The sequence below is a fragment of the Solirhodobacter olei genome, assembly GCF_004010155.1.
Classification (GTDB): Bacteria; Pseudomonadota; Alphaproteobacteria; order Rhodobacterales; family Rhodobacteraceae; genus Solirhodobacter; species Solirhodobacter olei.
On record NZ_RRYH01000018.1, the window covers coordinates 55,097 to 110,969 of the forward strand.

52 protein-coding genes (2 of these 52 cut by a window edge) are annotated in these 55,873 nt (G+C 68.4%); 34 read left to right on the plus strand and 18 right to left on the minus strand.

What is annotated here, in order from left to right; genetic code table 11:
* The 3 genes from murI to EIP85_RS13900 all read right to left on the minus strand — a co-directional run.
* Positions 1 to 125 carry the 5' end (the start) of a glutamate racemase gene (gene murI / locus EIP85_RS13890; RefSeq protein WP_127902793.1) on the minus strand. Its footprint begins 688 nt before the window's first position, so 125 of the gene's 813 nt are visible here — the first part of the coding sequence; its start codon is at positions 123 to 125; its stop codon lies off the left edge, out of view.
* A 36-nt stretch (positions 126 to 161) separates the two neighbouring features.
* A complete protein-coding gene (locus tag EIP85_RS13895; protein ID WP_127902794.1) occupies positions 162 to 1,037 on the minus strand; it encodes a lysophospholipid acyltransferase family protein in 876 nt (291 codons plus the stop codon).
* Between the two features lie 94 nt (positions 1,038 to 1,131).
* Positions 1,132 to 4,554, minus strand: a complete 3,423-nt coding sequence (locus tag EIP85_RS13900) for an indolepyruvate ferredoxin oxidoreductase family protein (protein ID WP_127902795.1) — start codon at positions 4,552 to 4,554, stop codon at positions 1,132 to 1,134.
* 158 nt (positions 4,555 to 4,712) lie between these two features.
* On the opposite strand from EIP85_RS13900, the gene EIP85_RS13905 reads away from it, so the two are divergent.
* The 3 genes from EIP85_RS13905 to purL all read left to right on the plus strand — a co-directional run bounded on the left by EIP85_RS13905 (position 4,713) and on the right by purL (position 8,748).
* Positions 4,713 to 5,609, plus strand: a complete 897-nt coding sequence (locus EIP85_RS13905; protein ID WP_127902796.1) for a LysR family transcriptional regulator — start codon at positions 4,713 to 4,715, stop codon at positions 5,607 to 5,609.
* Positions 5,610 to 6,087: 478 nt separating this feature from the next.
* Positions 6,088 to 6,474 carry a hypothetical protein gene (locus EIP85_RS13910; RefSeq protein ID WP_127902797.1) on the plus strand — a complete coding sequence of 129 codons (387 nt, stop codon included), beginning with the start codon at positions 6,088 to 6,090 and terminating at the stop codon, positions 6,472 to 6,474.
* A gap of 114 nt (positions 6,475 to 6,588) precedes the next feature.
* On the plus strand, positions 6,589 to 8,748 hold the full coding sequence (gene purL / locus EIP85_RS13915) for a phosphoribosylformylglycinamidine synthase subunit PurL (RefSeq protein WP_127902798.1): 2,160 nt from the start codon (positions 6,589 to 6,591) through the stop codon (positions 8,746 to 8,748).
* Positions 8,749 to 9,071: 323 nt separating this feature from the next.
* Here the strand turns inward: purL and EIP85_RS23410 are convergent, their stop codons facing one another.
* The 5 genes from EIP85_RS23410 to sciP form a co-directional block, all read right to left on the minus strand.
* Positions 9,072 to 9,194, minus strand: a complete 123-nt coding sequence (locus EIP85_RS23410; RefSeq protein ID WP_277749305.1) for a hypothetical protein — start codon at positions 9,192 to 9,194, stop codon at positions 9,072 to 9,074.
* 110 nt (positions 9,195 to 9,304) lie between these two features.
* The gene (gene recG, locus EIP85_RS13920; protein ID WP_127902799.1) at positions 9,305 to 11,395 is read right to left on the minus strand and encodes an ATP-dependent DNA helicase RecG; all 2,091 of its coding nucleotides are present in this window, start codon (positions 11,393 to 11,395) and stop codon (positions 9,305 to 9,307) included.
* A complete protein-coding gene (gene ligA, locus EIP85_RS13925; protein ID WP_127902800.1) occupies positions 11,395 to 13,674 on the minus strand; it encodes an NAD-dependent DNA ligase LigA in 2,280 nt (759 codons plus the stop codon). The genes recG and ligA overlap by 1 nt, the downstream gene beginning before the upstream one ends.
* Before the next feature lie 346 nt (positions 13,675 to 14,020).
* Entirely contained in the window at positions 14,021 to 14,725 is a 705-nt protein-coding gene (gene ctrA / locus EIP85_RS13930) for a response regulator transcription factor CtrA (RefSeq protein ID WP_127902801.1), read from the minus strand.
* 95 nt (positions 14,726 to 14,820) lie between these two features.
* Complete coding sequence (gene sciP / locus EIP85_RS13935; RefSeq protein ID WP_127902802.1) at positions 14,821 to 15,099, minus strand: CtrA inhibitor SciP; 279 nt, start codon at positions 15,097 to 15,099, stop codon at positions 14,821 to 14,823.
* Between the two features lie 130 nt (positions 15,100 to 15,229).
* Between sciP and mnmA the strand changes: the two genes are divergently transcribed.
* Positions 15,230 to 16,375, plus strand: coding sequence for a tRNA 2-thiouridine(34) synthase MnmA (mnmA, locus tag EIP85_RS13940; protein ID WP_127902803.1), 1,146 nt, complete (start codon positions 15,230 to 15,232; stop codon positions 16,373 to 16,375).
* Positions 16,376 to 16,698: 323 nt separating this feature from the next.
* Here the strand turns inward: mnmA and katG are convergent, their stop codons facing one another.
* Positions 16,699 to 18,888 carry a catalase/peroxidase HPI gene (gene katG, locus EIP85_RS13945; RefSeq protein ID WP_127902804.1) on the minus strand — a complete coding sequence of 730 codons (2,190 nt, stop codon included), beginning with the start codon at positions 18,886 to 18,888 and terminating at the stop codon, positions 16,699 to 16,701.
* 164 nt (positions 18,889 to 19,052) lie between these two features.
* On the opposite strand from katG, the gene EIP85_RS13950 reads away from it, so the two are divergent.
* Positions 19,053 to 19,979, plus strand: a complete 927-nt coding sequence (locus EIP85_RS13950; protein ID WP_127902805.1) for a hydrogen peroxide-inducible genes activator — start codon at positions 19,053 to 19,055, stop codon at positions 19,977 to 19,979.
* 39 nt (positions 19,980 to 20,018) lie between these two features.
* On the opposite strand, the gene EIP85_RS13955 is transcribed toward EIP85_RS13950, so the two are convergent.
* Positions 20,019 to 20,510, minus strand: coding sequence for a methyltransferase family protein (locus EIP85_RS13955; protein WP_127902806.1), 492 nt, complete (start codon positions 20,508 to 20,510; stop codon positions 20,019 to 20,021).
* A 143-nt stretch (positions 20,511 to 20,653) separates the two neighbouring features.
* Positions 20,654 to 21,115: an Lrp/AsnC family transcriptional regulator gene (locus EIP85_RS13960; RefSeq protein WP_127902807.1), complete on the minus strand. Its 462-nt coding sequence runs from the start codon at positions 21,113 to 21,115 to the stop codon at positions 20,654 to 20,656.
* Between the two features lie 145 nt (positions 21,116 to 21,260).
* Here EIP85_RS13960 and cysG point away from each other — a divergent pair, with 145 nt between their 5' ends.
* From cysG to EIP85_RS14000, 8 genes are all read left to right on the plus strand, one after another.
* Complete coding sequence (gene cysG, locus EIP85_RS13965; protein ID WP_127902808.1) at positions 21,261 to 22,649, plus strand: siroheme synthase CysG; 1,389 nt, start codon at positions 21,261 to 21,263, stop codon at positions 22,647 to 22,649.
* Complete coding sequence (locus EIP85_RS13970; RefSeq protein ID WP_127902809.1) at positions 22,646 to 22,966, plus strand: DUF2849 domain-containing protein; 321 nt, start codon at positions 22,646 to 22,648, stop codon at positions 22,964 to 22,966. Before cysG ends, EIP85_RS13970 begins: the two co-directional genes overlap by 4 nt.
* Positions 22,959 to 24,629 carry a nitrite/sulfite reductase gene (locus EIP85_RS13975; protein WP_127902810.1) on the plus strand — a complete coding sequence of 557 codons (1,671 nt, stop codon included), beginning with the start codon at positions 22,959 to 22,961 and terminating at the stop codon, positions 24,627 to 24,629. Before EIP85_RS13970 ends, EIP85_RS13975 begins: the two co-directional genes overlap by 8 nt.
* The gene (locus tag EIP85_RS13980; protein ID WP_127902811.1) at positions 24,619 to 25,386 is read left to right on the plus strand and encodes a phosphoadenylyl-sulfate reductase; all 768 of its coding nucleotides are present in this window, start codon (positions 24,619 to 24,621) and stop codon (positions 25,384 to 25,386) included. The genes EIP85_RS13975 and EIP85_RS13980 overlap by 11 nt, the downstream gene beginning before the upstream one ends.
* Positions 25,383 to 25,787 (plus strand): DUF934 domain-containing protein, encoded by a 405-nt coding sequence (locus EIP85_RS13985; protein ID WP_127902812.1) that lies wholly within the window; start codon positions 25,383 to 25,385, stop codon positions 25,785 to 25,787. Before EIP85_RS13980 ends, EIP85_RS13985 begins: the two co-directional genes overlap by 4 nt.
* 93 nt (positions 25,788 to 25,880) lie before the next feature.
* Positions 25,881 to 26,690, plus strand: a complete 810-nt coding sequence (locus EIP85_RS13990; RefSeq protein ID WP_127902898.1) for a ferredoxin--NADP reductase — start codon at positions 25,881 to 25,883, stop codon at positions 26,688 to 26,690.
* A gap of 164 nt (positions 26,691 to 26,854) precedes the next feature.
* Complete coding sequence (locus EIP85_RS13995; protein WP_127902813.1) at positions 26,855 to 27,241, plus strand: RcnB family protein; 387 nt, start codon at positions 26,855 to 26,857, stop codon at positions 27,239 to 27,241.
* Positions 27,242 to 27,310: 69 nt separating this feature from the next.
* Entirely contained in the window at positions 27,311 to 28,027 is a 717-nt protein-coding gene (locus tag EIP85_RS14000; protein ID WP_127902814.1) for a gamma-glutamylcyclotransferase, read from the plus strand.
* A gap of 393 nt (positions 28,028 to 28,420) precedes the next feature.
* Here the strand turns inward: EIP85_RS14000 and EIP85_RS14005 are convergent, their stop codons facing one another.
* Entirely contained in the window at positions 28,421 to 28,768 is a 348-nt protein-coding gene (locus EIP85_RS14005; RefSeq protein ID WP_206615540.1) for a cupin domain-containing protein, read from the minus strand.
* Positions 28,765 to 30,042 (minus strand): glycosyltransferase, encoded by a 1,278-nt coding sequence (locus EIP85_RS14010; RefSeq protein ID WP_127902815.1) that lies wholly within the window; start codon positions 30,040 to 30,042, stop codon positions 28,765 to 28,767. Before EIP85_RS14010 ends, EIP85_RS14005 begins: the two co-directional genes overlap by 4 nt.
* A 143-nt stretch (positions 30,043 to 30,185) precedes the next feature.
* Between EIP85_RS14010 and EIP85_RS14015 the strand changes: the two genes are divergently transcribed.
* The 4 genes from EIP85_RS14015 to EIP85_RS14030 all read left to right on the plus strand — a co-directional run bounded on the left by EIP85_RS14015 (position 30,186) and on the right by EIP85_RS14030 (position 34,770).
* Positions 30,186 to 30,980 (plus strand): DUF72 domain-containing protein, encoded by a 795-nt coding sequence (locus EIP85_RS14015; protein ID WP_127902816.1) that lies wholly within the window; start codon positions 30,186 to 30,188, stop codon positions 30,978 to 30,980.
* 239 nt (positions 30,981 to 31,219) lie between these two features.
* On the plus strand, positions 31,220 to 33,178 hold the full coding sequence (gene thrS, locus EIP85_RS14020) for a threonine--tRNA ligase (protein ID WP_127902817.1): 1,959 nt from the start codon (positions 31,220 to 31,222) through the stop codon (positions 33,176 to 33,178).
* Positions 33,179 to 33,507: 329 nt separating this feature from the next.
* Positions 33,508 to 33,714, plus strand: coding sequence for a cold-shock protein (locus EIP85_RS14025; protein ID WP_127902818.1), 207 nt, complete (start codon positions 33,508 to 33,510; stop codon positions 33,712 to 33,714).
* 165 nt (positions 33,715 to 33,879) lie between these two features.
* Positions 33,880 to 34,770, plus strand: a complete 891-nt coding sequence (locus EIP85_RS14030; RefSeq protein WP_127902819.1) for an NAD-dependent epimerase/dehydratase family protein — start codon at positions 33,880 to 33,882, stop codon at positions 34,768 to 34,770.
* Positions 34,771 to 34,863: 93 nt separating this feature from the next.
* Here EIP85_RS14030 and EIP85_RS14035 read toward each other — a convergent pair whose 3' ends face one another.
* Positions 34,864 to 35,523: a glutathione S-transferase family protein gene (locus EIP85_RS14035; protein WP_127902820.1), complete on the minus strand. Its 660-nt coding sequence runs from the start codon at positions 35,521 to 35,523 to the stop codon at positions 34,864 to 34,866.
* Between the two features lie 166 nt (positions 35,524 to 35,689).
* On the opposite strand from EIP85_RS14035, the gene EIP85_RS14040 reads away from it, so the two are divergent.
* Positions 35,690 to 37,066 carry an MATE family efflux transporter gene (locus EIP85_RS14040; protein WP_127902821.1) on the plus strand — a complete coding sequence of 459 codons (1,377 nt, stop codon included), beginning with the start codon at positions 35,690 to 35,692 and terminating at the stop codon, positions 37,064 to 37,066.
* Between the two features lie 58 nt (positions 37,067 to 37,124).
* Positions 37,125 to 37,370 carry a hypothetical protein gene (locus tag EIP85_RS14045; protein ID WP_127902822.1) on the plus strand — a complete coding sequence of 82 codons (246 nt, stop codon included), beginning with the start codon at positions 37,125 to 37,127 and terminating at the stop codon, positions 37,368 to 37,370.
* Between the two features lie 21 nt (positions 37,371 to 37,391).
* Here the strand turns inward: EIP85_RS14045 and EIP85_RS14050 are convergent, their stop codons facing one another.
* Both EIP85_RS14050 and argE read right to left on the minus strand, forming a co-directional pair.
* Positions 37,392 to 38,057 (minus strand): GntR family transcriptional regulator, encoded by a 666-nt coding sequence (locus EIP85_RS14050; protein WP_127902823.1) that lies wholly within the window; start codon positions 38,055 to 38,057, stop codon positions 37,392 to 37,394.
* Positions 38,057 to 39,214: an acetylornithine deacetylase gene (gene argE / locus EIP85_RS14055; protein ID WP_241560021.1), complete on the minus strand. Its 1,158-nt coding sequence runs from the start codon at positions 39,212 to 39,214 to the stop codon at positions 38,057 to 38,059. The genes EIP85_RS14050 and argE overlap by 1 nt, the downstream gene beginning before the upstream one ends.
* 309 nt (positions 39,215 to 39,523) lie before the next feature.
* On the opposite strand from argE, the gene EIP85_RS14060 reads away from it, so the two are divergent.
* The 8 genes from EIP85_RS14060 (at position 39,524) to EIP85_RS14095 (ending at position 45,978) form a co-directional block, all read left to right on the plus strand.
* Positions 39,524 to 40,369 carry a transporter substrate-binding domain-containing protein gene (locus EIP85_RS14060; RefSeq protein ID WP_127902825.1) on the plus strand — a complete coding sequence of 282 codons (846 nt, stop codon included), beginning with the start codon at positions 39,524 to 39,526 and terminating at the stop codon, positions 40,367 to 40,369.
* A 42-nt stretch (positions 40,370 to 40,411) separates the two neighbouring features.
* Entirely contained in the window at positions 40,412 to 41,077 is a 666-nt protein-coding gene (gene ehuC, locus EIP85_RS14065; RefSeq protein WP_127902826.1) for an ectoine/hydroxyectoine ABC transporter permease subunit EhuC, read from the plus strand.
* Position 41,078: 1 nt separating this feature from the next.
* Positions 41,079 to 41,750, plus strand: a complete 672-nt coding sequence (gene ehuD, locus EIP85_RS14070) for an ectoine/hydroxyectoine ABC transporter permease subunit EhuD (protein WP_127902827.1) — start codon at positions 41,079 to 41,081, stop codon at positions 41,748 to 41,750.
* Positions 41,750 to 42,565, plus strand: coding sequence for an ectoine/hydroxyectoine ABC transporter ATP-binding protein EhuA (ehuA, locus tag EIP85_RS14075; RefSeq protein ID WP_127902829.1), 816 nt, complete (start codon positions 41,750 to 41,752; stop codon positions 42,563 to 42,565). Before ehuD ends, ehuA begins: the two co-directional genes overlap by 1 nt.
* An 82-nt stretch (positions 42,566 to 42,647) precedes the next feature.
* The gene (gene eutB / locus EIP85_RS14080) at positions 42,648 to 43,655 is read left to right on the plus strand and encodes a hydroxyectoine utilization dehydratase EutB (RefSeq protein ID WP_127902830.1); all 1,008 of its coding nucleotides are present in this window, start codon (positions 42,648 to 42,650) and stop codon (positions 43,653 to 43,655) included.
* A complete protein-coding gene (locus EIP85_RS14085) occupies positions 43,645 to 44,631 on the plus strand; it encodes a cyclodeaminase (protein WP_127902832.1) in 987 nt (328 codons plus the stop codon). Before eutB ends, EIP85_RS14085 begins: the two co-directional genes overlap by 11 nt.
* 109 nt (positions 44,632 to 44,740) lie before the next feature.
* Complete coding sequence (locus EIP85_RS14090; RefSeq protein WP_127902834.1) at positions 44,741 to 45,220, plus strand: Lrp/AsnC family transcriptional regulator; 480 nt, start codon at positions 44,741 to 44,743, stop codon at positions 45,218 to 45,220.
* Between the two features lie 209 nt (positions 45,221 to 45,429).
* Positions 45,430 to 45,978, plus strand: coding sequence for a fasciclin domain-containing protein (locus EIP85_RS14095; protein WP_127902835.1), 549 nt, complete (start codon positions 45,430 to 45,432; stop codon positions 45,976 to 45,978).
* Between the two features lie 64 nt (positions 45,979 to 46,042).
* Here EIP85_RS14095 and EIP85_RS14100 read toward each other — a convergent pair whose 3' ends face one another.
* Positions 46,043 to 47,104: an ABC transporter ATP-binding protein gene (locus EIP85_RS14100; RefSeq protein ID WP_127902837.1), complete on the minus strand. Its 1,062-nt coding sequence runs from the start codon at positions 47,102 to 47,104 to the stop codon at positions 46,043 to 46,045.
* Positions 47,104 to 47,916 (minus strand): IclR family transcriptional regulator, encoded by an 813-nt coding sequence (locus tag EIP85_RS14105; protein WP_127902838.1) that lies wholly within the window; start codon positions 47,914 to 47,916, stop codon positions 47,104 to 47,106. The genes EIP85_RS14100 and EIP85_RS14105 overlap by 1 nt, the downstream gene beginning before the upstream one ends.
* Positions 47,917 to 48,044: 128 nt before the next feature.
* Between EIP85_RS14105 and EIP85_RS14110 the strand changes: the two genes are divergently transcribed.
* The 7 genes from EIP85_RS14110 to EIP85_RS14140 all read left to right on the plus strand — a co-directional run.
* Complete coding sequence (locus EIP85_RS14110) at positions 48,045 to 49,286, plus strand: ABC transporter substrate-binding protein (RefSeq protein WP_127902840.1); 1,242 nt, start codon at positions 48,045 to 48,047, stop codon at positions 49,284 to 49,286.
* A gap of 82 nt (positions 49,287 to 49,368) precedes the next feature.
* On the plus strand, positions 49,369 to 50,292 hold the full coding sequence (locus EIP85_RS14115) for a carbohydrate ABC transporter permease (protein ID WP_241560023.1): 924 nt from the start codon (positions 49,369 to 49,371) through the stop codon (positions 50,290 to 50,292).
* A 3-nt stretch (positions 50,293 to 50,295) separates the two neighbouring features.
* Complete coding sequence (locus EIP85_RS14120) at positions 50,296 to 51,141, plus strand: carbohydrate ABC transporter permease (protein ID WP_127902841.1); 846 nt, start codon at positions 50,296 to 50,298, stop codon at positions 51,139 to 51,141.
* Positions 51,138 to 53,207: an alpha-galactosidase gene (locus tag EIP85_RS14125; protein WP_127902843.1), complete on the plus strand. Its 2,070-nt coding sequence runs from the start codon at positions 51,138 to 51,140 to the stop codon at positions 53,205 to 53,207. The genes EIP85_RS14120 and EIP85_RS14125 overlap by 4 nt, the downstream gene beginning before the upstream one ends.
* 85 nt (positions 53,208 to 53,292) lie before the next feature.
* Complete coding sequence (locus EIP85_RS14130) at positions 53,293 to 54,210, plus strand: 2-dehydro-3-deoxygalactonokinase (protein WP_127902902.1); 918 nt, start codon at positions 53,293 to 53,295, stop codon at positions 54,208 to 54,210.
* Entirely contained in the window at positions 54,207 to 54,818 is a 612-nt protein-coding gene (locus EIP85_RS14135; RefSeq protein WP_127902845.1) for a 2-dehydro-3-deoxy-6-phosphogalactonate aldolase, read from the plus strand. The genes EIP85_RS14130 and EIP85_RS14135 overlap by 4 nt, the downstream gene beginning before the upstream one ends.
* A 28-nt stretch (positions 54,819 to 54,846) precedes the next feature.
* On the plus strand, positions 54,847 to 55,873 hold the 5' portion of the coding sequence (locus EIP85_RS14140; RefSeq protein ID WP_127902847.1) for a beta-galactosidase. It continues 896 nt past the right edge of the window; 1,027 of the gene's 1,923 nt are visible here — the first part of the coding sequence; it begins with the start codon at positions 54,847 to 54,849; its stop codon lies off the right edge, out of view.

Genomic DNA, 55,873 nt, shown 5'->3' on the forward strand with positions numbered 1-55,873 from the left:
CGCACCCCGTAGGGCGCATGGGCGCTGTCGGCATAATAGACGAAGGGCACATCCGGCAGCCGCCGCGTCACCGCGTCCAGCACCGTGAGCCCGCCGAGCCCCGAATCGAAGATCCCAACCGCCATCGCCCGTCTCCTGCCCCGCCGGCAGGTGCGCCGGCGTCAGCCCTTGTACTTCTCGTCGAACTCGTAGCCGAGATCGAAGGATTTGAGGGGCCTCGGGGACAGTTCGTAGGTCGAACGGCGCAGGAAATCCATCATCTTCTTCGGGTCGCACTTGAGCGGCGCCAGCCGTGCGGCGGGGATCGGCTCACCCACCACCAGCCGCACTGGTCCGCCCACCCGGCGGCCGAATTCCTTGATGAGCAGCGCCAGCCGCAGCGTCGGGTGCAGGTGGCTCGCAAGCTGGAAAAGGCGGCTGTTGTGACCGTCGAAGAACACCGGCACCACCGTGGCGCCCGATCGCGCGATCATCTTCGCGGTGAAGTTCCGCCAGCCCGGGTCCATCGGCTGCCCGAAGGGTTTCAGCGCGGTCGAGACGGTGCCGCCCGGGAACACTCCCACGGCGCCGCCGCGGCCGAGATAGTCGAGCGCCGTCGCCCGCGTTTCCAGGTTCAGCCGCGTGGCCTCCCGCGTCTCGTCGAAGGAGATCGGCAGCACCACCTCGTCAAGCTCGCGCGCGCGACGGAAGACGTTGTTGGCCAGGATGCGGAAATCGCCGCGCATGCGGTCCAGCAGCAGCCCCAGCATCAGCCCGTCGAGGATGCCGTAGGGATGGTTCGCGATCACCACCAGCGGCCCGTTCGCCGGGATATGCGACAGCGACCCGCCGGCAAGCTCCAGCGTCAGCCCGTAGCGCGCCGCGATGACCTCCCAGAAGCTCTGGCCGCGGGCGACCTCATGCTCGTAGCCGCCGGCGCGGCGGATCAGGCGGAGGCGGCCGGTGGAATTCTCGATCGCCCGGATCATCACCCGTCCGCTGCGCGAACGCGCGGAATGGGCGTAGCTGATCTCGCTGGTGACCCGGTTGGATTTCATCACGCGACTCGATGACCGTTTGCGGCGCGCTGATAGCGCGCCGGGGGTATTTTCTCCAGCACGAATGAAGGTTTCGTGACGTCGCCCCCTGCGGCTATTGCGCCGCCTCCCGCACCGGCTCGCCGCCCGCCCGGAACCGCGCCATCAGCGCCGCGCGCCGCTTTGCGATCTTCTCGGCATTGGCGGCCTTCACCGGCCCGAAGCCCCGCAGCTGCAGCGGCAGCTCGGCGATCTCGACCGCGATATCCAGCGTCTCCGGCTTCAGGCCCCCGAGAACCTCGGCCATCTCCGCCTCATAGGCCTTGATCGCCGCGCGCTCCGCGCGCCGCTCCTGCGAGCGGCCGAACGGGTCGAGCACCGTACCGCGCAGCCGCTTCATCGACGCGAGAACCCGGAAGAGCCGCAGCACCCAGGGCCCGAATTCGCGCTTCGCCGGCCGCCCGCCCGCGCCCTTGTGGCCGAAGATCGGCGGGGCCAGGTGGAAGGTCATGCGGAAATCGCCGCCGAACTCTTCCTGCGCTTTCTTCGCGGTCTGCAGATGCAGCCGGGCGACCTCGTATTCGTCCTTGTAGGAAAGGAGCTTGTGATAGGCCTTCGCCACCGCCTCCTTCAGCTTCGGCTCCTCGAACCGGTCGACGAACTTCCGGTAGCGCGCGGCATAGCGGCGCGACTGGTAGGCCTTAAGGTGATCGGCGCGGAACGCGATCTTCTCGGCCAGCGTCTTCGGCAGGGCGACCACCTTGGGCGCGGCTTTCGCGGCGGCCTCCTCCGGATGCACCACCGCCCAGCGGCCCAGTTCGAAGGCCCGCTTGTTGGCCTCCGCCGCCGCGCCGTTGAGCTCGATCGCCTTCAGGATCGCCTCCTCGGATAGCGGGATCAGCCCGTTCTGCCAGGCCGCGCCGAAGATCATCATGTTGGAATAGATCGAGTCGCCCAGAAGCGCCCGCGCCAGTTCCGACGCGTCGAAAAGGCTCAGCCGCTCCTTCAGCCGCGCTTCAAGACCAAGCTCCAACCGCCCGAAAGGCAACTGGAATTCCGTGTTGCGGGTGAATTCCCCGGTGATGATCTGGTGGCTGTTGACCACCGCGCCTGTGCGCCCGGTCGTCATCAGCCCCAGCGTCTTTGCCCCGGCAGTGGTGACCAGATCGCCGCCGATCACCGCGTCGGCCTCGCCCACCGCGACGCGCACGGCGGATATATCCTCCGGCCGCTCGGCGATCCGGCAGTGGATATGCACCGCGCCGCCCTTCTGGGCGAGGCCGGCCATCTCCATCATCCCCGCGCCCTTGCCGTCGAGATGCGCCGCCATGGCCAGGATCGCGCCCACGGTCACCACGCCGGTCCCGCCGACGCCGGTGATCACCACGTTATGCGTGCCCCGGATCGCGGGCAGCACGGGCGCCGGCAGGTCCGGCACCTCCACCACCCGGGTCGCCGCCTTCTTCACCTTCGCGCCCTGCAGCGTCACGAAGGACGGGCAGAAGCCGTTCAGGCAGGAGAAATCCTTGTTGCAGGACGACTGGTCGATCGCCCGCTTCCGCCCCAGCTCCGTCTCCACCGGCACGATGGAGACGCAGTTCGACTGCACCCCGCAGTCGCCGCAGCCCTCGCAGACATCGGTGTTGATGAACACCCGCTTGTCGGGGTCCGGGAACTGCCCGCGCTTGCGCCGCCGCCGCTTCTCGGCCGCGCAGGTCTGGATGTAGATGATGGCAGAGACGCCCTCGATCTCGCGGAAGCTCTCCTGCACCGCCATGAACGCCTCGCGCTCGTGGAATTCCACCCCCTTGGGGAATTGCGAAAGCTCCGGCTTCTCCTTCTCGTCATAGACAATGGCGATCCTCTTCACCCCCATCGCCTGGATCTCGCGGGCGATGCGGTCGGCCGAAAGCCCGCCCTCGTTCTTCTGTCCGCCGGTCATCGCCACGGCGTCGTTGAACAGGATCTTGAAGGTGATGTTGGTTCCGGCCGCCAGCGCCGCCCGGATCGCCTGCGCGCCGGAATGGTTGTAGGTGCCGTCGCCGAGGTTCTGGAAGACATGCGCGCGCGTCGAGAACGGCGCCTCGCCCACCCAGTTCGCGCCCTCGCCGCCCATCTGCGTGAACCCCATGGTGGAGCGGTCCATCCACTGCACCATGTAATGGCAGCCGATCCCGGCATAGGCGCGGCTGCCTTCCGGCACCTTGGTCGAGGTGTTGTGCGGGCAGCCCGAGCAATAGTACGGCAGCCGCGCCGCGATGTCCTGCGCGTTATCGGCTTTCCGTGCCTCTTCAAGGCGTTGCAGCCCGGCCCTCAGGCGGTCCGTGCCGCGCCCCTCCTCCACCAGGATCTCGCCCAGCTTCTCGGCGATCAGGATCGGGTCGAGCGCGTAACGCGTCGGGAACAGCTCCATCCGCCGGCCGTGTTCCCAGGTGTCGCCCTTGTGCCAGCCGTAGACGCGGCGGCCTTGGCGATCCTCGAAGATCGCCTCCTTCACCTGCACCTCGATCAGCTTGCGCTTCTCCTCGACCACCACGATCAGGTCGAGCCCCTCGGCCCATTCGTGGAACGAGGTCATGTCCAGGGGCCAGGTCTGCGCCACCTTGTAGGTGGTGATCCCCAGCCGTTCGGCCTCGTCGGCGTCGATCCCCAGAAGGCTCAGCGCATGGACGAGGTCCAGCCAGTTCTTGCCGGCGGCGACGAAACCGATCTTGGCGCCCGGCTTGCCCCAGACGCGCTTGTCCATCCGGTTCGCCCGGGCGAATTCCTCCGCCGCGAACCGCTTGAAGTCGATCATCCGCGCTTCCTGAAGTACCGGCGTGTCGACCAGGCGGATGTTGAGGCCGCCGGGCGGCATCTTGAACTCGGGCGTCACGAACTGCAGGCGGTTCGGGTCGCCATCGACCACCGCGGTCGCCTCGATCGTGTCCTTCATCGTCTTAAGCCCGACCCAGACGCCTGCGAAACGGCTCAGCGCCCAGCCGTAAAGGCCAAGGTCGAGGATCTCCTGCACCCCGGCGGGCGAGACGATCGGCATGTAGGCGTCCAGCATTGCCCAGTCGGACTGGTGCAGCGTGGTGGAGCTTTCGCCGGTATGGTCGTCCCCCATCGCCATCAGCACACCGCCCCTGGGCGAGGAGCCGGCCATGTTGGCATGCCGCATCACGTCGCCCGAGCGGTCGACCCCCGGCCCCTTCCCGTACCAGAGCGCGAAGACCCCGTCGAACTTGCCCTCGCCCCTGAGTTCCGCCTGCTGGCTGCCCCAGACGGCGGTGGCGGCGAGATCCTCGTTCAGGCCCGGCTGGAACAGCACGTCGGCCGCCGAAAGCTCCTTTTTCGCCCGCGCCATCTGCAGGTCCACCGCGCCAAGCGGCGAGCCGCGATAGCCCGTCACATAGCCCGCCGTGTTCAGCCCCGCCGCCCTGTCGCGCGCCTTCTGCATCAGCATCAGCCGCACCAGCGCCTGTGTCCCGTTCAACAGAACAGGTGATTTTTCCAGGTCGAACCGGTCGGAAAGCTGGACATTCTGAAGGCTCATGGCGCATCTCCCCAAGGCGCTAGGAACCCCTCAATGGTAGGTCAAAAAAGCTGACCTACAAAGAACTTCTTGTTCAAAAAAGTCATTTACAAGCCAGATTTCCTCACTAGGTAAGCGGCGGCCATGTTAGCGTCCGACAAATAAAACAGAGTTGCGTGATGGATTGGGACAAGCTCAGAATCTTCCATGCGGTGGCCGACGCCGGCAGCCTCACCCATGCAGGTGATGCGCTGCACCTGTCGCAATCGGCCGTCTCGCGCCAGATTCGTGCGCTCGAGGAAAGCCTGAAGACGACCCTCTTCCACCGCCATGCCCGCGGCCTGATTCTCACCGAACAGGGCGAGCTGCTGTTCGAGGCGACCTCGGCCATGGTCAAGCGCCTCGACGCCGCCGAGGCCCGCATCCGCGATACCGAGGACGAGGTCTTCGGCGAGCTGCGCGTCACCACCGCCACCGGCTTCGGCACGCTCTTCCTCGCCCCGCGGCTCTCCAAGCTCTACGCCCGCTACCCCGACCTGAAGATCGACCTGATGCTGGAGGAACGCGTCCTCGACCTGCCGATGCGCGAGGCGGACGTGGCGATCCGCATGAAGGAGCCGAGCCAGGCCGACCTCATCCGCAAGCGGCTGATGAACATCCGGATGCGGCTCTACGCCTCCAGCCAGTACCTCGACGAGCGCGGCACGCCCGTGGAGCTGGAGGATCTGTCGCATCACCGCCTGCTCTGCCAGGCGCCGCACACCCCCCAGGTCGCCGCCGGCGCCGCGCTGACGCAGACGTTGATGGCCTACAACATCGCCTCGACCCTGACGGTGAACAACTATTTTGGGGTGCTGCAGGCGGTGCTGTCGAACCTCGGCATCGGCGTCCTGCCGGATTACCTGACCAAGGATTTCCCGCATCTCGTTCGCGTCCTGCCGGATGTGGAGTCCACCGAGGTCCCGGTGTTCCTCGCCTATCCGGAGGAACTGCGCCATTCCAAGCGCGTCGCAGCCTTCCGCGACTTCGTGATCGAGGAGATCGTCGCCCACCGCCAGCGCCAGGACGCCGGCTGAGACGACGGTCCCCGACGCGCCACGGCCACATATGCGACAAATGCATAGCGGCCATGATGCTGCATCAGCATCATTTCCCTTGAACCAAGCGCCGTGGAACCCTAACTGCACTGCAGAAGGATTTGATTGACACTGTCTCAAAGCCTTCTACCTCCCTGTTGGACTTGGGCCGAGCTTTTGCTCGGCCTTTTTTTTGCTTTTGCGCCGGGCTGCCGGAATTTGCCGCAGCGCAGCGCCGGCCTGCCGCTTTGGCGGGCGGTCTGCGGATCGGGGCACGGCTTCGGATAAATCTCAAAACACCCAGGGGTTGCATTTTTCCAGACCTCCACAACAATGCCGCGATGAGTATCCGGTTTTCGCCGAATTCATCACGCAACCGTGAGGCATCACCGATCCGAACCGGGAAGGATCGCCCGAGGCCGCAGAAGCGCCTTCTGGCCCACCCCCGTCCTGGCGCCTGCGAACCAGAGGATGCTTCATGACCAAGGCAGTGAAGAACATCACGCACATGGGTCCCCCCATCGCGCTTCCGCCGCGGGCGCCTTCGGTTTCCGACCACCCCGCCAGCTCCGGCGGCATCGGCAGCGCGACAGACCAGGCCGACTTCCTGGCCTGGGCGCGGGCGAAGCACATCGGCGTCACGCTGGTCTCCGCCGACGGCCAGACGCTGGGAACGGTAGAGGACGTGCGCCTGGCCGAGGCCGGGCTTCTCCACCTCGCCATCCGCCCGCATCCGGGGCTGGGCCTCCGCCCCGCACAGGTCTGGCTGAAGCTGCGCCCCGCCGGCCGTCCGGGCCGGACGATCGAGATCGCGCTCACCGCGGCGCAGTTCTCCAGCACCGCGGCGCCCCGGCTCGAGGCGTGATCCCGGTCGGCCCTTCCCCTGGCAAGGGCCGCCACATGTCGGTTTCGGGCACTTTCTCCCTTCCCTCCCAAACACCCGCCGCCTAAAAGGCGCCAAACGAGGTGGGAGCGCCGGATGGAAGAGCCGAAGATCACCGAAGACCTGATCGCCGCGCACGGGCTGAAGCCCGACGAATACGCCCGCATCCTGGAGATCATCGGCCGCGAGCCGAGCTTCACCGAGCTCGGCATCTTCTCGGCCATGTGGAACGAGCATTGTTCCTACAAATCCTCCAAGAAATGGCTCCGCACCCTGCCCACCAAGGGCCCCCAGGTCATCTGCGGCCCGGGCGAGAATGCCGGCGTCGTCGACATCGGCGACGGGCAGGCGGTGATCTTCAAGATGGAGAGCCACAACCACCCCTCCTACATCGAACCGCACCAGGGCGCGGCGACCGGCGTCGGCGGCATCCTGCGCGACGTCTTCACCATGGGCGCGCGTCCGATCGCGGCAATGAACTCGCTCTGCTTCGGTGAACCGTCGCATCCGAAGACCGCACATCTTGTGAAGGGCGTGGTCGAGGGCGTCGGCTCCTACGGCAACGCCTTCGGCGTGCCGACCGTCGGCGGCGAGGTCCGCTTCCACCGCTCCTACAACGGCAACTGCCTGGTCAACGCCTTCGCGGCCGGCCTCGCCGATGCCGACAAGATCTTCTACTCCGCCGCCTCAGGCACCTCGATGCCCGTGGTCTACCTCGGCGCCAAGACCGGCCGCGACGGCGTCGGCGGCGCCACCATGGCCTCGGCCGAATTCGACGAGACCATCGAGGAGAAGCGCCCCACCGTCCAGGTCGGCGACCCCTTCACCGAAAAGCGCCTGCTCGAGGCCTGCCTCGAACTCATGGCCTCCGGCGCCGTGATCTCGATCCAGGACATGGGCGCCGCCGGCCTCACCTGCTCCGCCGTCGAGATGGGCGACAAGGGGGGCCTGGGCATCCGGCTCGACCTCGACCGCGTCCCCTGCCGCGAGCGCGGCATGACCGCCTACGAGATGATGCTCTCGGAAAGCCAGGAGCGGATGCTCATGGTGCTTCGGCCCGAGAAGGAGGCCGAGGCCAAGGCGATCTTCGACAAATGGGATCTCGACTTCGCCATCGTGGGAGAGACCATCCCCGAGGACCGCTTCCTCATCATCCACGGCAACGAGACCAAGGCCGACCTGCCGCTGTCCAAGCTCTCCTCCACCGCGCCGGAATACGACCGGCCCTGGATCCCCACCCCGGCGCCTGCCGAGATGGAGCCGGTGCCCCAGATCGACCCGGTCGACGGGCTGAAGGCGCTGATCGGCGCCCCGAACTACGCCCGCAAGTCCTGGGTCTGGGAGCAGTACGACAGCCAGGTGATGGCCGATACCGTCCGCGCCCCCGGCCTCGGTGCGGGTGTGGTGCGGGTGCATGGCTCGGGCAAGGCGCTGGCCTTCACCTCCGACGTGACGCCCCGCTACGTGAAGGCGAACCCGCTTCAGGGCGGCCGCCAGGCGGTGGCGGAGGCTTTCCGCAACCTCGTCGCCTGCGGCGCGCGGCCCCTCGCCGCCACCGACAACCTGAATTTCGGCAACCCCGAGAAGCCCGAGATCATGGGCCAGTTCGTCGGCGCCATCCAGGGCATCGGCGAGGCCTGCACCGCGCTCGACATGCCGATCGTCTCCGGCAACGTCTCGCTCTACAACGAGACCGACGGCACCGGCATCCTGCCCACGCCCACGATCGGCGCCGTGGGGCTTCTGAACACGCTCGATGACCTGATCGCCGGCGCCCCCGTGGCGGGCGAGATCGCGCTCCTGATCGGCGAGACGGCGGGCCACCTCGGCCAGTCGGCGCTTCTGGCCGAGGTCTTCAACCGCGAGGACGGCGACGCCCCGCCGGTCGACCTCGCCGCCGAGCGCCGCAACGGCGACTTCCTGCTGGCCAATCGCGCGCTTTTCACCGCCGCGACCGACCTCTCCGACGGCGGCCTCGTGCTCGCCGCCTTCGAGATGGCGCAGGCGGCGGGGATCGGCCTCACGCTGGAAAGCGCCGAGACCGGCTTCCTCTTCGGCGAGGATCAGGCGCGTTACCTCGTTTCCTGCTCCTTCGACCAGGCAGAGGCGCTGACCGTCGCGGCCGGCAGGGCCGGTGTCCCGATCACCGCCGTCGGCCGCTTCGGCGGCGAGACAGTGAAGATCGGCGGCTCCGAAGCCCCCCTGGCGGAACTGACGGAGATTTACGAGACCGCCTTCGAACGCGCGGTCGGCTAATCCCCCGCCGTAGGGTGCGCATTCATTGCGCACCTCCTCCCCCCAATTTCGGCCCGAAACAGCGGGCGCTTCTGGTGAGTCATCGCCCCGGCAAACCGAAGGGGTTCATTACCCCATAAACGGACAGACCCTCCTCTCCGCCAGCGCCCCCCCTGCGGACGATCGCCGGCCCTCCTCATCGCCTCTCCCCAACCCCATAAAAAACCGCCGCACTTCCGGACGGAAGGCGGCGGCAGTGGCGTGTCTCGGGCGCCAGGGGCGGGATGGCCTCGGGGCATCTTGGGGATGGATGCGAAGGCGCCGGGCAGAGACCGCAGGCAGGATCAGATCAGGGAAGGCAGCGCCAGCCCGACGACAAGGATCGCCACCAGCGCCACGACACCGGCAGCATCGGCCGCAAGCCCGGGGGCGGTACGTTCGAGAACGGATTTCCATTCGGCGATCATCGGGCATCTCCCTGCTGAGTTGCCCCTTTGTTCTCACATGACCGAGATCAAGTAAAGAACTTTTTGAGAACATATGTGAACAAGAAGTTAACGCCGCGCAAACGCGGCCCCTAGCCGACCCCCATCAGCCGGATCGCCCTGTCTTGCTCCATCAGCCAAAGAAGCACCCGCGCCGCCTTCCCGCGCGGGCTGGCCAGCGTCGGATCGTCGGCCAGCAACTTGCGCGCATCGGCCTGCGCCACCGCCATCAGCCCCGCCTGCCGCTCCAGGTCCGCGATGCGGAACCGCGGCAGGCCGGACTGCGCCGTGCCGATCAGATCGCCCGCGCCGCGCATCGCCAGGTCCTCCTCGGCGATGCGAAAACCGTCATCGGTGTCGCGCAGCACCTGCAGCCGGCGCTGCCCGCCCTCCGTGAGCGGCGGCTGGTAGACCAGCAGGCAGGTCGAGGTCAGACTGCCCCGCCCCACGCGCCCCCTGAGCTGGTGCAGCTGCGCCAGCCCGAAGGTCTCCGCCCGCTCGATCACCATGATGGAGGCGTTGGGCACATCGACCCCGACCTCGATCGCCGTGGTGGCGACAAGCACCTTGGTCTCGCCGGCCGCGAAGCGCGCCATCGCGGCATCCTTCTCCGCCGGTGGCAGCTGGCCGTGGACCAGCCCCACCACCCCTTCCCCCAAGGCCGCGCGCAGTTTCGTGAAGCGATCCTCGGCGGCGGCAAGGTCGCTCACCTCGCTCTCGCCCACCAGCGGGCAGACCCAGTAGGCCTGCCGCCCCTCGTCCACGGCGCGGCGCAGATGCGCCACCACCTCGTCCATGCGCCCGGCAGAGATCAGCGCCGTCGTTACCGGTTTTCTGCCCGCCGGCTTCTCGTCGAGGACCGAGACATCCATGTCGCCGAACTGCGCCAAGCTCAGGCTGCGCGGGATCGGCGTCGCCGTCATCACCAGCATGTCGGCGGCCAGGCCCTTCTCGCCCAGCTCCATCCGCTGGGCGACGCCAAAGCGATGCTGCTCGTCGACCACGGCCAGCCTGAGGTCGCGAAACACCACGTCCTTCTGGAACAGCGCATGCGTGCCCACCAGCACCTGGATATCGCCCCGCGCCAGCGCCGCAAGCTTCGCCGCCCGCTCGGCCCCCTTGTCGCGTCCGGTCAGGATTTCCATCACCACGCCCGCCGCCTCCGCCATCGGGCGCAGGCTGGCGAGATGCTGGCGGGCGAGGATCTCGGTCGGCGCCATCATCGCGCCCTGCCCGCCGGCCTCGACCGCGATCATCAGCGCAAGACAGGCGACAAGCGTCTTGCCCGCCCCCACATCGCCCTGCAGCAGCCGGTTCATGCGCAGGCCGGATGCCATGTCGCCCGCGATCTCGCCCAGCGCCCGCTCCTGCGCGCCGGTCGGGCGGTAGGGAAGCGCGGCCAGAACCTTGCGCTGGAGCGCGCCCGTCCCCTCGCTCGCTCGCCCCTTGCCGCGCCGCACCGCCGCGCGCGCCAGCGCCAGCGTCAGCTGATGGGCCATCAGCTCGTCATAGGCCAGCCGCGCCCGCGCGGGCGCCGCCGGCGCCAGATCGCCCGCCGATCCCGGCGCATGGGCCGCGGCCACGGCGGCATCCCAGTCCGGCCAGCCCTCGCGCATCTTCAGCGCGGGATCGATCCACTCGGCCAGCGGCGCCAGCCGCGTCAGCGCCCCCGCCACGGCCTTCGCCATCACCTTCTGGCTGACCCCCGCCGTCAGCGGATAGACCGGCTCATAGGCGGGCAGCTCCCCCGCCTCCTCGGGGCGCAGGACGTGATCGGGATGCACCATCTGCGCAATCCCGTCGAACAGCTCCAGCTTGCCAGAAACCACACGCCGCTGTCCGACCGGCAGAAGCTTCTGCAGGTAATCCGCCTTGGCGTGGAAGAAGACCAGCTGGAATTCCACCTTCTCGTCCCGCACCGCCACGCGATAGGGTCGTCCCTTCGTGCGCGGCGGGAAATGCGCCGCGACCTCGACCTCGACAGTCGCGACGCAGGGCGGCACCACGTCGCGGACGGACGCCTTCCGCGCCCGGTCCACCCCCGCATAGGGCAGCGTCAGGATCAGGTCCCGTGGCCGCTCGATCTCGATCGCGGCCAGCGCCTCGGCCGTCTTCTTGCCGACGCCGGGCAGCGTTTCCAGGCTCGCGAAGAGCGGAAACAGGATCTCCGGCCGCCCCGCCATCACGCCTCGCCGATCAGGGCGAGCCAGGCATCCTCGTCGATGACCTCGACGCCCAGATCCGCGGCCTTCGTCGCCTTCGACCCCGCCCCCGGTCCCGCGATCAGCAGGTCCGTCTTGGCCGAGACGGAGCCCGCAACCTTGGCGCCCAGCGCCTCCGCCCGGGCCTTGGCCTCGGCCCGCGTCATCTTCTCCAGCGTCCCGGTGAAGACGAGCGTCTTGCCCGCCACCGGGCTCTCCACCGCGCCGCGCGCCACCACCGGCTCGATCTCCAGTTCCGCGACCAGCCGGTCGATGGAGGCCCGCTCCGCCTCCTGATGGAACGCCGAGACGAGAGAGACCGCGAGCACCGCCCCGATCCCGTCGATCCCGATCAGCTCGTTCCACGCTTCGACCGAGGCTGCCGGCAGCACCGGGTCCGCCTCCCAGACGGCAGTCCGTGTCTCGGTGACCCGCGCGCGGCGGCCCTCCTCGGCGGCCGCCTGCCGCTCGGCCAGAACCGCCGCCTCCGCCTGCCCATGCCGGGCCTCGGCCGGGCGGGCCGCGTCGATCGCCGCGGTTAGCGCCTCCCAGGTGCCATAGTGGCGGGCAAGGTCCTGCGCCGCGACCTCGCCGACATGGCGGATGCCCAGCGCGAAGATCACCCGGTTCAGCGGAATGCGCCGCTTCTCCTCGATGGCGCGGAAGAGGTTGGCGGCAGAGGTCTCCCCCCAGCCCTCCTTGTTCTTCAGCTTCTGCAACGGGTTTGACCGGTCGCGCGCCGCCAGGGTGAAGATATCCGCGGGTTCCCTGATCGGCAGCACCTCGTCGTTGAAGAAGGCCTCGACCTGCTTCGCCCCCAGCCCCTCGATATCGAAGGCCGCGCGCGAGACGAAATGCTTCAGCCGCTCCACCGCCTGCGCCGGACAGATCAGCCCGCCGGTACAGCGGCGCACCGCGTCACCCTCCTCGCGGATCGCCTCGGACCCGCAATCTGGGCAGGTCTGCGGGAAGACGTAAGGCTTCGCCCCCTCCGGCCGGCGCGACAGGTCCACATCGGCGATCTTGGGGATCACGTCCCCCGCGCGGTAGACCTGCACCCAGTCGCCCTCGCGGATATCCTTGCCGCCGCGGATCTCCTCGCCCCGCGCGTTGCGCCCGGCGATGTAATCCTCGTTGTGCAGCGTCGCGTTGGAGACGACGACGCCCCCGACCGTGACCGGCAGCAGCCGCGCGACGGGGGAAAGCGCGCCCGTCCGCCCCACCTGGATGTCGATCGCCTCCAGCCGCGTCCAGGCCAGCTCGGCCGGAAACTTGTGCGCGATCGCCCAGCGCGGGGTGGTGGACCGGAACCCCAGCCGCCGCTGCAGCGCGAGGTCGTCGACCTTGTAGACCACCCCGTCGATATCATAGCCCAGCGAGGCGCGCGAGGCCTCGATCTCCCGGTAGGTCGCGAGCATCTCGTCCGGCCCGTCGCAGAGCCGCGTCAGCGGATTGGTGACGAAGCCGAAGGACCCGAGCCGCCCGATCGCGCCCATCTGCGTCTCGGCCAGCGGCTCGGTCAGCTCGCCCCAGGCATAGGCGAAGAACTTCAGCGGCCGCGCCCGCGTGATTTCGGCGTCGAGCTGGCGCAGCGAACCGGCGGCGGCATTCCTCGGATTGGCGAAGCTCTTGCCCCCCGCTTCCGCCTGCCGGGCGTTCAGCGCCGCGAAATCCTCGTGGGCCATGTAGACCTCGCCGCGGACCTCCAGCACCTCCGGCGCGCCCGGGATCTCCCGCGGGATATCGGCAATGGTGCGGGCGTTCTCGGTGACGTTCTCGCCCACCTCGCCATCGCCCCGCGTGGCGGCCTGCACCAGCCTTCCGCCCTCGTAGCGCAGCGACAGGGAAAGCCCGTCGATCTTCGGCTCGGCGGTGAACATCAGCTCCGCCTTCGCCGCGAGCCCGAGGTACTTGCGCACCCGGTCATCGAAATCCCGGATATCCTCTTCCGAGAACCCGTTCTCCAGGCTCAGCATCCGAACCGCGTGCCGGACCTTGCCGAACCCCTCCGCCAGCGCGCCGCCCACCTGCTCGGAGGGGCTGTCTTCCCGCTTCAACGCCGGAAACCGCGCCTCGATCCCGGCGTTCCGCTGCTTCAGCGCGTCATATTCGGCATCGGAGATCTCCGGCGCATCGAGCGTGTGATAGGCCACGTTCGCCGCGCCGAGGACGCCCGCGAGCCGCTCCAGCTCCGCCCGCGCCTCGGCCTCGGTAAGGTCTCCGACGGGCTTCGCCTCCGCTCCGACCGCGCTGCCGCCCATCTTCCGCCTCCACCAGGGTTCCTCCCCTTGTGATAGGCGGCGTCACCGGCAGGGTCCAGATGTCAGGATTGCATACACCCACTCCCAAGCGGCCGGGCCGGTCCCGCTTCGAAACCGGGGCGCTGCCTGGCGGTGTCACGAATCGTCAGGCGGCCCAGCTCCGGCGCCATCGGCCACCCCGACGCACGACGCCGCCGCAGGTCAGATCCAACGCGCCCCGGGCGCCACCGGCCCTGCCCCGGCCCACGCGCCCTCCCCCATTTTCTGTCCGGAAATATCCCGCGGGTCCGGGGGCAGCGCCCCCGGCCTGCCCGCCTCGCAAGGGCCCGCCTCCGGCCCCCGCCCGTCAGGCCCCGACGGCCGCGCGCGCGGCTGGCTGCGGGTCGCGCAGCACGTAGCCGCGCCCCCAGACGGTATCGATGTAATTCTCGCCCCCCGTCGCCTCGGCCAGCTTCTTGCGCAACTTGCAGATGAAGACGTCGATGATCTTCAGCTCCGGCTCGTCCATCCCGCCGTAAAGGTGGTTGAGAAACATCTCCTTGGTCAGCGTCGTCCCCTTGCGCAGGCTCAGAAGCTCCAGCATCTGATATTCCTTGCCGGTCAGATGGACAGTCCGCCCGTCGACCTCCACCGACTTGGCGTCGAGGTTCACGGCGACCTTCCCGGTATGGATCACCGATTGCGAATGCCCCTTGGAACGGCGGATGATCGCGTGGATGCGCGCCACCAGCTCCTCGCGGTGGAAGGGCTTGGTGAGGTAATCGTCCGCGCCGAAGCCGAAGCCCTTGATCTTGTTCTCGGTATCGTCAGAGCCGGAGAGGATGAGGATCGGCGTGTTGACCCGCGACATCCTGAGCTGCCGCAGCACCTCGTGCCCGTTCATGTCGGGCAGGTTCAGGTCCAGCAGGATCAGGTCGTAATCGTAGAGCCGGGCAAGATCGATGCCCTCCTCCCCCAGATCGGTGCAGTAGACGTTGAGATTTGCATGGGTCAGCATCAATTCGATGCTGCGCGACGTGGCCGGATCGTCTTCAACCAGCAGGATACGCATGCCTTCCACTCCACAACGGCCTCTTGTCGGTTAACCAGACTGCCTCCCATTGGTTAACCTACCGTTACTGTGGCGACGCGGAGACAAAATACAATCTAAAGTTGACGGAATTTTTGAATCAAAGTCACCTTCAGGGCCGAAACCCCATGTTCGCTGACCGCGCGGCACCAGCTGTCGAACTCCTCGTCGGACAGGCCATAGCGCTTCAGCGCCTCGGGCCGTCCGATCAGGCCGAAGGCGACAGCCTCCACCACCGTGGCCTTGCGGCTGGCCACCCAGCGGCGGGTCTCCGCCGGCGGCAGGTCCGCGCGGCTGAGGATCCGGCCATCCGGCAGGGTCACCTGGCGTGGTCCATCGACACGTTTGAGATACATCCGCCCAAGGCTCCTCGGTCCCGTTCGCGGCAGTGTTGCCGCCGAGCCTTAAAAGGCGGTGAAACGCGGGGCTTGAGACTAGCTCGTATTTTCCCTATCTCTTCGGCTTTCCCAGCAAGGCCCGGATGCCATGGCCCTCGACCGCCCCACGCCCCTCAATTCGCTCGGCTTCGCCAAACCCCCGGCAGAGACGCGCGTCGTCGTCGCCATGTCGGGCGGCGTCGACAGCTCGGTCGTGGCCGCGATGCTGGCCGAGGAGGGCTATGACGTCGTCGGCGTCACGCTGCAGCTCTACGACCACGGCGCGGCGCTGGCCAAGAAGGGCGCCTGCTGCGCCGGCCGCGACATCCACGACGCCCGCCGGGTGGCGGAGACGATGGGCTTCCCGCATTACGTGCTCGATTACGAGAATATCTTCCGCGACGCGGTGATCGACGAGTTCGCCGATGCCTATCTCGCCGGCGCGACCCCGGTTCCCTGCATCCGCTGCAACGAGCGGGTGAAGTTCAAGGACCTGATGGCGACCGCGCGCGAGCTGGAGGCCGACTGCATGGCCACCGGCCATTACATCCAGCGCAAGATGGGCGCCGAGGGGCCGGAACTGCACCGCGCCGCCGATGCCGCCCGCGACCAGAGCTATTTCCTGTTCTCGACCACGGCCGAGCAGCTCTCCTACCTGCGTTTCCCGCTGGGCCACCTCGGCTCGAAGGCCGAGACGCGCGCGCTCGCCGCCCGCTACGGCCTGCCCGTCGCCGACAAGCCCGACAGCCAGGACATCTGCTTCGTCCCCGACGGCAACTACGCCTCGGTGATCGAGAAGCTGCGCCCCGGCGCCGCCGACCCGGGCGAGATCGTCGACATGGAGGGCCGGGTGCTGGGCGAGCATCGCGGCGTGATCCACTACACCATCGGCCAGCGCCGCGGCCTCGGCATCGGCGGGCTGGCCGAGCCGCTCTACGTGGTGAAGCTCGACCCGGAAAGCCGCCGCGTCGTCGTCGGCCCGAAAGAAGCGCTGGAGACCCGCGTGGTCCCGGTGCGCGAGCTGAACTGGCTGGGCGACGCGCCGCTCACCTCGGCGCCGGAATGGCATATGGAGGTTCGCGTGCGGTCCACCCGCCCGCCGCGCCCGGCGATCCTGCGGCCAATCTCGGCGACCGAGGCCAAGGTGGAACTCCTGACCCCGGAAGAGGGCGTCAGCCCCGGCCAGGCCTGCGTGTTCTACGCCCCCGACTCGAGCCGCGTGCTCGGCGGCGGCTGGATCTGGCGCGGCTACTGAGGGGCAGCCCTTCCAACCAACACGCCCCCGGCCCGAAACAGCGGCACGGAGTGCCGCCGGGCCAGCGCCCGTCCGCCCCCGAGGGCGGGCGCCATTGGTGAGTCCGCCGCCCCGGCAAACCGAAGGGGGTGGTTAAGCCATAAACGGACAGACCCGCGCCTCAGCCAGCGCCCACTCGCGGACGGTCCCCGCCCGCCTCACCGCGTAGGGTGCGCATTCATTGCGCACCGCAAATCCTCGCCCCAAAACGAAAAAGGCGGCGCCCCGGCCTCCGCCGGAACGCCGCCCTCATCTCACCCCCGGTCCCCCGGGGTCGCACGCCCTCAGGCGAGGTCGAAGCGGTCGAGCTCCATGACCTTCACCCAGGCCTTCACGAAGTCACCCACGAACTTCGCCCCGGCGGCCTTGGTGCCATAGACCTCCGACAGCGCCCGCAGCTGCGAGTTGGAGCCGAAGACCAGATCCACCCGCGTCCCGGTCCATTTCACCGCCCCGCTCTTGCGGTCGCGGCCCTCGAACAGGTCCTCGCCGTCCTTCGGCGCCCATTCCGTCCCCATGTCGAGCAGGTTGACGAAGAAGTCGGTCGACAGAACGCCCGGCCGGTCGGTGAAGACCCCGTGCTTCGCGCCACCCACCGTCGCGCCCAGCACGCGAAGACCGCCGACCAGCACCGTCATCTCCGGCGCGCTCAGCGTCAGAAGCTGTGCCTTGTCGATCAGCATCTCCTCGGCCGAAACGCTGTACTTGGTCTTGAGGTAGTTGCGGAAGCCGTCGGCCACCGGCTCAAGCACGCCGAAGGCCTCGACGTCGGTCTGCTCGGCGCTGGCATCGGTCCGGCCCGGGCGGAACGGCACCTCGACCGCATGGCCCGCGGCCTTCGCCGCCTCTTCGACCGCCGCGCCGCCGGCCAGCACGATCAGGTCGGCCAGCGAGACTTTCTTGCCGCCCTTGGCCCCGGCGTTGAACTCGGCCTGGATCTTCTCCAGCGCGCCCAGCACCTTTGCCAGCTGCTCGGGCTGGTTCGCCGCCCAGTCCTTCTGCGGCGCAAGCCGGATCCGCGCGCCATTGGCGCCGCCGCGCTTGTCCGACCCGCGGAAGGTCGAGGCCGAGGCCCAGGCGACCGACACCAGCTCGCTCACCGAAAGGCCAGATGCCAGCACCTTCGCCTTCAGCGCCTTGATGTCACCGGCATCGACCAGCGGATGGTCGGCGGCGGGGATCGGATCCTGCCAGATCAGGTCCTCGGCCGGCACCTCGGCGCCCAGGTAGCGCGCCTTCGGCCCCATGTCGCGGTGGGTCAGCTTGAACCAGGCCCGCGCGAAGGCATCGGCGAATTCCTCCGGGTTCTCGTAGAAATGCCGCGAGATCTTCTCGTACTCCGGATCGAACCGCAGCGAGAGGTCGGTGGTCAGCATCGTCGGGCGGTGCTTCTTCGACCCGTCATAGGCATCGGGGATGGTCTTCGCGTCGCCCTTGGCGACCCACTGATTTGCGCCCGCCGGGCTCTTGGTCAGCTCGTAGTCATATTCGAAGAGGTTGTGGAAGAAGTTGTTGGACCACTTCGTCGGCGTCTCGGTCCAGGTCACCTCGAGGCCCGAGCCGATCTGGTCCGGCCCCTTGCCCGACTTGAAGGCGCTCTTCCAGCCGAGGCCCATCGCCTCGATCGGCGCGGCTTCCGGTTCCGGCCCGACCAGCGCGGCATCGCCCGCGCCATGGGTCTTGCCGAAGGTGTGGCCGCCCGCGATCAGCGCCACCGTCTCGTAATCGTCCATCGCCATGCGCGCGAAGGTCTCGCGGATGTCGACGGCCGCCTTCACCGGGTCGGGTTCGCCGTTCGGCCCCTCGGGGTTCACGTAGATCAGGCCCATCTGCACGGCGGCAAGCGGGTTCTCCAGGTCGCGGTCGCCGCTGTAGCGCTTGTCGGCCAGCCATTCGGTCTCGCCGCCCCAGTAGACGTCTTCCTCCGGCTCCCAGGTGTCGACGCGTCCACCGCCGAAGCCGAAGGTCTTGAAGCCCATCGATTCCAGCGCGCAGTTCCCGGCCAGGATCATCAGGTCCGCCCAGGAGATCGCGTCGCCGTATTTCTGCTTGATCGGCCACAGCAGACGCCGCGCCTTGTCGAGGTTCACGTTGTCCGGCCAGGAGTTCAGCGGCGCGAAGCGCTGCTGACCCGCGCCCGCGCCCCCGCGGCCGTCGCCGGTGCGGTAGGTCCCGGCGGAGTGCCAGGCCATGCGGATGAAAAGCGGGCCATAGTTGCCGAAATCCGCCGGCCACCACTCCTGGCTGTCGGTCAGAAGCGCCACGATATCGGCCTTCAGCGCCTTCAGGTCGAGCGCCTTGAACGCCTTGGCATAGTCGAAGCCCTCGCCCATCGGGTCGGCGGCCTTGGAATGCTGGTGCAGGATCTTCAGGTTCAGCTGGTTCGGCCACCAGTTCCGGTTCGAATTGGCACCCTGCGTCACATGCGCATGAACCACCGGGCAGCTGCCGCCCTTCACGTCGTTTCCATCCATATGATTCTCCGATCCTGGCTCGTGGTTGGTTCGATCAGGAAGCGCCTCCTCGGGCCGCGGCAAGGCTGCGGCACGGGCTCCTCCCGGGCTCGTCTCCCCTCTCTTATCAAAGCCCCACGATTAGTTTAAGTTCGATTTCCTGATCGTCCCGATAAGGTGAAGTTATGAACAACCTCACCCTGAAGCAGCTGAGGTATTTCGAGGCCCTCGCCCGCCACCGCCACTTCGGCCGCGCGGCGGAGACCTGCGCCATCTCCCAGCCCGCCTTGTCGATGCAGATCAAGGAGTTGGAGGCCGCGCTCGGCACGCCGCTCTTCGAGCGCTCCGCCCGCCAGCTGCGGCTGACCGGCTTCGGCGAGGAGGTGGCGCTGCGGGTCGGCGAGATTCTGCGCTCGGTCGACGAACTCGGCGATCTCGGCCGCGCCGCGCAGGACCGGCTCTCCGGCCGGCTGCGGCTGGGGGTGATCCCGACGGTGGCGCCCTACCTGCTGCCCACGATCATCGCAGAGCTGACGCGGATCTACCCCGGCCTCGATCTTCACCTGCGCGAGACGCTGACCGGCCGGCTTCTGGGCGAGCTGGCCGAGGGTCGGCTCGACACGGCCATCGTGGCGCTCCCGATATCCGAGCCGACCCTGACCGAAACCCCCCTGTTCTCCGAGGATTTCGTCCTCGTCCGCACCAGCGCTGATGCCGCGCTCCCCGTGCCCGACCGCGAGCGCCTGCGCGAGATGCGGCTTCTGCTGCTGGAGGAGGGGCATTGCTTCCGCGACCAGGCGCTCTCCTTCTGCAACATGCAAAGCGCGATGCCGAGAGAGCTTCTGGACGGAAGCTCGCTCTCAACGCTGGTGCAGATGGTCGGCGCGGGCATCGGCGTGACGCTGATCCCCGAGATGGCCGTGCCGGTGGAAACCCGCTCCGCCGCCGTTTCCGTCGCCCGCTTTCCGAAGCCGCGGCCGACGCGCACGATCGGGATGATCTGGCGAAAGACAAGCCCGCTGGCCCCCCAGCTCAGCCAGCTCGCCGCGCTGGTCCGCCAGTCCGCCAAGATCCTTCACAGCACCGGCGCGACAGCCGGCGTTACGCCCTAGGCTGCGCAATCATCGCGCAACGGACGCCATGCCCCGCGGTCACAGCCAGCGCCGCACCCGCGTGCAATAGGCCGCGTATTCCGTCCCGAAGACCCGGCCCATCGTCGCCTCCTCATGCGGGATCACCACCCGGTCGAGAATCCAGAGCGGCACCACCAGAAACACCAGTGGCCACAGCCCGCCCAGAAGCAGCACGCCGCCGAGGTAAAACACCGTGATCCCCAGGTACATCGGGTTCCGCGTCCAGCCGTAGATCCCGTTCGCCACCAGGCTGCTCGGCTCGCCGAACGGGTTGAGCGTCGTCCCGCGCAGCGCGAAGCGCAGCGCCGCACCGGGCCCGATCGCCAGGCCCGCGAGGCAGATCAGCAGCCCGAGCCCCTCCCGCCCGGGAAACCCGAACGCCAATGGCGCGATGCGCTCCGCGCCCACGCCGATGACGAAGGCCAGAAGGAAAAGAAGCGGCGGCGGCACCCGGAACATCTGCGCCGGTCGTGGCGCAGGATCGGGGGAAGACGAACCGGCCTCGGACATCCCGACCTCCTCCTCCCGCTGCGGCGGGCGTTGCGCAGGGTTCAGCCCAGAATGCCAGAGAATGCGCGGCTGTCACGCATTATCGCGCGCGCCCCGTAGGGTGCGCATTCATTGCGCACCAAACCGCCCCCCCGGCACTGCCCTCACAGGGGCAGCATCGTCGTCGCCTTGATCTCCTCCATCGAAAGAAGCGCGGTCACGTTGTAGATCCGCACCTCCGAGATCAGCGCCTGGTAAAAGCTGTCATAGGCGCGCGCATTGGCCACCCGGACCTTCAGAATATAGTCGATGTCCCCCGCCAGCCGGTGCGCCTCCAGCACCTCGGGCCGGTTCTGAAGCACCTTCAGGAAGGCCTTCTGCCAGTCCGCCTCGTGCTCGCTGGTGCGGATCAGCACGAAGAAGCAGGCCTCCAGCCCAAGCGCCTCGGCGTCCAGAAGCACGGTCTGCCGGGTGATCACCCCCTGCTCCTTCAGCTTGCGGATCCGGTTCCAGACCGGCGTCTTCGAAGACCCCACCTTGCGGGCGATCTCGTCCAGGGACTGGCTCGCGTCCTCCTGCAGCTCGGCAAGGATTTTCCGATCCATCTCGTCAAGCCGGGCCACCATTCCGAATTCTCCCTCGGTTCAAAACGCTGTTTTACTTACCCCCACTTATCCAAACCAATGTCCTAATTTGCAAGGGATACTGGCGACCAACCGGAAGAAAATTCTATATTGCCAGCCATAACCAGCTGCAACCGGACCGCCACCGATGGACCACTTCCCCATCTACCTCTCACTCGCCGACCGCCGCGTTCTGATCGCCGGCGGCGGAGAGGTGGCGCTGGCCAAACTGCGGCTGGCCCTGAAGACCCGGGCCGCGATCGAGGTCTTCGCCCCCGCGCCCATCCCCGCGATCGCGGCGCTGGCAGAGGCGGGCCGCCTGACGCTCCACCGCCGCCCCCTCGCTCATGGAGACGCCCATGGCGCGGCGCTCGTCTATGCCGCGACCGAGGATACGGACGAGGATGCCTGGATCGCCGCCATCGGCCGGGCCGAAGGCGCGCTGGTCAACGTCGTCGACAACCTCGCGGCCTCCGACTTCATCACCCCCGCCATCGTCGACCGCGACCCGGTCACCGTCGCCATCGGCACCGAGGGCGCGGCCCCGGTCCTCGCCCGCGCGATCAAGGCGCAGGTCGAGGCGGCGCTCTCGCCGCTGACCGGCCCCCTCGCCCGCATCGGCAAGTCCTTCCGGACCGAGGCCGAGGCCCTGCCCCAGGGCCGCGCTCGCCGCGCCTTCTGGGCGGAATACTACGACACCGCCGGCCCCGCTGCCTATGCCGAGGGCGGCGAAGCGGCCGCCGAAGCGGCGCTGCACGCCCTCCTCGCCCGCCACCTCGCCGCCGCAGCAGCCCCCGGCCGGGTCGATCTCGTCGGCGCCGGCCCCGGCGACCCCGAGCTTCTGACGCTGAAGGCCCGCCGCGCACTGGACCGCGCCGACGTGGTGATCCACGACCGCCTCGTCGCCCCGGAGATCCTCGAACTTGCCCGCCGCGAGGCCCTGATCCTCGATGTCGGCAAGACCGGCTTCGGCCCCTCCACCCCGCAGGCCGAGATCGACGCGCTGATCGTCGAACACGCGCGCGCCGGCGCCCATGTCGTCCGGCTGAAATCCGGCGATCCCGGCATCTACGGGCGCCTCGACGAAGAGATCGAGGCCCTCGAGGCCGCCGGCATCGCCTGGCAGGTCGTGCCGGGCATCACCGCCGCCTCGGCCGCCGCCGCCGCCATCGGCCAGTCGCTGACCCGTCGCGGCCGCAACGGCACGCTGCGCCTGCTGACCGGGCACGACGTCAAGGGTTTCGCCGAACAGGACTGGCGCGGCCTGGCCGCCCCCGGCGCCGTCGCCGCGATCTACATGGGCAAGAAGGCCGCCCGCTTCCTGCAGGGCCGCCTGATGATGCATGGCGCCGCCCCCGAGACCCCGGTGACCGTGGTCGAGAACGCCTCCCGCCCCGACCAGCGCTGTCTCGGCACCACGCTCTCCCGCCTGCCCGAGGTGACCGCAAGCCTCGAAGGCCCCGCCGTCCTGCTTTACGGCCTCGCGCCCCGCGCGGCAGAGGCCCGTCTCGAAGACCTGAAGGAAGCCCTGTCATGAGCCGCCGCTTCACCCCGAAAGTCGTCACCGCCAACGCCCTGATCGAGGGCGACGTCGTCTACCTGACCGAAGACGACCGCTGGTCCCGCCACCACCACGAGGCCGAACTGATCGAGGACGAGGCCCACGCCCAGATGCGCCTGCTCAGCGCCCAGGCGCAGCATCTCCTCGTCGTCGGCGCCTACCTGGCCGATGCCAAGGCCGGCCCCAACGGCCCCGAGCCCACGCATTTCCGCGAGACGTTCCGCACCCGCGGCCCCTCGAACTACGCCCACGGCAAGCAGGCCAAGACCCCGAAGGACGGCCCCCATGTATAAATACAACGACTTCGACGAGGCCTTCGTCCGCACCCGCGTCGCCCAGTTCTCGCAGCAGGTCGCCCGCCGCATCGACGGCTCGCTGACCGAGGACGAGTTCAAGCCGCTGCGCCTGATGAACGGGCTCTACCTGCAGCTTCACGCCTATATGCTTAGGGTGGCGATCCCCTACGGGACGCTGGACAGCCGCAAGATGCGCCAGCTCGCCCATATCGCCGACACCTGGGACAAGGGCTACGGCCATTTCACCACGCGCCAGAACATCCAGTACAACTGGCCGAAGCTCTCCGACGTGCCCGCCATCCTCGGCGCGCTGGCCGATGTCGAGATGCACGCGATCCAGACCTCCGGCAACACCGTCCGCAACGTGACGGCGGACCATTTCGCCGGCGCCGCCGCCGACGAGATCGCCGACCCGAGGCCCTACGCGGAACTGCTGCGGCAATGGTCCACCGACCACCCGGAATTCCAGTTCCTGCCGCGCAAGTTCAAGATCGCCATCACCGGCGCGCCCAATGACCGCGCCGTGACCAAGGCGCATGACATCGGACTGCGCATGGTCACCAACGCCGCCGGAGAGCCGGGCTTCGAGGTCATCGTCGGCGGCGGGCTCGGCCGCACGCCGCTGATCGGCCAGACCGTGCGGGAGTTCCTGCCGGAAGCCGACCTGCTGCCCTATGTCGAGGCGGTCCTGAGCGTCTACAACCTCCTCGGCCGGCGCGACAACAAGTTCAAGGCCCGCATCAAGATCACGCTGCACGAAACCGGAAAGGAAGAACTTTCCAGGATGATCGAGGAGCGGTTCGAGGAGATCCGCGGCAGCTTCTCCGGCGCCGACCAGGCGCTTCTGGAAGAGATCCGCGCCGCCTTCGCGCCGCCGGCCTTCAAGACCGCGCCGACGGACGCGCATTACGCGGCGCAGGCCAGGGACCCGGCCTACCGCGCCTGGGCCGACACCAACCTCGCCCGCCACAGGAACGCCGATTACGCCATCGTCACCGTCTCGCTGAAGGCCCATGGCGCGACGCCGGGCGACGCCAGCTCGGCGCAGATGCGGGTGCTGGCCGAGCTCGCCGAGACCTACGGCCATGACGAGCTGCGCATCAGCCACGAGCAGAACGTGATCCTGCCCCATGTCCACAAAGGCGACCTGCCGGCGGTCCATGCGGCGCTGAAGGCCGCGGGCCTCGCCACCGCCAACGTGGGCCTGATCTCCGACATCATAGCCTGCCCGGGGATGGATTACTGCTCGCTCGCCACCGCGCGCTCCATCCCGATCGCGACCCAGATCGCCGAGCGCTTCAAGGAGCTCGACCTCGAACACGAGATCGGCCCGATGAAGATCAAGATCTCCGGCTGCATCAACGCCTGCGGCCACCACCACGTCGGCCATATCGGCATCCTCGGCCTCGACCGCGCGGGGGTGGAGAACTACCAGATCACACTCGGCGGCGACGGAACCGAGACCGCCTCCATCGGCGAGAAGGCCGGCCCCGGCTTTGCCTATGACGAGGTCGTCCCCGCCATCGAGCGCCTGATCTCCGCCTATCTCGAAACCCGGCTGGAGCCGGCCGAAACCTTCCTCGCGGCCTTCCGCCGCCTCGGCCCCGCCCCGTTCAAGGCCGCGCTCTACCCCGAAGAAGGGAATAGAAATGCCGCTTGAAGCTCCCCTGCCCTCGGCCGCCGAACGCGTCGCCGAGCTGAACGCCCGCACCCGCCACCATTCGGCGCCCGACGTGCTGGCCCACGCGCTGCGCGACCCGCTCGTCGGCCGCATCGCGATGGTCTCCTCCTTCGGCGCGGAATCGGTGGTGCTCCTGCACCTGGTCGCGCAGGTCGACCGCACCGTGCCGGTGGTCTTCGTCGACACGCGGATGCTGTTCGAGGAAACCCTGGCCTACCAGGCCGAGGTCGCCGAGCAGCTCGGCCTCGCCGAGATCCGCATCATCCGCCCCGATCCGGTGGCGGTGCTGGCGCGCGACGTCGACAACATCCTGCACCAGACGGACCCCGACGCCTGCTGCGCGCTGCGCAAGACCGAACCGCTGGAACGCGCGCTCGGCGGCTTCGACGCCTGGATCAACGGCCGCAAACGCTACCAGGGCCAGTCGCGGACCGAGATCGACTTCTTCGAGACCGACGACGCCGGCCGCATAAAGGTCAACCCGCTCGCCATGTGGGACCGTGACGACCTGCAAAGCTACATCGTGGAGAACCGCCTGCCGCGCCACCCGCTGGTCGCCAAGGGCTTCCCCTCCATCGGCTGCGCCCCCTGCACCACGCCCGTGAAGCCCGGCGAGGATCCCCGCGCCGGCCGCTGGCGCGGCCGCGACAAGGAGGAATGCGGCATCCATTTCGTCGGTGGCCGCCTCGTGCGCGGCGGGTCCTCCGGCACCGGCAGCGAGGAGAGCGCCGCATGAGCATCATCGTCACCGACCACGGCTTCGCCCCCGAGGATTTCTCCGGCGCCTTCGCGGCGCCGGAGGCGCTTGCCGGCGCCGAGGCGCTCGACCTCGGCCCGGATGCCGATCTCGCGCCCCTCGCCGGCCAGCTCGACGGGCTCAGCCTGATCCGCATCGCCTTCCCGAGCTTCGCCGACGGCCGCGGCTTCACCCTCGCCCGCCGCCTGCGGCTGATGGGCTATGCCGGCCGCCTGCGCGCCGCCGGTCACGTGATCGCCGACCAGTACGCCATGGCCCGCCGCGCGGGGTTCGACGAGGTCGAGATCTCCGAGGAGCTCGCCGCCCGCCAGCCGGAGGAGCAATGGCTCTTCCGCGCCGACTGGCAGGCGCATGACTACCGCGCCCGCCTTCGGGCCTGAGCCCCGCCCAAACTCATTTGCATACAAACGAACCCTGCGCTAGATTGGCGCAGGCCTTGTCACGAAAGCGCCGACATGACAGATCAAACGCCGATGGATCAGACCGCCAAAGCAACCGTGCGCACGCTCCCCGACGCACAGACCGTGACCGAGGTCCGCCACTGGACCGATCGGCTGTTCTCGTTCCGTGTGACGCGCCCGCAGTCGCTCCGCTTCCGCTCTGGCGAATTCGTGATGATCGGGCTTCTGGGCGACAACGGCAAACCTCTGCTGCGCGCCTATTCCATCGCCTCCCCCTCCTGGGACGAAGAGCTGGAATTCTACTCCATCAAGGTCCCCGACGGGCCGCTGACCTCGAAGCTCCAGCACATCCAGCCGGGGCAGGAGATCATCCTGCGCCCGAAGCCGGTGGGTACGCTGGTGCTTGACGCGCTCTTGCCCGGAAAGCGGATCTGGTTCCTCGCCACCGGTACCGGCATCGCGCCCTTCGCCTCGCTCATGCGCGACCCGGAGACCTACGAGAAATACGAGCAGGTCGTGATGATGCACACCTGCCGCACCGCCGACGAGCTGGAATACGGCCGCCAGCTGGTGGAAGGCCTCAAGAACGATCCCCTGATCGGCGAGATGGTCGAGGGCAAGCTGCTCTACTACCCGACCACGACGCGGGAAGAGAGCGCCTACATGGGCCGCATTACCGACAACCTGCAGAACGGCAAGGTCTTCGCCGACCTCGGCATTGCGCCGATGGACCCGGCCACCGACCGCGCCATGGTCTGCGGCTCGCTCGCCTTCAACCAAGACGTCAAGACCGTGCTCGAAGGCTTCGGCCTGACAGAGGGCGCCAATTCCGACCCGAAGGAATACGTGGTCGAGAAGGCCTTCGTCGGCGACGGCATCTGACCCCCGGCCCGAACGGCCAACGAGCGAGCGGCCGACGCCCGGATTGTAACGCGGATCGGCGGAATTCCGTTCGAAACGGCAGGGTCCTGCCGATCTCCGCACGATGGGGCAGACGCCGGCCGCGCGGATTCCTATGTAAGTCTCAAAGACTGTGAGGAGACGTCATGGGACACGGTAAACCCTTCGCTCTGGCCGCCGCCGCCGTGCTCGGCCTCGGCACGCTCGCCCTCGCCGGCCCCGCCCTGGCGGACCGTGGCGGCTGCCCGCCCGGTCTTGCTGCCAAGCACAACGGCTGCATGCCGCCCGGCCTCGCCAAGAAAGAGCGCCATCACGATTACTACAGCCGCGAGCGGGAATATCACCGCTGGCACGAGGGCGACCGGATCGGCCGCAACAACTACGTCATCATCCAGGACTACCGCCGCTACCGCCTGCCGCCGCCCCCGGACGGGACGGTCTATGTCGTCTCCGGCGGGCAGCTTCTTCGGGTCGACCCCAACACGCTGCAGATCCTCGGCATCATGGGGCTGATGAACAACCTGCTGCGCTGACCCGCCCGGCGACGCAGGGGCCGCCGCTACCGGCTTGACACTCCCCGCCTTTGGCGGCGTCATCGCGCCATGCCTTCCTCATCCGCCCGCACCGCCGCCGCCGGCCCGCATCTTACCCAGGCCCATGTCGACCGCACCCTGCGCGTCGTGCCCGATCCCGGCCCCTCCGGCCGCACGCCGCTGACCGATGAGGACATCGCCGCCCGCGCGGCAGAGCTTCTGGCAGAGAAACCGCCCGGCCCGCTCTACGTCTTCGCCTATGGCTCGCTGATCTGGAAACCGGGCTTCGACTTCGCCGCCCGCCACCGTGCCACGGCCCCCGGCTGGCACCGCCAGTTCTGCATCGAGATCGACGGCTGGCGCGGCACCCCCGAGACGCCCGGCCTGATGCTGGCGATCGTCTCCGGCGGCTCCTGCACCGGCGTGGCGCTTGAAGCGCCCGAGGCCGAGGCGCAGGCCGCGCTCGAGGCCATGGTCCGGCGCGAGACCCCCTACGCCGAGTTCAGCGAGATGGTCCGCTGGATCAGCATCCGCACCGAGGCCGGCCCCGCCCGCGCGCTGGTCTTCTGGGCCGGCCCGACCGGAGAGCGCATCCGCCGCGGCCTGCCCCCGGCGCGGGCCGCGAAGATGATCGCCCATGCCTGCGGCCACGCCGGATCCTCCACCGAATACCTTCACAACACGGTCGCCGCGCTCGAGGCCCACGGCATCCGCGACCGCAACCTGTGGCAGCTCCAGCGCCTCGTCGCCGAGGAGATCGACAGCTGGCCCGCCGAGGCTGGATAAAGCCTGCCCCGGCCCGAAACAGCGTCGCGCAGCGACGCCGGGCCAGCGCCCGTCCGCCCCCAAGGGCGGGCGCTTCTGGTGAGTCAGGATCCCGGCAAACCGAAGGGGTTCTTTGCGCCATAAACGGACAGACCCGCACTTCCGCGAGCGCCCCCCCCCGCGGACGCACCCTGGCCCTTTTTCACCGCGTAGGGTGCGCATTCATCGCGCACCGCTCACCGCAAGACCCGTTGCGCAAACCCCACGACCCCCGTCCCGAAATACGGTACGCTTACGGTGCCAAAGCGGTGCCAAAGCTGTGCTGAATCGGCACCCCGTTTTCCAAGCCACCCCAACGGCTTGCAGCACGAAGCTCACGGCAGGGCTCCGCCCCGCCGCACCCCGGCATTAACCTTAACGGATCATGTAGACCTTCTTGACGGTCTCATGGACGGTGCAGACCCCGGCCCAGCCCGCAGGAAAGACCGCCGCCGTGTCCGGGGTGATCTCGATCACCTCGCCCGTGTCATGCACATAGGTCGCCCGCCCCTCGAGGAAGTGGCAGAACTCGTCCCGCTCCACCTCGCAGCGCCAGACCCCCGGCGTGCAGATCCACAGCCCGCATTCCGAGGCACCCCCCGGCCCCTTGTGGATCACCCGGCCCGAGACGCGGCTTTCGCCCTCGATCATCGTCGGCACCACGCCCCAGTCGACAATATCCTGCGTCGCCAAGGGGTTGCGCATCAAAGGTACAGTGGTCATCGGTTCAATATCCCGTCCAGAATCCGCGCCGCCTTGCGCGGCCCCTCCGCTGCCTGCATCGCCGTACTGGTCGCCGCCAGCCGCGCCTTCAGGTCCGGATCGTTGAGGCAGGAGAACAGCTTCTCCGCCAGTTCCACCTCGCTCCAGTCGTAGCGCGGCAGCTTGAAGCCGTGGCCGGTCTCCTCCACCCGCGTCGCGTTGTCATGGCCGTCCCAGACGAAGGGCATGATGATCGCGGGCTTGCCGAAATAGAGGCATTCGGTGAACGAGTTGTTGCCGCCGTGATGGATCACCGCATCCACCTGCGGGATCACCGAAGGCTGTGGAAACCAGTTCGAGATCAGCACGTTACCCGGCAGATCGTGGTATTCCCCCGCATAGTCCCCGACATTCACCAGCGCCCGGTAGGGCAGCCGCCCCAGCACGTCGATCAGCCGCTTCAGCAGGTCCACATCCCCCGCGCCAAGGCTTCCGAAGCTCACGTAGACCAGGGGCCTGTCGCCGTTCTCCCGGAACATCGGCACCTCATAGGGCGCCTCGTGCCGGACGCAGCCCTCCAGATACTGGAACCGCTCCGGATCGAGCGGCTCGGCCCGGTCGAACTTCACCGCCTCGGGGTAGAGCAGCAGGTTCATATGGGGCGAGGCCTCGAAGAACTGCCCCGCCGGATAGGGCGCCTCCCCGCAGCGGCCCAGAAAGGCGTTGAAATCGTCGTGGATCGGCCCGATCACCTCTTCGAACCGCGCCCGGAACGCAGCATGGCAGGCGTGGTCCGCCGCCGCGCAGCCCGACAGGTGCGGCGGGATCGCCGGGTCCTCGATCTCGTTCTCCGAGCAGGAGATGATCCGCACCCATGGCACCCCGAACTGCTTGATTGCAGGAAACAAGATCACATTGTCGACGCAGATCAGGTCCGGCTGGATCTTGGCAAGGACGCCCGGCAGGTCCTTCTCGGCCCATTTCGCGCTGTCGACGATCGCGGCCCAGCAATCCTTCACGTAATTGTCCAACTGGTCGATCGGGCTCTTGCGGAAGTTCGGGATATGGCTGTTGATGAAGTCCTCCCAGAACCTCGCCATCTGCTCCGCCGGCATCGGCTCCGACAGGTTCACCGGATGCGCCTCGAAGCCGTAGCCGCGATAGACCTCCACGAAGCCCGGATCGGACAGGAACACCGCCCTGTGCCCGCGCGCCTCTACCGCCTGGGCGATGCCCACCGAGTTGAGCGCCGGCCCGAAGGCCGCCTCCGGGAAAAAAGCCACCACCTTCGTCATGCCACGCTCCCCTTCCCCACGAGTCGCCCCGAAGTCTCCAACGGATCGCCGCGCAGGACAATGCCGCCGGGCCGCGGGGGCGGGAATGGGCCTCGCCCCCGCGCCGCGCCGCGCTATCTTCCGCCGGAACGAGGGAGGGGCGCATGGCACAGGGCAGGATCAGGATCGGCATCGGCGGATGGACCTTCGAGCCCTGGCGCGGGCCGTTCTACCCGGCCGGCCTGCCGCAGCGGCGCGAGCTGGAATATGCCGCGAGCCGCCTGACCTCCATCGAGGTCAACGGCACCTACTACGGCAGCCAGAAGCCCGAAAGCTTCGCCAAATGGCATGACGAGACACCGGACGATTTCGTCTTCGCCCTGAAGGGTCCGCGCTTCGCCACCAACCGCCGGGTGCTGGCCGAGGCGGGACCCTCGGTCGAGAAATTCCTCGCCTCCGGGATCACCGAGCTGAAGGCCAAGCTCGGCCCGATCAACTGGCAGTTCATGGCGACGAAGAGGTTCGACGCCGAGGATTTCGCGGCCTTCCTGAAGCTCCTGCCCCCCTCAGCCGGCGGCCTGCGCCTGCGCCATGCGGTGGAGGTCCGCCACCCGAGTTTCCAATGCGCGGAGTTCGTGGCGCTCGCCCGCGAACATGGCGTGGCGGTGATCACGGCGGGCGATGCCGACTTCCCCCAGATCGCCGATCCGACCGCCGATTTCGTCTACGCGCGCATCATGGGCACGGCAGAGGGAGAGGCGCTCGGCTACGCCCCGGCAGAGCTCGACCGCTGGGCCGCCCGGGCCGGGACCTGGGCCCAGGGCGGTGTCCCCGAGGGGCTGGAAACCTTCGGCCCCGCACCTGCCGCAGGGCCGCGAGACGTCTTCCTCTACGTCATCGCCGGCCACAAAGTCGCCAACCCCGCCGCCGCACAGGCCCTGATCGAACGCATCAACTGAGCCCCGGCCCGAAACAGCGTCGCGCGAGCCCCGCCGGGCCAGCGCCCACCCGCGCACGGCCCCTGCCCCTCCTCCGCGTTGGGTGCGCATTTATTGCGCACCGTTCATCGCCCCCCAACGGACAAGGACCGGCTCTCTTCCCCGCCCCCGTTGACATCCCCGCCCGCCCGGCGCAGAGAGACCGCATCATACCCGCAACCGGGCGTTCCGTGGGCGCCAAACCGACGAGGAGTGCCGCAATGGCCAAAGACTCCCCCTCCATTTCCCTGACCTTCCCCGATGGCTCCGTGCGCGCCTTCCCGGCCGGCTCCACCCCCGCCGAAGTGGCCGCCGCCATCGCCCCCTCGCTCGCCAAGAAGGCGATCTCCGCCACCGTCGACGGCCAGCACTGGGACCTGCAATGGCCGATCGAGGCCGATTGCGCCATCAAGATCAACACCATGGCCGACGAGGCAGAGGCGCTCGAGCTGATCCGCCACGACTTCGCCCATGTCATGGCCCGCGCCGTGCAGGAACTCTGGCCCGAGGTGAAGGTCACCATCGGCCCGGTCACCGAGAACGGCTGGTTCTACGATTTCGACCGCGCGGAGGCCTTCACCACCGAGGACCTCGGCGCGATCGAGAAGAAGATGCGCGAGATCATCGGCAAGCGCGACCCCGTGCGCACCGAGATCTGGGACCGCGCCCGCGCGATCGCCCATTACGTGGCCAAGGACGAACCCTTCAAGGTCGAGCTGATCGATCGCATCCCGCAGGACGCGCCGATCCGAATGTACTGGCACGGGCATTGGCAGGACCTCTGCCGCGGGCCGCACCTGCAATCGACCGGCCAGCTCCCGGCCGACGCCTTCAAGCTGATGGGCGTCTCCGGCGCCTACTGGTTCGGCGACGTGACCCGGCCGCAGCTGCAGCGCATCCAGGGCGTCGCCTTCAAGAACCGCGAGGATCTGAAGGCCTACCTGAACATGCTGGAGGAAGCCGCCAAGCGCGACCACCGCCGGCTTGCGAAGGAGATGGAGCTCTTCCACCTGCAGGAAGAGGCCCCCGGCATGGTCTTCTGGCACCCCAACGGCTGGACCATCTGGCGCGAGCTGGAGGCCTACATGCGCCGCCGCCTCCGCGGCGCGGGCTACAAGGAGATCAAGACCCCGCAGGTCGTGGACCGCGTCCTATGGGAACGCTCCGGCCACTGGGACAATTACCGCGAGAACATGTTCATCGTGGAGGTGGACGAGGAAGGCGCGAAGGAAAAGCGCATCAACGCGCTCAAGCCGATGAACTGCCCCTGCCACGTCCAGGTCTACAACCAGGGCCTCAAGAGCTACCGCGACCTGCCGCTCAGGCTGGCCGAATTCGGCTCCTGCCACCGCTATGAATCCTCGGGCTCCATGCACGGGCTGATGCGGGTGCGCGGCTTCACCCAGGACGACGCGCATATCTTCTGCACCGAGGACCAGATCGAGGCGGAATGCGCGGGATTCATCTCGCTGCTGTCCTCGGTCTACCGCGACCTCGGCTTCGAGAGCTTCGACATCAAGCTGTCCACCCGGCCCGATGTCCGCATCGGCACCGATGCCGACTGGGACCGCACCGAGGGCGCGCTGAAGGGCGCCATCGAGCATCTCGGCCTCGCCTATGAGATCAATCCCGGCGACGGCGCCTTCTACGGGCCCAAGCTCGACTTCAAGCTGACCGACGCGATCGGCCGGGAATGGCAATGCGGCACCTTCCAGGTCGACGCGCAGCTTCCGGGCCGGCTTGGCGCCGAATATGTCGGCGAGGACGGGATGAAGCATATGCCCTATATGCTCCACCGTGCCATCCTCGGCTCGTTCGAGCGCTTCCTCGGCATCCTGATCGAGCATTACGCCGGCAAGCTGCCCTTCTGGCTGGCGCCGCGGCAGGTGGTCGTGGCCTCCATCGTCTCCGACGCCGACGACTACGTGGCGGAGATCACCAGGGCGCTGAACGCCCGCGGCCTCCGGGCCGAGGCCGACACCCGCAACGAGAAGATCAACTACAAGGTCCGCGAGCACTCGCTCGGGAAGGTGCCGGTGATCCTCGCCATCGGCCAGCGCGAGGTGGCGGAACGCACCGTCTCCGTCCGCCGGCTGGGCGAGACCCGCACCGAAACGATGAGCCTGGATGCCGTCCTCGACGCGCTCGCCGCCGAGGCCGTGGCGCCGGACCTGCGCTGACACCGGCGCCCGCGCGCGGGGCTAACCCCTGCGCCCTCGCGCCTTTTTACCTGGGCCGCCCCACTCCGGCCCAGCCCCCCGGCGGTTTTCCGCCGATATATATCGGGTGATCGGCCCGCCAGCGTTCCAGCGCGCCCCGTTTTCGACATTCGTCGGAAACGGAGCAATTCGTTCGTTCTTGATTCTTCTCACGGATGCGTCATCATATCGGGCTGTGACGACCGCTTCTTAAAGACCGCCTCCTGATTCAGGCAGCCGGACGACTTGGAAGACCGGGCTGCACGACCCGTCGCACTCCCGCGGCGGGGGAATTAGTAAGGAGAAACGGCATGCCGACGGGCACCGTGAAGTGGTTCAACAGCACCAAGGGCTATGGGTTCATCGCTCCCGATGATGGTGGCAAGGACGTCTTCGTCCATATCTCGGCCGTTGAACGCGCCGGGCTGAAAGGGCTCAACGACAATCAGAAGATCGCGTACGAGCTGCAGGCCGGCCGCGACGGCCGCTCCTCCGCGGGCGATCTGAAACTGCTCTGAGCCGATCTTCGGCCAAGGAACATTCCGCCCATAGGCGGCACCAAGCCCGGGGATCTTCTCCGGGCTTATTCATGCGCCCCCGGTCCGGGCCCGCCCGGGCCCGGTCTTGCCCTCCCCGCCCCTCGCGCCGATAACGGGGCAAACCTGAAATCGGAGGCTTGAATCATGCGCATTCTCTTCACCGGCGGCTCCGGCAAGGCCGGCCGCCATGTCATCCCCTATCTCCTGTCCCAGGGCCACCGCGTCCTCAACGTCGACCTCACGCCGCTCGACCATCCCGGCGTCGACAACCTGACCGCCGACATCACCGACAGCGGGCAGATGTTCAACGCGCTGACCGCTTACGCCGGCTTCGACGAGCTGGAGCCCGGCACCGGCACCCCGACCTTCGACGCGGTGGTGCATTTCGCCGCCATCCCGCGGATCCTGATCGCGCCCGACAACGAAACCTTCCGCGTCAACACCATCGGCACCTACAACGTGATCGAGGCGGCGGTGAAGCTCGGCATCCGCAAGGTCGTCGTCGCCTCGTCCGAGACGACCTACGGCATCTGCTTCGCCGACGGGCCCCGCGCCCCGAAATCCCTGCCGCTGGAGGAAGACTACGACATCGACCCGATGGACAGCTACGGCCTGTCAAAGGTGGTGAACGAGGCGACCGCGCGCGCCTTCGCGCTGCGCTCGGGGGCGGATATCTACGCGCTCCGCATCGGCAACGTGATCGAGCCGCACGAATACGAAACCCTCTTTTCGGGCTTCTTCGCAGAGCCGGAGGTGCGGCTGCGCAACGCCTTCTGCTACATCGACGCCCGCGACCTGGGCCAGATCGTGGATCTCTGCCTGAAGAAGGACGGGCTCGGCTTCCAGGTCTTCAACGCCGGCAACGACGATACCTCCGTCAACCTCACGACGCAGGAAATCCTCGACCGGTTCTACAAGGGCGTGCCGGTCACGCGCGACCTGGGCCCGCGCGAGGCGCTGTTCTCCAACCGCAAGATCCGCGAGGTCCTGGGCTTCCGCGAGGAACACCCCTGGAGCCGCTACGTGAAGGCCTGAGCCAATGCCCCGTCCGGTCCGGGTAGGGTGCGCATTCATTGCGCACCGTTTACCCCCCGCGGACGGGCACCGGCCCTCCTCACGGCATCTCCCTCAGGCCGGTTCCGCCTCGCGCATTTCCCACATCTTCCTGAACCCGGGCCGGGCGTGGCAACGCTCGTACCAGGCCTTCAGATGCGGGAATTCCGAAAGCAGCGTCGGGTGCCCCTCGGCGTAGCGCACGCATTCGGCGCTGTTGATATCGGCCACGGTGAAGCGGTCGCCCACCATCCAGTCGTGCTTGGCCAGATGCGCGTCGAGCCGCCGGAACGGCCGGCGCAGCTTCTCCGCCGCAACCGCGATCACCGCCTGCCCCTCGGGCGTCGCATCGCCGCCGTCGCGCTGGATGAAGGTGATCTCCAGCGCGGGCCCCTCGATCCCGGTCACCGCATGCAGCGCCCATTGGATCATCAGCGCCGATTCGGCATCGGTCTGCGGCCCCAGCAGCCCGCCGTAGCGCCGCGCCAGGTAAAGGTCGATGCCGAGGGATTCGGTCAGCACCAGGTCGCCGTCGACGAGGCAGGGCACCTGCCCCTGCGGATTGATCTCCAGATACTCGGCCGAGGCCGTGTTGAGCGGCGCATCCGCCGCCTTCGGCTGGTCCAGTCGATAGGCCTGGATCACCGGCACATGCAGATAGTCCATGCCGATTTCAGCCAGCATCCAGAGCGGCCGCGAGGCGCGCGAGCGGGCGACACCGTAAAGCGTGACCATGAATCCCTCCGTCAATGATCGGGCGGAGACTAGGCCCCCCCGCCGCCAAGCGGAAGGGCCGCCGCGCGGGCGGCCACTTCCCCCCGCCCTTCGCCTCCCGCCCCCCTTTGAAACGCAACCTGACGGAGAGCTTGCCCCGCCCCCGCCCCTCGGCTAAGGCACTGGCATGGGAGACAATCAGACGCGGTTTCCGGTCCAGGCCCGCGCGCTTCTGAGGCTCGGCCTGCCGCTGGTGGGATCGAACCTCGCGCAGGTCGGGCTGCATGTCACCGATACGGTGATGATGGGGTGGTACTCGGTGCCGGCCCTGGCCGCCGTCGTGCTTGGCGCCTCGTCCTTCTTCATCCTCTTCATCCTCGGCTCCGGCTTCGGGGTCGCGGTGATGCCTATGGTCGCCTCCGCCGACGGGGACGAGGTGGAAACCCGCCGCGCCACCCGCATGGGGCTCTGGCTGTCGCTTCTTTATTCCGCGCTGGTGCTGCCGGTGTTCTGGTATGCCGGGCCGATCTTCATCGCCCTCGGCCAGACCCCCGAGACCGCGGCCACCGCGCAAAGCTTCATGCGCATCGCCGGGTTCGGCATGGCGCCCGCGCTCTTCGTCATGGTGCTGAAAAGCTTCCTCGCCGCGCTGGAGCGGACACATATCGTGCTCTGGGCCACGCTTGCCGGGGTGGTGATGAACGCGACGCTGAACTGGGCCTTCATCTTCGGCCACTGGGGCGCGCCGGAGATGGGGGCGGCAGGCTCGGCCACGGCGACGCTCGGCACCCAGATCCTGACGCTGATCGTCGTCGCGGCATATGCGCTCCTTCACCCGAAACTGCGGCATTTCCAGCTCGCCACCCGGTTCTGGCGGCCGGACTGGCAGTATTTCTTCCGCGTATTCCGCCTCGGCTACCCGATCGGGCTGACCAGCGTCTCCGAGGGCGGGCTGTTCCAGGCCACGGCGATCATGATGGGCTGGATCGGCACCGTGCAGCTGGCCGCCCACGGCATCGCGCTGGAGCTGGCCTCGATCACCTTCATGGTCCATCTCGGCCTGTCGCAGGCCGCGACCGTGCGGGTCGGGCGCGCCCACGGGCGCCGCGCCCTGGGCGAGATGCGCGCCGCGGCGCTGGCCGCCACCGGCCTCTCGCTGGTCTTCGCGGCGGTCTGCGTGACGATCTTCCTGACGCTTCCGAAAGAGCTGATCGGCCTCTACATCCGCCCGGGCGACCCGCTGGCGCCGCAGATCCTGGCCTTCGGAAGCCGGCTTCTGCTGGTTGCCGCGCTGTTCCAGGTGGCCGATGCCAGCCAGGTGATGGCGCTCGGCCTGCTGCGCGGCGTACAGGACACGCGGGTTCCGATGTGGATGGCGGGCGTCAGCTACTGGTGCATCGGCATCCCGGCAAGCTACGTGCTGGCCTTCCCGCTGCACATGGGGGGCACGGGCCTCTGGCTCGGCCTCGTCGTCGGCCTCGTCGCCGCCGCCTCGCTGATGATGACGCGGTTCTGGCTCGGCCCCGCCCGCCTGCCCGGCCCCGCCGCCCGCGCGACGTCCTGAGCGCGTGACTTGCCCGGCGGCACGGCGCGGCTACACTGGCCGGCGGGAGGGATGCGCCATGACAGGTTCCCCACCGAAACCCTGGTTCGCCGCCAAGCGCTTCGGCTTCGGCGCGGGCCGTCCGATCACCTGGCAGGGCTGGGCGGCAACGGCGCTTCTCGTCGCGGTGCTGATCCTCGCAACCTTCGCGCTTCGGGGGGCAGAGCGGCTGGCCGTCCTTCTCGCCGCGCTGGCCGTGTTCTCGGCCATCGCCTGGCGCAAGACCGAGGGCGGCTGGCGCTGGCGCGGCGGCGGCCGGCGCTGAACGCCCGCGCGGACCCGCGCCTCAGGCTGCGTTCTTCCGCATCCGCGTGAAGCTCATCGAGATATGCGCCCGGTGGACATGCGCCGCCGCCTCCAGATCGCCGATCCGCAGGGCGCGGACGTAATCCTCCACCTCGCGGTCGAAGACCTGCACTTCCTCGACCAGGTCGATCCGCCGGCTGGTCACCGATTTCAGCCAGATCCGGTGGGTCTGGTAATACAGCCTGCGGCTGATCTCGCGCAGCGGCTCGTTCGCGGTCAGCGCCATATGCGCCTCGAAGAAGTCGATGTTGAGCTGTGCAAAGCCCCGCGGATCGGGCCGCGCGACCAGCGCCTTGGCCCGCGCCACCAGCCCGTCGAGCGAGGCGATCAGCTTCGCGTCGGGCGGCACCGGATCGAGCAGGCCCGCCAGTTCGGCCAGTTCGGTGCGCAGCCGGTAGACCTGGATCAGCTCCTCGATCTCGACATCGGTGACGAGCGTGCCGACGCCATGCACCGATTGCAGCAGCCCCTCCGCCTCCAGCCGCCCCAGAACGCGGCGCAGCGGCGTGCGGCTGACGCCGAACTCCCGCGCCATCGCCTCTTCCGAAAGCCGGGTGCCGGGCGGGTAGTCGAGCAGGCAGATCCGCATCCGGATCTCGTGATACATCTTGCCGAACCGCCCGCGGGCGCTGTCCTCCTCGGGCATCACGCAAGCCTCTCGGCGAGCCGGCCGAGCATCGCCAGGCACTGGTCGATCTGCACCATCTCGATATACTCGTCGGGCTTGTGCGCCTGCTGGATCGAGCCGGGCCCGCAGACCACCACCGACATGCCCATCTGCTGGAAAAGCCCCGCCTCCGTGCCGAAGGGTACCACGTCGGCCGTCTGCGCCCCGGTGAGTTCGGAGACGACGCGCCGCGCTTCGGCCGCGCCCGCCGGCTCCAGCCCGCAGACCTCGCCGATGACCTCCAGCTCGATCCCGGCCTCCGGCGCCACAGCGCGCATCGCGGGCAGCAGTTCATCGGCGCAGAACGCCTCCAGATCCGCCTTCACGAAATCGGCGTCCGCGCCCTGCACCGGCCGCATCTCCCAGTCCACCCGCGCCTTGCCGGGGATCACGTTATGCGCCACCCCGCCGACCAGCGCGCCGGTGTTGATCGTCGTCCAGGGCGGCTCAAAGCGCGACCCCTCCGGCGCCCGCGCCTTGAGCTGTTCCTTCAGCTCCAGCAGCCGGCCGACATAGCGCACCGCGTATTCCACCGCGTTCACCCCCCGGTCCGGGTCGGAGCCATGGCCCTCGAAGCCGGTGAAATGGGTGGAATATTCGTAGCAGCCCTTGTGCCCCTCGATGATCCGCATCTCCGTCGGCTCGCCGATGATGGCGACGGCGGGACGGATCTCGCGGGTCTGCAGCACCTCGACCAGCGCCTTGGCGCCGAGGCAGCCGACCTCCTCGTCATGGGTGAAGGCGAAATGGACCGGGCGGTCGCCGATCGTCTCCGCAAACACCGGCGCCATCGCCACGGCGGCAGCGATGAAGCCCTTCATGTCGCAGGCGCCCCGGCCATACAGGCGGCCCGCCCGCTCCACCATCTCGAACGGGTCCGAGGTCCAGTCCTGGTCGGCCACCGGAACCACGTCGGTATGGCCCGACAGCAGGATCCCGCCGTCCACCTCCGGCCCGATCGTGGCGAAAAGGTTGCCCTTGGTGCCGCTCGCGTCGAGGAACACCTCGCAGCGCGCCCCCGCCGCCTCCAGCCGTTCGGCCAGGCGGGCGATGAGGCCAAGGTTGCTGTCGGCCGAGACTGTGGGAAAGCCGATCAGCTCCGCCAGGATCTCCTTCGTGTCAGTCAGAGCGCTCACATGTCCCCCTTGAACTTCCGGCCGGGCCACGCCGCGCCGCGGGCCGCCGCCATGAAAGGCAAAGCCGGTTCCGGCGACAAGGCCGAAACACGCGTCGCGAGGCCGGGCGGATGCCCGATCTTGAAACCTGTACACAACGCGGGGGCAACCGTCCTGCCCATTATTGATGCTCTCAACAAATACAGACCACCACCACAGCACCATTCTTGACAGAATCGGAAACTGCATGATGTTGTATACAACATGATCAAGGCGCCACAGAAGCGTCAACGGAAAATCGACATCTGAACCCGACACGGAGGCCCCGACATGAAATCTTCCATCCTCAAGACCCTCGCCACGGCGGGCCTGCTTCTGGGCACCTCGGCGGCGGTCGCGCTCGCCGGCCCGCTGATGGAGCGCGCCAAGGCGGGCAAGGCGATCCGAATCGGTTTCGCCAACGAAAAACCCTTCGCCTATCCCGGCGACAACGGCGCGCCCAAGGGCTTCGTGAACGCCTATGTCCTCGCCGTGCTGAAGAACATGGGCTACACCAAGATCGAGCCGGTGGAGACCGATTGGGGCGGGCTGATCCCGGGCCTCAACGCCGGGCGGTTCGACATCATTACGGGCGGCATGAACATCCTGAAGAAGCGCTGCGAGAACGTGGACTTCTCCCAGCCGATGGGCCGCGTGGGCGACGCCTTCATCGTCGCCAAGGGCAACCCGAAGCACATCGAGAACTACACTGACATCAAGAAGGCCGGCGCCATCATGGCTACCGGCGCGGGCTATTCCAACATTGCCCAGGCCAAAGAGGCCGGCGTTCCCGCCTCCGACATCATGACGGTGCCCGGCCCGACCGAGATCCTCGCCGCGGTCAAGTCCGGCCGCGCCGACGCGGGCGCCATGACCTTCTTCGCCGCCGAGCAGCTCGCCCAGAGCGCGCCGGACAAGGTTCAGGTCACCGATCCCGGCAAGATGCCGGAAAGCTCGATGAACTGGATCGGCATCGGCTTCAAGAAGGCGGACGCCGACTTCGTGAAGGCCTTCGACGCGGCGCAGAAGAAGTACCTCGGCACGCCGGCGATGCTGAAGTCGGTCGCGCAGTACGGCTACACCAAGGCCTCGCTGCCCGGCGGCAAGACCACCGCCTGGGTCTGCGCCCACCGCTGAGCCGAGATCGACCGACGACCTGACTGACCCGCGGGGGCCGAGATGTCTCTCTGGCACTTCCTCCAGACCTTCGGCCCCCGTCTTCTCGACGGGACGCTGGTGACGGTCGAGCAGTTCTTCCTCGCCGCCGTGGTGGCCGTGGCCATCGCCGTGGCGGCGGGGTTGATGAAGCTCTCCCGCAACCTCGCCCTCAAAGGCGTCGCGGTGATCTATATCGAGATCTTCCGCGGCACCTCGCTTCTCGTGCAGCTCTACTGGATCTTCTTCGTCCTGCCGCTCTTCGGGATCACGCTGCCGAAATTCGCGGCCGGCTTCATGGCCGTCGGCATGAACCTCGGCGCCTATGGGGCAGAGCTGGTACGCGGCGCGATCCAGGCCGTGCCGCGGGGGCAGTGGGAGGCGGCCTATGCCCTTTCCATGTCCCCCGCCCGCCGGATGCGGCGGATCATCCTGCCGCAGGCGCTGCTGATCATGCTGCCGCCCTGGGGCAACCTTCTGATCGAGCTTCTGAAGGGCACCGCGCTGGTCGCGCTGATCTCGGTGACGGACCTGATGTTCCAGTCCAAGCAGATCAACGCCTCCACCTATCTCTCGGCCCAGTCCTTCGGCGCGGCGCTGGTGATCTATTACATCCTCGCCCGCTTCCTGCTGACGCCCGCGATGCGCTGGCTGGAGACGACGCTCCGCCGCCGCCAGGAAAGGAGCTGAGATGGGCTTTCACTGGCGCTGGGATTTTACCTGGCAGATCCTGCCCCGCCTGCTCGACGCGACGCTGAACACGCTCGCGGCCGCCGGCATCGGCTATGGCATCGCGCTGGTGCTGGGCCTCGTCTTCGCGCTGGCGCAGCGGACACCCTACCGCATGCTGACCGTCTCCGTGCGCGAGGCGGTGGAATTCGTCCGCTCCACGCCGCTGGTGCTGCAGATCTTCTTCTTCTTCTACGTCGGCCCGCAGATGGGCCTGCGCCTTTCGCCCTGGGTCTCGGGCATGATCGCGATCGGGCTCCACTACGCCTCCTACCTCTCCGAGGTCTATCGCGGCGGGCTCGAGGCCGTGCCGAAGGGCCAGTGGGAGGCAGCGACTGCGCTCAACCTCTCGACCCGCGATACCTATGCCCGCATCATCATCCCGCAGGCCCTGCCGCCCGCGCTCGCCGGGATGGGCAATTACCTCGTCGGGATCTTCAAGGACACGCCGATGCTCTCCGTCATCGGGGTGGCGGAGCTGATGCACACCGCCAATTCCATCGGCTCGGAAAACTACCGCTACCTGGAGCCCTATACGCTGGTCGGGCTGATCTTCCTTCTGATCTCGCTGCCGACCGCCGGGCTGATCCGCCTCTTCGAGTGCTGGGTGCGGCGCAAACTGGGGATGCGATGATGGACGAGACCGCCGACTATCCGCTGGAGCTGACCGGAGAGGACGTGCCGATGGTGCGCTTTCTCAACGTCACCAAGCGCTACGGGCCGCTGACCGTGCTCGACAAGCTGAACCTCGACGTGGCGGAGGGCGAGATGGTCTCGGTCATCGGCCCCTCCGGCTCGGGCAAGACCACGGTGCTGCGCATGCTGATGACGCTCGAGACGATCAACGGCGGGGTGATCTACGTCGATGGCAAGCCGTTGACCCATATGCCGAAAGGGGGCCGGCTGGTGCCCGCCGATCCGCGCTACCTCCGGCGGATGCGGGCCAACATCGGCATGTGCTTCCAGCACTTCAACCTCTTCCCCCACATGACCGCGCTGCAGAACTGCATGGAGGGGCCGGTGCAGGTCCTCGGCCTGCCGAAGGCGGAGGCGCGGGCCCGCTCCGAAGAGCTTCTTGAGATGGTCGGCATGATCGACAAGAAGGACCAGCACCCTTCCCGCCTCTCCGGTGGCCAGCAGCAGCGGGTGGCCATCGCCCGGGCGCTGGCGATGCGCCCCAAGGTGATGCTCTTCGACGAGGTGACATCCGCGCTCGACCCCGAGGTGATCGGCGAGGTGACCAACGTCATCCGCAAGCTGGTGGCGGAGTTCAAGCTGACCATGCTGATGGTCACCCACCAGATGGGCTTCGCGCGCGACATCTCCGACCGGGTCTGCTTCTTCTATGCCGGACGGATCGAGGAACAGGGCCCGCCGGATGCGCTTTTCGGCAATCCCCAGCGGGAGCGCACCCAGCAGTTCCTGAGCGCGGTTAAGGACGCCGGCTGATGCAGCCGACCCGCCCCGTAGGGTGCGCATTCATTGCGCACCTTTCCTCTCTGCCCCCTCCCCACCGCACCGCCCCTCGCCCATGACCCTCACACTCGCCGATATCCTCTCCGCCGCCCGCGCCATCGCGGGCCTCGCCGACGCCACGCCCCTCGTCCCCTCACCCCACATGTCCCGCCTGACGGGGCAGGACTTCCTCCTCAAGCTCGAGACCTGCCAGCCGATCGGCGCCTTCAAGCTCCGCGGCGCGCTGAATGCCATCGCGGCGCTGCCCGCCGACACCCCGGGTGTCACCTGTTGCTCCACCGGCAACCACGGCCGGGGCGTGGCCTTCGCCGCCCGCGCCCGCGGCCTGCGCGCCACCATCTGCATGTCCGAGCTCGTCCCCCAGGCCAAGGTTGACGGCATCCGCGCGCTCGGCGCCGAGGTCCGCATCACCGGCCGCAGCCAGGACGACGCCCAGGCCGAGGCGCTGCGCCTCTGCGCCGAGGAGGGCCTGACCGACATCTCCCCCTTCGACGACCCGCACGTGATCGCGGGCCAGGGCACCATCGGGCTGGAGCTTCTCGCCGCCCGCCCCGACCTCGGCACGATCCTGGTGCCCCTCTCCGGCGGCGGCCTCGCCGCGGGAGTCGCGCTGGCCGCCAAGACGATCAAGCCCTCGATCCGCGTCATCGGCATCACCATGGAACGCGGCGCCGCCATGGCCGCCTCCCTCGCCGCCGGCCGCCCGGTGGAGGTGGAGGAGGTCGAGAGCCTCGCCGACAGCCTCGGCGGCGGCATCGGCCTGAAGAACCGCCTCTCCTTCCCGCTCTGCCGGGACCTGCTCGACGACGTGATCCTGGTGACGGAGGAGGAGATCCGCGACGCCATGCAGGCGCTCTATTTCGAGGACCGGATGGTGGCCGAGGGCGCCTCCGTCGTCGGCCTCGCCGCCGTGCTCGCGGGCAGGCTGCCCGTGGCCAGCGCCCCCATCGCCACCATCCTCACCGGCCGCAACCTCGACATGGGCACGTTCACCCGCATCATCGCGGGCGAGGACATCGCCCTCGGTCCCCGCATCCTGAAAGGACGCCGCTATGGCGCGTGACATCCGCATCCTGACCGAGGCCGAGCTGCGCGCCGCCACCACCCTCGACCTCGCCCTGGTCGACGCGATCGAGGCTGCCTTCGCTGCGCTTTCCTCCGGCCGCGTCACCCAGCCGCCGATCCTTTCCATGGCGCTGCCCGAGGTGCATGGCGAGGTCGACGTCAAGACCGCCTACATCCCCGGCTTCGAGGGCTTCGCCATCAAGGTGTCTCCCGGCTTCTTCGACAACCCGAAGCTCGGCCTGCCCAGCCTCAATGGGCTGATGATCCTGTTCTCGGCCAGCACCGGCCTTGTCGAGGCGGTCTTCCTCGACAACGGCTACCTGACGGACCTCAGGACCGCCGCCGCCGGCGCCGTCGCCGCCCGCCACCTCGCGCCGAAAGAGGTCGAGACCGCAGGCGTGATCGGCACCGGCACCCAGGCGCGGCTGCAGCTGCAGGCCGCCCATCTCGTCCGCCCGTTCAGGCGCGCCCTCGTCCACGGCCGCGACCCGGCGAAGGCAGAGGCCTGCGCCGCCGATCTCGCCCGCAGCCTCGGCATCGCGGCCGAGGCCGTCGCCGACCCGGCGGAGCTCGTCGCCCGCGCCCAGCTCGTCGTCACCACCACGCCCGCGCGCCAGCCCGTCCTGATGGCGGGCTGGCTCCACCCGGGCCTCCACATCACTGCCATGGGCTCCGACCAGGAGGGCAAGAACGAGATCGACCCGCAGGCCCTCGCCCGCGCCGATCTCTACGCCTGCGACCGCGTCAGCCAGTGCGAAACCCTGGGCGAGCTGCGCACCGCGCTCGAAACCGGCCTCTGGACCGCCCCGCCGCCGCCCGAGATCGGCGCGATCATCGCGGGAAGCGTGGCCGGCCGGCAGGCGGAGGATGCGATCACGATCTGCGACCTCACCGGCACCGGCGCACAGGACACCGCCATCGCCGCCCATGTCCTGCCCCGCCTCGGCACGGCCGGCACCATGATCCGCGCCTGAGGCCCGGCCCGGGGCAGCCCCGGCCCGGTTGACGCGCCCCCGGCCGCGCAGTACCGCCATCCGAAGCGCGCGCACCCGTGCCCGTGACATCTGAGAGAGCGAGACCCGCATGCGCCTCGACGCCCGCGACCTGGAGATCCTGCGCGTCCTCGCCCGCGAGGGCCGCATCACCAAGGCCGCGCTTGCCGAGCGCGTCGGCCTCTCGCCCACCCCCTGCTGGGAACGGCTGAAGAAGCTCGAGGAGGCCGGTATCGTCGAGGGCTACCGCGCCGAGATCGCGCTCAGGAAACTCGGGCCACACGTCACCGTCTTCATGGCCGCCGAGCTGGCCGACCACACCGCCGCCCGCTTCCGCCAGTTCGAGGACGAGATCCGCCGCCGCGACGAGATCACCGCCTGCTGGGCGCTCGGCGGCGGCTTCGACTACATCCTGCAGATCGTCACCCGCGACATCGACGCCTACCAGCGCCTCGTCGACGAGCTGCTCGAGGCCCGCATCGGCCTCGCCCGCTATTTCACCTATGTCGTGACGAAGCCGGTAAAGGGCGCAGGCGTCCCGCCGCTGGAGCTGATCGCCGGCCTGACCTGATCCCCCAGCGCAGAAGAGGGCCAGCACCCGCCCGCGGGTGGGCGCTGGCACGGCGGGCTGCGCGTGCCCCTTCGGGCGGCGGCGCGGGGCGGCCGCGAAACCTCCCCGAAAAAAAATTTACCGATTTTGAAACTCCCGGCGGGACCGCCCCGTATCTCCCCACATGGACCGGGCAGGACGCCCGCCACAAACACGAGAGGAGATTCAGGATGAAACTTAAGATCCGCGCCCTCGCCGCCGTCTGCGCCCTCGCGCTCGCCGGCCCCGCGCTCGCCAACCCGATGGTCGGCGGTGCGCCGATGTACGCGAACAAGAACATCGTCCAGAACGCCGTGAACTCGAAGGACCACACGACGCTGGTCGCCGCGGTGAAGGCCGCGGGCCTCGTCAAGACGCTGGAGGGCAAGGGCCCGTTCACCGTCTTCGCTCCGACCAACGAGGCCTTCGCGAAGCTGCCGAAGGGCACCGTCGCGACGCTGCTGAAGCCCGAGAACCATGCCAAGCTGGTGAAGATCCTCACCTGCCACGTGGTCGCCGCCAAGCTCACCGCACAGGATATCGAGCAGACCGCGATGAAATACGGCGGCGCCGTCACCATCAACACCGTCGGCGGCTGCAAGCTGACCGCGATGGAGAAGATGGGCCATCTCTACATCAAGGATCAGGCCGGCGACACCGCCGAGGTCACGATCCCCAACGTGATGCAGTCGAACGGCGTGATCCACGTCATCAACACCGTCCTGCTGCCGGGGTCCTGATCGGCACCCGCCAGTACTGCCGCCGCGCGGGGGATGCCCTCGCGCGGCGCAACCCGGCTCCGGCCTAGCGGATCCGCGCCTCGGTCCTCGCGTCGAAGAGCATCGCCTCCTCCGCCTTCAGGCGCATCCCCACCTTCGATCCCGGCGCCAGCCGCAGATCATCGCGGTACTCCACCGTCACCCGCTCGCCGGTCGGCCCGTGAAGGTAGAGGTAGGAGACCCCGCCCAGCGCCTCGCTCATGTCGACGCCATGGGTCGCGCCGTCACGGTCAAGCTCGATATGCTGCGGCCGGATCCCAAGGATCACCTCGGTCCCGTTCGCCGGCAGGTTCACCGGCAGCGACAGCCGCGCCCCGCCAAGACCCGGCACCACGACCGCGCCCTCCTCCACCTTCGCGGCCAGGAAGTTCATCGAGGGCGACCCGATGAAGCCCGCCACGAAGCGGTTGTCGGGATCCCTGTAAAGCTCCAGCGGCGCGCCCACCTGCTCGATCCGCCCCGCGCGCAGCACCACGATCTTGTCGGCCAGCGTCATCGCCTCGACCTGGTCATGCGTCACGTAGATCATCGTCGCTCCGATCTCGCGATGAAGCCGCGCGATCTCCACCCGCATCCCCACCCTGAGTTCCGCGTCGAGGTTGGAGAGCGGCTCGTCGAACAGGAACACCTCCGGCCCGCGCACGATGGCCCGGCCGATGGCGACCCGCTGGCGCTGTCCCCCCGACAGCGCCTTGGGCTTGCGCTTGAGGTACTCCTCAAGCCGCAGGATCCCCGCCGCCTCGCCGACCTTCTGCGCGATCTCGGCCTTGGGGTGGCCGGTCATCTTCAGACCGAACCCCATGTTCTCCTCGACCGTCATATGCGGGTAAAGCGCGTAGGTCTGGAACACCATCGCCACCCCCCGTTCGGACGGGTCGACCTGCGTCACGTCGCGGCTGCCGATGGCGATCGCGCCGCCCGTGGTCTCCTCCAGCCCCGCGATCATCCGCAGAAGCGTGGACTTGCCGCAACCCGAGGGGCCCACGAAGACGCAGAACTCGCCGTTCTCCACCTCAAGGTCGACGCCGTGGATCACCTGCGCCTGGCCGTATTTCTTCACCACACCGTTCAGCTTTACGCCGGACATCACCGACCTCCCCTTTTGTCCTGTTCCGGAAAGCGCCAGCTCTCCGCATCCGCGGCGATCGCCGCGGCCGTCTGAAGGATCCCCGGCGCAAGCGCCTCCAGCGCCGGTATGTTCATCCGCTCGGTCGTCGAGGTCACCGAGAGCGCCCCAAGCACCCGGCCCGCCCGGGTCAGGATCGGCGCGGCAAGGCAGATGATCCCCGGCTCGTGCTCTTCGTCGTCGAAGGCGTAGCCACGGGCGCGGATCCGCGCGAGATCGGCCTTCAGCGCCTTGGCCGAGGTCAGCGTGTGATCGGTGAAACGGTGGAAGGACTGGCGCGCCAGCGCATCCTCTAGCGGGCCCGGCTCGAGGAAGGCCAGCATCGCCTTACCGACCCCGGTGCAATGGGCCGGGCCGATCTTGCCGGCCTGGCTGAACATCTCCACCGGCTGGCGGGCGTTGCGCTTGTCGACATAAAGCACCTGGCCGTTGTCGAGCTGGGCAAGGTGGACCGTCTCGCCCACCTGCGCGGCCAGCCGGTCGACATGCGGCCGCGCGATCGGGGCCAGCGAGCTTTGCCGCCAGGCCGAATGCGCCAGCCGCACCAGCCGCATCCCGGGCGCATAGCTCTGCCGGTCGGGATCGTAGGAGAGCATCCCCTGGCTGGTCAGCGTCTGCAGCAGCCGAAACAGCGTGGCCTTCGGAAACCGCTCGGCAGCCAGCAATTCGCTGAACCGCACGGGGCGCTCGAAATCGGCAACCATGTCAAGGACTTCCAAAGCCTTGCCAACCGTACCGTCGGCCCGCTGCGGCGCTGGATCCTCTGCGTTCATCTCATCCTCCCCGGCCCCGGGCCGCATCGGGCCGCCCTCAAGGCTGTTGACAGCATAGCCGAGCGGCGGCATAGTTTTCAATAAGTAAAACCGAGTTTCATTTATTGGAACCAACCAGGGAGGAAACCATGGTCCAATATTCCCGCCGCGGCATCGCGGCACTTGCGGTTGCCGCGGCGCTCGTCGCCTCGACGGCCGCCGCCGATACGCTGAGGATCTTCACCGACACCTCGGACCCGGCGCCCAAGAAGGCGTTCCAGACGCTGATCAACGACTTCGAGAAGGCGAACCCGGACGTTAAGGTGAAATGGACGGTGTTCGACCACGAGGGCTACAAGACCTCGATCCGGAACTTCCTGTCGGCCGACGCGCCGGACCTGGCGAACTGGTACGCCGGCAACCGCATGGCGCCCTTCGTCAAGGCGGGGCAGTTCCTCGACGTCTCGGACGTGTGGAAGAAGAACGGGCTGGACAAGACGCTGGCCTCCGCCCTGCCCTCGATGACCATCGACGGCAAGCAGTGGGGCGTTCCCTACACGTATTACCAGTGGGGGATGTACTACAACAAGGACGTCTTCAAGAAGTTCGGCGTCTCGGTTCCCACGACCTGGGATCAGTTCATTTCCGACTGCGCCAAGTTCAAGGCGGGCGGCGTTGACTGCACGACCACCGGCACCAAGGCGCTCTGGCCCTCGGCCGGCTGGTTCGACTACATGGACCTGCGCACCAACGGCTACCAGTTCCACATGGATCTCACCTCCGGCAAGGTGAAGTGGACCGACCCGCGCGTGAAGAAGGTCTTCACCGAATGGGCCAAGCTGATCAAGCCGGGCTACGTGACCGCCAACGCCGCCGCGCTCGACTGGCAGGATGCTGCGCCGCTCCTGGTGCAGGGCAAGGCCGCGACCTACCTGATGGGCAACTTCGCGGTGGCCACCTTCAAGCAGGGCGGCATGAAGGAATCCAACCTCGGCTTCTTCCCCTTCCCGCAGGTCACCCCCGGCGTGCCGCGGGCCGAGGACGCCCCGACCGACACGATGCACATCCCGGCCAAGGCCAAGAACGTGAAGGACGCCAAGCGCTTCCTCGCCTTCCTTGCCTCCGCGCCCGAGCAGACCAAGATCAACGACATCCTCGGTCAGCTGCCGGTCAACAACCAGTCCACCGTGGGCAACGACCCGTTCCTGCAGCAGGGCTTCAAGATGCTGTCGACGGCCCACGGCCTGGCGCAGTTCTTCGACCGTGACGCCCCGGCGGAGATGGCGAAGATCGGCATGGAGGGCTTCCAGGAATTCATGGCCCACCCGGACCGGGTGGACGCGATCCTGAAGCGCCTCGAGTCCGCGCGCGAGCGCATCTACAAGAACTGACGCGGCTCTGACGCGTCCCTCCCTCCGCCCCGGCAACGCGCCCGGGGCGGAGGGCCCCAGACCGACAGCGGGAGGAACGACCATGACCCCGGCGCTCGCCGACGCGAGGGAGCCGTCCCGGCGCAGCTACTGGCGCCGGAACCAGAGACGCCTCGCCCCCGCTCTCTTCATCGCCCCGGGCGGGCTGATGTTCCTGATCTACGTCGTGATCCCGATCTTCCGGTCGATCTCGATCTCGTTCTACCACTGGGACGGGCTTGGCGCGATGAAATGGGCAGGCTTCGGCAATTACGCCGAGCTCTGGTCCGATCCGGCCTTCGTCGTCTCGCTGGAAAACAACCTGATCTGGCTGGTGCTCTACATGTTCGCGGTGCCTGCCGGGCTCTTCATCGCGATCTTCCTGAACCAGACCGTGCGCGGCATCCGGATCTACAAGTCGCTGTTCTTCTTCCCCTTCGTGATCTCGCAGGTGGTGGTCGGGCTGATCTTCTCCTGGTTCTACGCGCCCGATTTCGGCCTGCTCTTCAAGCTGACGAAGATGCTCACCGGCCACGGCATCGCGGTACTCGCAAGCGAGACCTACGCCACCTACGGCATCATCGCCGCCGGCCTCTGGCCGCAGATCGCCTATTGCATGATCCTGTATCTCACCGGCCTCAACAACGTCGCCCCCGACCAGATCGAGGCCGCACGCCTCGACGGGGCCAAGGGCTGGCGGATGCTCTGGTATGTCGTCATTCCGCAGCTGCGGCCAGCGACCTTCATCGCCGTCGTCGTCACCGTGATCGGCGCGCTGCGCTCCTTCGACCTGGTGTCGATCATGACCCAGGGCGGCCCCTACGGCGCGACGCGGGTGCTCTCCTACTACATGTACGAGGAGGCACTATCCGAATACGGCTACCGCATGGGCTATGGCGCCGCCATCGCCGTGGTGCTGTTCCTCATCATGATGGTCTTCATCTCCGGCTTCATCTGGAAGATGTACCGCGACGAGACGGAGCGCTGAGCCATGTTCCCCCGCCCCATCCAGCAAACCCGAGTCACCACCCAGATCGCCTACAGGATCGCGCTGCCCGTAGCGCTGATCATCTGGCTTCTGCCGCTTCTCGGCGTGGCGATGACCTCGCTGAAACCCGCCTCCGACCTTGCCAAGGGCAATTACTTCGGCTGGCCCTCGCACCTCGCCTTCGTCAACTACGCCGACGTGTTCCGCAACTCGCCGATCGCGCAATACATCCTGAACAGCTTCAAGGTGACGATCCCGACGGTGATCGGCGCGGTGGCGCTGTCCTGCATGACCGGCTTCGCGCTCGCGGTCTACCGCTTCCGGCTGAACCTGGTGATCTTCTTCATCTTCGTGGCGGGCAATTTCGTGCCCTTCCAGATCCTGATGGTGCCGGTGCGCGACCTCACGCTGCAGCTCGGCCTCTATAACACCATCACCGGGCTCGCGCTCTTCCACATCTCCTTCCAGACCGGCTTCTGCACCCTCTTCATGCGCAACTTCATCCGCGCGCTGCCCAGCGAGCTGATCGAGGCCGCGCGGGTCGAGGGCGTCAGCGAGGTCAAGATCTTCTGGTACATCGTGCTGCCCCTCATGCGCCCGGCCATCGCGGCGCTGAGCGTCCTGGTCTTCACCTTCATCTGGAACGACTATTTCTGGGCCACGGTGCTGACCAACGGCTCGTCAACCCAGCCGGTCACGGCGGGCCTTTATTCGCTGAACGGCCAATGGGTCGCGCAATGGCAGCTGGTCTCCGCCGGCTCCCTCGTCGCAGCCCTGCCGCCGGTCCTGATGTTCTTTGCCATGCAGCGCCACTTCATCGCCGGCCTGACGCTGGGAGCCGTGAAGTGACCAAGACCTGGCGCCTCGACGCCGGCCTCCAGACCCTCGTCCTCGCCAGTGCCGGGGGCCTGCCAGAGGCCGTCTACTGGGGCGCGCGCCTGCCCGCGGGCGAAGACCTCGCCACGCTGGCCACGCTCTCCCGGGGCGACGTGACCGGCGGCATGCTCGACACCAACGCGCCCCTGTCGCTGACGCCAGAGCCCCGCGCCGCCTTCCCCGGCCAGCCCGGCCTGTCGCTGGCCGAGGCCGACGGCACGCCGCTGGCCCCGCGCTTCACCTTCGAAGGCGTCGAGGCCACGCCCACCACGCTCCGCCTCACCTCCACCGCCGAGGGCCTGCGCCTGATCCACGAGATCGAGGCCCTCGCCTGCGGCCAGTTCGCGCTCACGACCCGGCTGGAGGCCTCCCGCCCCCTCCGCCTCGCCTGGCTCGCTGCCCCGGTCCTGCCGGGGCCGCAACAGGGCCGCGAGATCGTAGAGCCCTCGGGCCGCTGGATCGGAGAGTTCCAGCTCCACGCCACGCCCTGGTCGCCCGGCGCGCGCCTGCGCGACGCCCGCCAGGGCCGCTCGGGGCAGGAACACCCGCCCTACCTCCTGCTGCCCGCCGCGGGCGCGACCAATACGGCCGGCGAGGTCCACGCCCTCAGCTACGGCTGGTCCGGCGGCCACCGGATGGTGGCCGAGGAGCTTGCCGACGGCCGCCGCCAGATCCAGTTCGGCCACGCCTGGGGGGCAGAGACCGCCCCCGCCACGCGCTTCGAGACGGCCCCCCTCTACGCCGCCTATTCGGCCGAAGGCTTCAACGGCATCGCCGAGGCGAACCAGGCCCTGATCCGCGCCCTCGTCCGCTTCCCCGATCCCGACCGCCCGCGCCCGGTGCATTACAACTGCTGGGAGGCGGTCTATTTCAAACACGCCCTCGGGCCCCTCTCCGAGATCGCCACCCGCGCGGCGGCGATCGGGGCGGAGCGCTTCGTGCTCGACGACGGCTGGTTCGGTCGCCGCGACGACGACACCACCAGCCTCGGCGACTGGACGGTGGACCGGCGCAAATGGCCCGAGGGGCTGCACCCGCTGATCGCCCATGTCCACAGCCTCGGCATGACCTTCGGCCTCTGGGTCGAGCCCGAGATGGTGAACCCGGAAAGCGATCTCTTCCGCGCCCACCCCGACTGGGCGCTCGGCCCCGCCGACCAGACCCTCGGCCGCCACCAGATGGTGCTCGACCTCTCCCGCGCCGAGGTCCGCGACCATCTGTTCGAGGTACTCTCGGCCATCCTCGCCGAATACCAGATCGACTACCTGAAATGGGACCACAACCGCCTGCTGCCGGTGACCGAGGCCGCCCAGACCCGCGGCATCTACGCCCTGCTCGACCGGCTGCGCGAGGCCTTCCCGCAGGTGGAGATCGAAAGCTGCGCCTCCGGCGGTGGCCGGATCGACCCCGGCATCCTCGCCCGCACCCACCGCGTCTGGCTGTCGGACAGCAATGACGCCATCGAACGGCTCAGGATCCAGCATGACGCGGCGCTCTTCCTGCCGCCCGAGGTCACCGGCAGCCATGTCGGTCCGCGCCATTGCCACACCTCCGGCCGCGAGCTTCCGATGTCCTTTCGCGCCCGCGTGGCGGCCCAGCGGCACATGGGCTTCGAAATGGACCTGCGCGAGCTGACCGAGGACGAGGCCGCAACCCTCACCGCCGTCACCGCCTGGTGGAAGGCGGGCCGCGACTGGCGCCTGTCCGGCCGCATCCTGCGGCTCGACACCCCCGACCCGAGCGTGACGGCAGAGATCCAGATCGCCCGGGACGGCAGCCGCTTCAGCCTCTTCGCCGGCCATTTCGCGACCAGCGCGCAGATCCTGCCGCGCCCGCTCCGCCTGACCGGCCTCGACCCCGATGCCCGCTATCGGGTGACACTCCTGAACCCCGAGGACGCCTCCCCCCGCAGCCGCGGCGAGGTGGCGCTGAAACGGGGGCCGGTGGTGCTGTCCGGCCGGGCACTGATGCAGGCGGGGCTGACGCTCCCCTGCGCCGACCCCGCCACGCTCTGGGTGCTGGACGGCGAGCGGCTCTAGACCCTGCCAACCCCGGCTCAACGAACCCATAGAGGACAAGGTGACAGACGCAGCCCCCGCAACCGGCCCAGGAACCGAAAGCCCGATGTCCGCCCGGATCGAAGCAGAATGGATCGCCGTCGACTGGGGCACCACCAACCTGCGCGCCTGGGCGATGGGGGCTGGGGGAGAGACCCTCGCACTGGCCTCCTCAGACGAGGGCATGGGCCGGCTGAACCGCGCGGGCTATGAGCCCGCGCTGCTGCGGCTCATCCAGACCTGGCTCGCGCCCTCCCGCGCTACGCCCGTCGTGGTCTGCGGCATGGCCGGCAGCCGCCAGGGCTGGATCGAGGCGCCCTACCGGCCGGTGCCCTGCGCCCCGGTGGACGGCCAGGGCCTCACCCCCGTCCCCACCGCCGATCCGCGGCTCTCCGTCCATATCATCCCCGGCCTCTGCCAGCGCGACCCGGCCGATGTGATGCGCGGCGAGGAAACCCAGATCGCCGGCTTCATGGCCGAGACCCCGGGGTTCGAGGGCGTCCTCTGCCTCCCCGGCACCCATACCAAATGGGTCCGGCTGAAAGCGGGTCGCGTGACCGCCTTCCAGACCTTCCTGACCGGAGAGCTGTTCTCGCTCCTCTCCAGGCACTCGGTGCTCTCGCACCTGATGGCTGGCGAGGGCTGGGACCAGCAGGCGTTCGAAACCGCCCTCGACGCGGCGCTGGCCGCGCCCGAGCGCACCTCCGCCAGTCTCTTCTCACTGCGCGCCGAGGCGCTGCTGGAGGGTCTCGCACCCGCGGCCGCCCGCGCCCGCCTCTCCGCCACGCTGATCGGCGCCGAGCTGGCCGCGGCCCGGCCGTTCTGGCAGGATCAGGCCCTCGCCGTCGTCGGCGCCGCGGCGGTCGCCCGCGCCTATGCCTCGGCCCTCACCGGCCAGGGCCGGCCGGTCCTGACCACAAGCGGCGACAGCGCCGCGCTTGCCGGGCTCGCCATGGCCCGCGCCCTGATGAAAGAGACGACATGACCCGTTCCCTCATCGCGATCCTCCGCGGCATCCGGCCAGAGGAGGCCGTGGAGACCGGCGCCGCTCTGATCACGGCCGGGATCACCTCGATCGAGGTGCCGCTGAACTCGCCCGACCCGCTCGACAGCATCGCGCGGCTGGCCGAGGCCTTCGGCGACCGGGCCCAGATCGGCGCCGGCACCGTGCTGACGGCGGCGGCCGTGGCCGATGTCGCGGCGGCGGGCGGAAAGCTCATCGTCTCGCCCAACATGGACCCCGCCGTGATCGCCGAGACGAAGCGACATGGCATGGAAAGCTGGCCCGGCACCTTCACCCCCACCGAATGCTTCGCGGCGCTGGCCGCCGGCGCGGATGGGCTGAAGATCTTCCCCGCAAACCTCGTCGGCCCCGCCGGGCTGAAGGCGATCCGCGCCGTCCTTCCGCCCGAGACCCGCATCTACGCCGTCGGCGGCGCGGGGGCGGAGAATTTCGCCGACTGGTTCGCCGCAGGTGCGGACGGCTTCGGCATCGGCACCGCGCTCTACAAACCCGGCCAGTCCGCGGCAGAGACCGCCGCAAAGGCCGCCCGCATCACCGCCGCCTATGACGCCGCACGGCCCGCCGGCTGACCCCGCCACGGCCCCGAAAGGACCCCAGATGACCACCGCCTCCCCGCCCCTCACACGCGCCCTCGGTGTCTGCTACTACCCCGAACACTGGCCGCAGGAAATCTGGGCCGAGGATGCCGCCCGCATGGCCGAAGCCGGGATCACCTGGGTCCGCATCGGCGAATTCGCCTGGTCGCGGATCGAACCCGCCCCGGGCAGGTTCGACTGGGACTGGCTCGACACCGCGATCGAAACCCTCGGCGCCGCCGGGCTCAAGGTCGTGCTCGGCACACCCACCGCCACGCCGCCGCGCTGGCTCGCCACGAAACTGCCCGACATGTTCGCGGTCGATGCAGAGGGCCGCCCGCGCGGCTTCGGCTCGCGCCGGCATTACGACTTCAGCCACCGCGGCTTCCGCGCGGAATGCGCCCGTATCGTCACCGCGCTTGCCACCCGCTACGGCGCGAACCCCCATGTCGCCGCCTGGCAGACCGACAACGAATACGGCTGCCACGACACGATCCTCAGCTATTCCCCCGCGGCGCTCTCGGCCTTCCGCGACTGGCTGGCGCAGAAATACCAGAGCCCCGAGGCCCTCAACCGCGCCTGGGGCAATGTTTTCTGGTCGATGGACTATTCGGGCTTCGATGAGATCGGCCTGCCGAACCTCACCGTGACCGAGGCCAACCCCTCCCATGTGATGGACCTCCGCCGCTTCGCCTCGGACGAGGTCGTGTCCTTCAACCGCCTGCAGGTAGAGATCATCCGCAGGCATTCCGCGGCCCCCATCCTTCACAACTACATGGGCCGGGTGGTGGACTTCGACCATTTCAAGGTCGGCGCCGATCTCGACGCGGCAAGCTGGGACAGCTACCCGCTCGGCTTCCTGATCGGCCGGCTGGGGGCGTCCGAGGCCCACAAGGCCCGCTTCCTGCGCCAGGGCGACCCCGACAACCAGGCCTTTCACCACGACCTCTACCGCGCTGTCGGGCGCGGCCGCTGGTGGGTGATGGAACAGCAGCCCGGCCCGGTGAACTGGGCGCCCTGGAACGCCGACCCGCTGCCCGGCATGGCCC

Bases quoted from the DNA above. Each gene is read 5' to 3' on its own strand.
- EIP85_RS13895 (WP_127902794.1), bottom strand. From the start codon at position 1,037: ATGAAATCCAACCGGGTCACCAGCGAGATCAGCTACGCCCATTCCGCG.
- EIP85_RS13900 (WP_127902795.1), bottom strand. From the start codon at position 4,554: ATGAGCCTTCAGAATGTCCAGCTTTCCGACCGGTTCGACCTGGAAAAA.
- EIP85_RS13905 (WP_127902796.1), top strand. From the start codon at position 4,713: ATGGATTGGGACAAGCTCAGAATCTTCCATGCGGTGGCCGACGCCGGC.
- EIP85_RS13910 (WP_127902797.1), top strand. From the start codon at position 6,088: ATGACCAAGGCAGTGAAGAACATCACGCACATGGGTCCCCCCATCGCG.
- purL (WP_127902798.1), top strand. From the start codon at position 6,589: ATGGAAGAGCCGAAGATCACCGAAGACCTGATCGCCGCGCACGGGCTG.
- EIP85_RS23410 (WP_277749305.1), bottom strand. From the start codon at position 9,194: ATGATCGCCGAATGGAAATCCGTTCTCGAACGTACCGCCCCCGGGCTT.
- recG (WP_127902799.1), bottom strand. From the start codon at position 11,395: ATGGCGGGGCGGCCGGAGATCCTGTTTCCGCTCTTCGCGAGCCTGGAA.
- ligA (WP_127902800.1), bottom strand. From the start codon at position 13,674: ATGGGCGGCAGCGCGGTCGGAGCGGAGGCGAAGCCCGTCGGAGACCTT.
- ctrA (WP_127902801.1), bottom strand. From the start codon at position 14,725: ATGCGTATCCTGCTGGTTGAAGACGATCCGGCCACGTCGCGCAGCATC.
- sciP (WP_127902802.1), bottom strand. From the start codon at position 15,099: ATGTATCTCAAACGTGTCGATGGACCACGCCAGGTGACCCTGCCGGAT.
- mnmA (WP_127902803.1), top strand. From the start codon at position 15,230: ATGGCCCTCGACCGCCCCACGCCCCTCAATTCGCTCGGCTTCGCCAAA.
- katG (WP_127902804.1), bottom strand. From the start codon at position 18,888: ATGGATGGAAACGACGTGAAGGGCGGCAGCTGCCCGGTGGTTCATGCG.
- EIP85_RS13950 (WP_127902805.1), top strand. From the start codon at position 19,053: ATGAACAACCTCACCCTGAAGCAGCTGAGGTATTTCGAGGCCCTCGCC.
- EIP85_RS13955 (WP_127902806.1), bottom strand. From the start codon at position 20,510: ATGTCCGAGGCCGGTTCGTCTTCCCCCGATCCTGCGCCACGACCGGCG.
- EIP85_RS13960 (WP_127902807.1), bottom strand. From the start codon at position 21,115: ATGGTGGCCCGGCTTGACGAGATGGATCGGAAAATCCTTGCCGAGCTG.
- cysG (WP_127902808.1), top strand. From the start codon at position 21,261: ATGGACCACTTCCCCATCTACCTCTCACTCGCCGACCGCCGCGTTCTG.
- EIP85_RS13970 (WP_127902809.1), top strand. From the start codon at position 22,646: ATGAGCCGCCGCTTCACCCCGAAAGTCGTCACCGCCAACGCCCTGATC.
- EIP85_RS13975 (WP_127902810.1), top strand. From the start codon at position 22,959: ATGTATAAATACAACGACTTCGACGAGGCCTTCGTCCGCACCCGCGTC.
- EIP85_RS13980 (WP_127902811.1), top strand. From the start codon at position 24,619: ATGCCGCTTGAAGCTCCCCTGCCCTCGGCCGCCGAACGCGTCGCCGAG.
- EIP85_RS13985 (WP_127902812.1), top strand. From the start codon at position 25,383: ATGAGCATCATCGTCACCGACCACGGCTTCGCCCCCGAGGATTTCTCC.
- EIP85_RS13990 (WP_127902898.1), top strand. From the start codon at position 25,881: ATGGATCAGACCGCCAAAGCAACCGTGCGCACGCTCCCCGACGCACAG.
- EIP85_RS13995 (WP_127902813.1), top strand. From the start codon at position 26,855: ATGGGACACGGTAAACCCTTCGCTCTGGCCGCCGCCGCCGTGCTCGGC.
- EIP85_RS14000 (WP_127902814.1), top strand. From the start codon at position 27,311: ATGCCTTCCTCATCCGCCCGCACCGCCGCCGCCGGCCCGCATCTTACC.
- EIP85_RS14005 (WP_206615540.1), bottom strand. From the start codon at position 28,768: ATGACCACTGTACCTTTGATGCGCAACCCCTTGGCGACGCAGGATATT.
- EIP85_RS14010 (WP_127902815.1), bottom strand. From the start codon at position 30,042: ATGACGAAGGTGGTGGCTTTTTTCCCGGAGGCGGCCTTCGGGCCGGCG.
- EIP85_RS14015 (WP_127902816.1), top strand. From the start codon at position 30,186: ATGGCACAGGGCAGGATCAGGATCGGCATCGGCGGATGGACCTTCGAG.
- thrS (WP_127902817.1), top strand. From the start codon at position 31,220: ATGGCCAAAGACTCCCCCTCCATTTCCCTGACCTTCCCCGATGGCTCC.
- EIP85_RS14025 (WP_127902818.1), top strand. From the start codon at position 33,508: ATGCCGACGGGCACCGTGAAGTGGTTCAACAGCACCAAGGGCTATGGG.
- EIP85_RS14030 (WP_127902819.1), top strand. From the start codon at position 33,880: ATGCGCATTCTCTTCACCGGCGGCTCCGGCAAGGCCGGCCGCCATGTC.
- EIP85_RS14035 (WP_127902820.1), bottom strand. From the start codon at position 35,523: ATGGTCACGCTTTACGGTGTCGCCCGCTCGCGCGCCTCGCGGCCGCTC.
- EIP85_RS14040 (WP_127902821.1), top strand. From the start codon at position 35,690: ATGGGAGACAATCAGACGCGGTTTCCGGTCCAGGCCCGCGCGCTTCTG.
- EIP85_RS14045 (WP_127902822.1), top strand. From the start codon at position 37,125: ATGACAGGTTCCCCACCGAAACCCTGGTTCGCCGCCAAGCGCTTCGGC.
- EIP85_RS14050 (WP_127902823.1), bottom strand. From the start codon at position 38,057: ATGCCCGAGGAGGACAGCGCCCGCGGGCGGTTCGGCAAGATGTATCAC.
- EIP85_RS14060 (WP_127902825.1), top strand. From the start codon at position 39,524: ATGAAATCTTCCATCCTCAAGACCCTCGCCACGGCGGGCCTGCTTCTG.
- ehuC (WP_127902826.1), top strand. From the start codon at position 40,412: ATGTCTCTCTGGCACTTCCTCCAGACCTTCGGCCCCCGTCTTCTCGAC.
- ehuD (WP_127902827.1), top strand. From the start codon at position 41,079: ATGGGCTTTCACTGGCGCTGGGATTTTACCTGGCAGATCCTGCCCCGC.
- ehuA (WP_127902829.1), top strand. From the start codon at position 41,750: ATGGACGAGACCGCCGACTATCCGCTGGAGCTGACCGGAGAGGACGTG.
- eutB (WP_127902830.1), top strand. From the start codon at position 42,648: ATGACCCTCACACTCGCCGATATCCTCTCCGCCGCCCGCGCCATCGCG.
- EIP85_RS14085 (WP_127902832.1), top strand. From the start codon at position 43,645: ATGGCGCGTGACATCCGCATCCTGACCGAGGCCGAGCTGCGCGCCGCC.
- EIP85_RS14090 (WP_127902834.1), top strand. From the start codon at position 44,741: ATGCGCCTCGACGCCCGCGACCTGGAGATCCTGCGCGTCCTCGCCCGC.
- EIP85_RS14095 (WP_127902835.1), top strand. From the start codon at position 45,430: ATGAAACTTAAGATCCGCGCCCTCGCCGCCGTCTGCGCCCTCGCGCTC.
- EIP85_RS14100 (WP_127902837.1), bottom strand. From the start codon at position 47,104: ATGTCCGGCGTAAAGCTGAACGGTGTGGTGAAGAAATACGGCCAGGCG.
- EIP85_RS14105 (WP_127902838.1), bottom strand. From the start codon at position 47,916: ATGAACGCAGAGGATCCAGCGCCGCAGCGGGCCGACGGTACGGTTGGC.
- EIP85_RS14110 (WP_127902840.1), top strand. From the start codon at position 48,045: ATGGTCCAATATTCCCGCCGCGGCATCGCGGCACTTGCGGTTGCCGCG.
- EIP85_RS14115 (WP_241560023.1), top strand. From the start codon at position 49,369: ATGACCCCGGCGCTCGCCGACGCGAGGGAGCCGTCCCGGCGCAGCTAC.
- EIP85_RS14120 (WP_127902841.1), top strand. From the start codon at position 50,296: ATGTTCCCCCGCCCCATCCAGCAAACCCGAGTCACCACCCAGATCGCC.
- EIP85_RS14130 (WP_127902902.1), top strand. From the start codon at position 53,293: ATGTCCGCCCGGATCGAAGCAGAATGGATCGCCGTCGACTGGGGCACC.
- EIP85_RS14135 (WP_127902845.1), top strand. From the start codon at position 54,207: ATGACCCGTTCCCTCATCGCGATCCTCCGCGGCATCCGGCCAGAGGAG.